This window comes from Pseudomonas sp. GW822-FHT05A08, from assembly GCF_058800485.1.
In genome coordinates this window covers 1,590,276-1,643,333 of record NZ_CM179511.1, presented here as the reverse complement: position 1 = coordinate 1,643,333, position 53,058 = coordinate 1,590,276, and the positions used below count along the sequence as shown (strand labels likewise).

The window sequence follows — 53,058 nt, the reverse complement described above, 5'->3', positions numbered from 1 at the left end:
CCACTGATGGCCGCCGGCAAGATCCTGCCGTACCTGGACATCCCGTTCCAGCACGCCAGCCCGAAAGTGCTCAAGGCCATGAAACGCCCGGCCTTCGAAGACAAGACCCTGGCCCGGATCAAGAACTGGCGCCAGATCTGCCCCGAGCTGATCATCCGCTCGACCTTCATCGTCGGCTTCCCCGGCGAAACCGAAGAAGACTTCCAATACCTGCTCGACTGGTTGACCGAAGCCCAGCTCGACCGCGTCGGCTGCTTCCAGTACTCGCCGGTGGAAGGCGCGCCGGCCAACGACCTGGACCTGGAAGTGGTCCCGGACGAGGTCAAGCAGGACCGTTGGGAGCGCTTCATGGCGCACCAGCAGGCAATCAGCTCGGCGCGCCTGCAACAGCGCATCGGCAAGGAAATCGAAGTGCTGATCGATGAAGTCGACGAACAGGGGGCCGTGGGTCGCTGCTTCTTCGACGCCCCGGAGATCGACGGCAACGTGTTCATCGACGGTGCCGGCGACCTCAAACCAGGCGACAAGGTCTGGTGCCGGGTCACCGACGCCGACGAATACGACCTCTGGGCCGAAGTCCTGTAAGGCGTAAAAAACCGCAAAGCCCCGCTCTCTTCGCGAGATGCGGGGCTTTTTTACGTCTATCGTTTGCTCAGGACCACGGATGCGTCACCACAAAGGAGCAGGCGGCATGCGCCATCATTCGGTCATCCATACCCCGAAACACAGCGACTACCCGGAACTGACCCGGGTCTGGGAGGCCTCGGTGCGCGCCACCCACGACTTCCTGCCGGACAGCTACATCGAACTGCTGAGAAACCTGGTGCTGAACCGTTATCTGGATGCAGTGATGCTGATCTGCACCCGGGACCAGCGCCAGCACATCACCGGCTTCGCCGGGGTCGCCGCCGGCAAGATCGAGATGCTGTTCATCGATCCCGCCCATCGCGGCCAGGGCCTGGGCAAGCAACTGCTCAGGTACGCCATCGAACACCTGAACGCCGACGAACTCGACGTCAACGAGCAGAATCCGCAAGCCCTGGGCTTCTACTTCAAGCAGGGCTTCGAGGTCATCGGTCGCTCCGAGCACGACGGCATGGGCCAGCCCTATCCGCTGCTGCACATGCGTTTGAAACAGCCCCAGCAGCAAGCGCTGCGCGGCTAAAAGCCACAGCGGGCAAATGGACCCGCGATTAACCGGCGCCGGGCAGGTACAATGCCTGCCCCCTTTTGCTACGGCCCCTGTCATGACTGACCCGATTCGTCTCTCCAAACGCCTCATCGAACTCGTCGGCTGCTCCCGCCGGGAGGCTGAGCTGTTCATCGAGGGCGGCTGGGTCACCGTGGATGGCGAGGTCATCGACGAGCCGCAGTTCAAGGTCGACACCCAGAAAGTCGAGCTCGACCCGCAGGCCAAGGCCACCGCGCCGGAGCCGGTGACCCTGCTGCTGAACGTACCGGCCGGCCAGGACGTCGACAGCGCCATGCAGTCGCTGAGCGCCGCCAGCCTGTCCGAGGAACACCGCTTCGGCAAACGGCCGCTCAAGGGCCACTTCCTGCGCCTGACCGCCAGCGCCGATCTGCAAGCCAATGCCAGCGGCCTGCTGGTGTTCACCCAGGACTGGAAGATCCTGCGCAAGCTGACCGCCGATGCGGCCAAGATCGAGCAGGAGTACGTGGTCGAGGTGGAAGGCGAGATGGTCGCCCACGGCCTCAACCGCCTGAACCACGGCCTGACTTACAAGGGCCGGGAACTGCCGCCGGTCAAGGCCAGCTGGCAGAACGAAAACCGCCTGCGCTTCGCCATGAAGAACCCGCAACCGGGCGTGATCGCCCAGCTCTGCGAGGCGGTAGGCCTGAAGGTGATCGCCATTCGCCGCATCCGTATCGGTGGAGTTTCCATCGGCAAGGTGCCGGTCGGGCAATGGCGCTACCTGTCCGCCAAAGAGAAATTCTAGGCCGACACCCATTCAGACGCCGCGCGTGCATGCGGCGCTCAACGTGAACAGACCAGGACTGTAGACATGATTCATAACGATGTACTGCGCAGCGTGCGCTACATGCTCGACATCAGCGACAAGAAGGTCGTCGAGATCATCAAGCTCACCGGCTTTGACGTGAGCCTGGACGACATAGTCGGCTACCTGAAAAAGGACGAGGAAGAAGGTTTCGTGCATTGCCCGGACGAGGTCATGGCGCACTTTCTCGACGGACTGGTGATCTTCAAGCGTGGCAAGGACGAAAGCCGTCCGCCGCTGCCGATCGAACTGCCAGTGACCAACAACATCATCCTGAAGAAGCTGCGGGTCGCCTTCGAGCTGAAGGAAGACGACATGCACGCCATCCTCAAGGCCGCCGACTTCCCGGTGTCCAAGCCAGAGCTGAGCGCGCTGTTCCGCAAGTTCGGCCACACCAACTACCGCCCGTGCGGCGACCAGTTGCTGCGCAACTTCCTCAAGGGCCTGACCCTGCGCGTCAGAGCGTAAGGCAGCTATAAGCTGCAAGCCTCAAGCTGCAAGCTGAAGTCCAAAGCTTGTCGCTTGTAGCTTGCAGCTTGAGGCTTGCAAAATGACCTACAGCGTTTCCCCCATCGGCTTCGTGCGTTCCTGCTTCAAGGAAAAGTTCGCCATCCCGCGCCAGCCGCAACTGGCCCCGGCGGCCCGTGGCGTGCTGGAGCTGGTGGCACCCTTCGACCAGGGCGACGCGGTGCAGGGCCTGGAACAGGTCAGCCACATCTGGCTGCTGTTCCTGTTTCACCAGGCGCTGGAAGACAAACCGCGGCTCAAGGTCCGCCCGCCGCGCCTGGGCGGCAACAAGTCCATGGGCGTCTTCGCCACCCGCGCCACCCACCGGCCCAACGGCATTGGCCAGTCGGTGGTCAAGCTGGACAAGGTCGAGGCCAATCGCCTGTGGATCTCCGGCATCGACCTGCTGGACGGCACGCCGATTCTCGATATCAAGCCCTACGTGCCTTACGCCGACATCATCGACAGCGCGAGCAACAGCATCGCCAGCGCGGCGCCGCAGTTGATACCGGTGCAGTGGAGCGACAACGCCCTGCAACAGGCTCATACGCACGCTCAACGCCTGCAGGAGCCGCTGGTGGAGCTGATCGAGCAATGTTTGGCCCAGGACCCACGCCCGGCCTACCAGACGCCCACCCCGGAACGCGAATACGGCGCGCAGTTCTGGGATCTGGACGTGCGCTGGCACTACCCGCAGCCGGGCCTGATCCAGATACTGGAAGTGGTCCCCGCACGCTGACCGGCAACCGGAAACGAAAAAGCCCGCGCTGCCTTCTCAGGCAACGCGGGCTTTTTCTGTGCTGCGAGTCGCTTACTTCTCGACGAAGGCGCGCTCGATCAGGTAGTCACCCGGCTCGCGCATGCGTGGCGAAACGGTCAGGCCGAAGCTGTTGAGCACTTCGCTGGTCTCGTCGAGCATGCTCGGGCTGCCGCACAGCATGGCGCGGTCGTCCTGCGGGTTGATTGGCGGCAGGCCGATGTCGCTGAACAGCTTGCCGCTGCGCATCAGGTCGGTCAGGCGGCCTTCGTTCTCGAACGGCTCGCGGGTCACGGTCGGGTAGTAGATCAGTTTTTCACGCAGCGCTTCGCCGAAGAACTCGTTCTGCGGCAGGTGCTCGGTGATGAACTCACGGTAGGCGACTTCGTTGACGTAACGCACGCCGTGGCACAGGATCACTTTCTCGAAACGCTCGTAGGTTTCCGGATCCTGGATGACGCTCATGAACGGCGCCAGGCCGGTGCCGGTGCTGAGCAGGTACAGGTGCTTGCCAGGCTTCAGATCGTCCAGTACCAGGGTACCGGTAGGCTTCTTGCTGATGATGATCTCGTCGCCTTCCTTCAAATGCTGCAGCTGGGAAGTCAGCGGACCATCGGGAACCTTGATGCTGAAGAACTCGAGATGCTCTTCCCAGTTCGGGCTGGCAATCGAGTAAGCGCGCATAAGCGGGCGGCCGTTGGGCTGTTGCAGGCCGATCATCACGAACTGACCGTTCTCGAAGCGCAGGCCCGGATCACGGGTGCACTTGAAGCTGAACAGAGTGTCGTTCCAGTGATGAACACTGAGGACACGCTCGTGGTTCATGTTGCTCATGTACGGGGGACTCCTGGAAAGTTGTCGGCGCCTGCTCTGCGACAAGCGAGCCGAGCGCAATTGCACAGCATTCTAATGGCGGCGACAATATCTGTTAACTGGATTATTAAGATAAGGGTTATCGGTTATATCGATATGCGATTTACTCTCCGTCAACTGCAAGTATTCGTCGCCGTCGCCCAGCAAGAGAGCGTTTCTCGTGCTGCCGGCCTGCTGGCCCTTTCCCAATCCGCGGCAAGCACTTCAATCACCGAACTGGAACGGCAATCCAGTTGCCAGTTGTTCGATCGCGCCGGCAAGCGCCTGAGCCTCAACGCCCTGGGCAAACAGCTGCTGCCCCAGGCGGTGGCGTTGCTGGACCAGGCCAAGGAAATCGAAGACCTGCTCAACGGCAAATCCGGCTTCGGCTCGTTGTCGGTGGGCGCGACCCTGACCATCGGCAACTACCTGGCGACCCTGTTGATCGGCAGCTTCATGCAGGTCCACCCGGAGAGCCAGGTCAAACTGCACGTGCAGAACACTGCGCATATCGTGCAACAGGTCGCCCACTACGAAATTGACCTGGGTCTAATCGAAGGCGACTGCAGCCATCCGGACATCGAAGTGCAAACCTGGGTCGAGGATGAGCTGGTGGTGTTCTGCGCCCCGCAGCACCCCTTGGCCAAACGCGGCCATGCGAGCATGGAGGAACTGACCCACGAAGCCTGGATTCTGCGCGAACAAGGCTCGGGCACGCGCCTGACCTTCGACCAGGCCATGCGTCATCATCGCAGCGCGCTGAATATCCGGCTCGAACTGGAACACACCGAAGCGATCAAGCGCGCGGTGGAGTCGGGGTTGGGGATTGGCTGCATTTCCAGGCTGGCGCTGCGCGACGCTTTCCGGCGTGGCAGCCTGGTGCCGGTAGAGACGCCGGACCTGGACCTGGCCCGGCAGTTCTATTTCATCTGGCACAAACAGAAATATCAGACCTCGGCGATGCGCGAATTCCTCGAACTCTGCCGCGCCTTTACCGCCGGGGTGCAGCGCAGCGACGAGATCGTGCTGCCGAGCATTCCTTAGATAAGGATCACGGCCCAGACCACGGTAATCATGCTCAAGGCCACGAGTTGCGCGGCGCTGCCCATGTCCTTGGCATTTTTCGACAGTGGATGGCGATCCAGGGAGATGCGGTCGATCGCCGCCTCGACCGCCGAATTGAGCAGTTCGACAATCAGCGCCAGCAAGCAGACAGCAATCAGCAACGCCCGCTCGACCCGGCTGACATTCAGCAGGAAAGACACGGGGATCAGAATCGCGTTGAGCAGCACCAGCTGACGAAACGCAGCTTCGCCGGTGAAGGCGGCCCGCAGGCCATCGAAGGAGTATCCCGAGGCATTGAGGATGCGTTTAAGACCGGTTTGACCTTTGAAAGGCGACATAAATAGGCAACTAGAACAATAAGGAATGGGCAAGCTAGTTCAACAAAAGTCAAAAAAGCGTGAAGAAAGAGCCAGTTACTGGCTGGAAATTGACTCAAGTTGTTGCAGGAGCAGCGCCGCCTGAGTGCGGGTCCGCACCCCCAGCTTACGAAAGATTGCCGTCACATGGGCCTTGATGGTGGCTTCCGAAACGCTCAGCTCATAAGCGATCTGTTTGTTCAGCAACCCCTCGCAGACCATGGTCAGCACACGGAACTGTTGTGGCGTCAGGCTCGCCAGGCCTTCGCTGGCCGCCTTGGCCTCGGCGGAGACGCTGACCTCTTCGAAGGCCTGTGGCGGCCACCAGACATCGCCGTCGAGCACACTGCGCACGGCTTGTTGAATGACTTCGAGAGAACTGGACTTGGGAATAAAACCGCTGGCGCCAAATTCGCGTGAACGCACCATCACCGATGCTTCTTCCTGTGCCGACACCATCACCACCGGAATCTGCGGGTACTGACCGCGCAACAGCACCAGACCGGAAAAACCGTAAGCACCAGGCATGTTCAGGTCCAGCAGCACCAGGTCCCAATCGGCCTTTTCGGTCAGGCGGGCTTCCAGTTCGGCAATGCTCGCCACTTCCACCAGACGGACATCCGGGCCGAGGCCCAGGGTCACCGCTTGATGCAGTGCGCTACGAAAGAGGGGGTGGTCATCGGCAATCAGGATTTCGTATGTGGCCATTTTTCAAATGATCCTGTTTTTTATGGGAGCACCGATGCATTCGGTCCTCGCCAAAGCAACACAGGTGTCAGCCAGAATGCTGCACCCAAAGAGCACGATCAACGCCAAGAGCCCGGAAATGCGGCGTTTCAAAGATCGGTCGCGCCCTAATCGGCGCCAAGCATGCCCAGCGAAGCCAGGGTGGTCAAGCTTCGGGCTGTGCGGCATCTTAGCTTGCTAACTAATAACAGTGCCATCATGCAAAGCCACGCCCGCGCGGCTGCGCCTCGATGCTGAGCGGGATGCTGGTGGCGCAGCTCTGGCCGAAAAAATTCCAGTCCCTTGCCTCAGGTCTTACAGAAAAGGCTTGAGGCGCGTGTGCGTCTCATCATCGGGATCGATCTCAAGCTGGAACTTGGCCGACAGATAATGGGTGCTGAACACATCCAGATAAGCATCCAGCACTTCGCCGGCCTGCCGGTCCGCGGCCAACTCCAGGCACAGCGCCGCAACCTCCGCGGTACAGAAATGGTCATCGCGCTTGGAACGCCGCAGCTTGTAGCGCGACAACTGCTCGGGCTCCAGGCTCAATACCGGCAAATGCTCAAGATAAGGGCTTTTGCGAAACATCTTGCGCGCTTCGCTCCAGGTCGCATCCAGCAGGATAAACAACGGGCGCTTGCCCGCCTCCAGGCGGACTTCGCTCACCACCCGCTGTGGCGCGACGAACTCTCCGGGGAACACCACATAAGGCTGCCACTGGGGATCGGCCAGCAAGGCCAGCAATTGTGGGTCGACTTCTGTTCGCGACCAGGGGAACGCCATGGTGTCTTCTATGACATCGGCGATCAGCCAACCGGTATTGCTCGGTTTCATGGGTTCGACGTCATGCATGATCAGGCACATCGCCGACTGCGCGGAAACCTTGGGGCGCCAGGCGCACATGCAGTGGCTGGGAATCACCCGACAGCCCGCACAGCGCTCCGCCCGGGAACCCCGGGCGGTAAAAGGCCTGACGGCACGCGCAAGACGTTGAGCACGCAGGCGGGATACGGCATGACTCATTAGAAGCCGCCCTGGCAGAAAGAAGGAATCGACACGAAAAGAACTCGGAAAGCTGAAAATTCGCACAAGTTTATCAGAGCTCTCTGCTCAAACCTGTACCGCCTACCCTCGCTCCCCTATAATTCGCCGCCACTGAACGCACAGTCGCGTGGCTGGTCGAAGCATCAGTCACTGAACCAGGAGAGTTTCATGTTGCGCTTTATCGTTCCCACCGCCGCCCTTCTGCTGGCCTTGCCGTTCAGTGCCCAGGCTGCATCGCTGCAAGACTTCGAACTGAACAAGACTCTGCAGAAAACCGCCGAGGAAAGTAACGTCGGCACGCCTCGGGAAGTCAACGAGAACATCCTCGACCAGGGTTATACCGTCGAAGGCAAGGAGCTGATCAACCACCTCAGCGTCCAGGCCGAACACGCGGAAAAAATGCGCGCCAACCCCAAGGCGGTCTACCTGCAACTGGGTGCCAGCGTTTGTCGTGACCCGAACTACCGCAAGCTGATGGCCAAGGGCGCGATCATGCGCTACGAATTCACCGAGAACCGCACCAACCGCCCGGTCGCCTCGGCACGCTTCCAGGAGTCGGACTGCCCGGCCCCGACGAAGAAGAAAAAGTAATTCAGTGCCCCGCTGCGTGCCGCTGTTGATCATCGGCCCGCAGCTCCGCCAACAGGGCCTGCAAATAGCTCGAACGGCGCTCCCCACCTTCAAGCCGGCGTCGGCATTCCTCTTCAAGAGTCAGATGATTGGCGTCTGCCGCTGACTTCAGCAGTTGATACAGTTGCGCATCTATTTCCAGTACGACTTTGTGCATGACCAGCCTCCGTGCCCCACTCGCCATTACCTGCGCGACAACCCCGACCTGTGCATCCTGCCCTTTGACGCCAAGCTGTCTTGCTAGCGCTGTAACTTAGTAAATCAGAGCCTCCACCGGTCGGCATGCGTTCAGACAGGCGGTGAAAACGCCGCACGTCACCGCTAATAAGTGATTGCCAGCCCCGACTTTCAAGGCCCATGATCAAGTCAGCGCGAATCATCATGAAGGTCTAGATTTCAAAGTGTTCATGCTGAATTTTCCTGGGTGGATCCGGAGGCCGCCCAAGCGCGTCTTGCAGTGCACATGCTTTCTAAATCAAGGAATAGCAGAACCTGTATGGATGGCCCGCTGGCCACGTCAGGGTTTTTCCACCCTGGCGAATCAGCCGCCAAAGCCGGGCTGACAGCGACACATGCAGTGTCGTGATACCAACGAATGCTTCGTTCGTGTCAAAGGTTCTGTGCAGAAGGAGAAGTTGAATGCCTTACGAACCGAATGACCTCCTCAGTCGTCATTTTCAGAGCAACGGTATCGACCTCAGCAAGGTCGAAGAACAACTCAACCTGATCGCCCCCAACAGCCCCAACATTCCTCTTTATCGCGACATGATTCTCACCGTCCTGCGCATGGCCCAGGACGATCTCAACCGCTGGAACGCGAAAATCACCCTGCAGGCCCTGCGCGAACTGGAACATGCTTTTCGCGTGCTGGAGCAGTTCAAGGGCCGACGCAAGGTGACGGTATTCGGCTCCGCGCGCACCCCGATCGAACACCCGCTGTATGGCCTGGCGCGAGAACTCGGTGCAGCCCTGGCCCGCTCCGACCTGATGGTCATCACCGGCGCCGGAGGCGGCATCATGGCCGCGGCCCACGAAGGTGCGGGTCGCGATCACAGCCTGGGGTTCAATATCACCCTGCCCTTCGAGCAGCATGCCAACCCGACGGTGGACGGCACGGAGAACCTGCTGTCCTTCCACTTCTTCTTTACCCGCAAGCTGTTCTTCGTCAAGGAAGCCGATGCCCTGGTGTTATGCCCGGGTGGCTTTGGCACGCTTGATGAGGCGCTGGAAGTACTGACCCTGATCCAGACCGGCAAGAGCCCGTTGGTACCGGTGGTGCTGCTGGATGTCCCGGGAGGAACCTTCTGGCAAGGGGCGCTGGACTTTATCCACAACCAGCTCGAGAACAACCGCTACATCCTGCCAACCGACATGAAGCTGATGCGCCTGGCGCACAACACCGAGGAGGCGGTCGAAGAAATCAACCAGTTCTACAGCAACTTCCACTCCAGTCGCTGGCTGAAACATCAGTTTGTCATTCGCATGAATCACAAGCTCAGCGAACCGGCGCTCGAGCAGATGCAGACGGCTTTCGCCGACCTGTGCCTGAGCGATCGCTTCCATCAACATGCCTACAATGTCGAGGAGCACAACGAACCGGAGTTCAGCCATCTGGCACGCCTGTCGTTCACCTTCAACGCCCGCGACAATGGTCGCCTGCGCGAACTGATCGACTTCATCAACCTGCCGGAAAACTGGGCGATGAATCAGGCCAGGACGCCACAACGCAATAGAGAACCGATCAAGGTCACTTGAGCGGAGAAGCAGCGGCCCGCGCATTCGACTCGCGGGCCCTACAGGTCAATCGCCCACCCTTCGGCCGCTCAACAAGCGGCCGATCATGTCCATCGAATATCCCCGATACCCCAGAAAGCGGCCTTGTTTGGCACGCTCCTTGGCATCTATCGGGAAATGCCCGGCAAACTTGCGCCGCCAGACATCCTCCAGTTGTGCTTGCCAGTCGATGCCGCTCTCACGCAAGGCGAGTTCGATATCGGCACGCTGCAAACCGCGCTGGCTGAGTTCTTCGCGAATACGCATGGGGCCGTAGCCGGAACGGGCACGATAGGAAACGAAACTTTCGAGGTAGCGGGATTCGGATAGCAGCCCCTCTTCCGTCAAACGGTCAAGGGCTGTTTCGATCATCTCGGGAGAGGCGCCGCGCTGACGCAGTTTACGCGTCAGCTCGACTCGACCGTGCTCGCGTCGCGCGAGCAGGTCCATTGCGGTTCGCCGCACCGCGACGAGGGTATCGAGTACGGCGGTCATCGGATCGATCAGATATCCGCGTCGGCCATGTCATCGATGGTCTCGTTGACCGGCGAAGCTTTGACATCAGCGGTCGGAGCCAGCAGCTTGTCGCGAATCTGCTTCTCGAGGGCGTTACCGATTTCCGGGTTGTCCTGCAGGAACTTGGCCGAGTTGGCCTTGCCCTGACCGATCTTGTTGCCCTGGTAGCTGTACCAGGCACCGGACTTCTCGAGGAAACCGTGCAGCACGCCCAGATCGATGATCTCGCCGTTCAGGTAGATACCCTTGCCGTACAGGATCTGGAATTCAGCCTGGCGGAACGGTGGAGCCACCTTGTTCTTGACGATCTTGACCCGGGTTTCGCTACCGACGACTTCGTCACCTTCCTTCACCGCACCAGTACGACGGATATCCAGACGAACCGAAGCGTAGAACTTCAGCGCGTTACCACCGGTGGTGGTTTCCGGGCTGCCGAACATCACGCCGATTTTCATACGGATCTGGTTGATGAAGATCACCAGGCAGTTGGCGTTCTTGATGTTGCCGGTGATCTTGCGCAGCGCCTGGGACATCAGGCGAGCCTGCAGGCCCACGTGCATGTCACCCATCTCGCCTTCGATCTCGGCCTTGGGCACCAGTGCCGCCACGGAGTCGATCACGATCACGTCGATGGCATTGGAGCGCACCAGCATGTCGGTGATTTCCAGCGCCTGTTCACCGGTGTCCGGCTGGGAAACCAGCAGGTCGTCAACGTTGACCCCCAGCTTGCCGGCATATTCCGGGTCCAGTGCGTGCTCGGCGTCGACGAAGGCGCAAGTGGCGCCCATCTTCTGTGCCTGGGCAATCACGGACAGGGTCAGGGTGGTTTTACCGGACGATTCCGGACCGTAGATTTCAACAATACGGCCCTTTGGCAGGCCGCCGATGCCGAGTGCGATGTCCAGACCCAGAGAGCCAGTGGAAATGGCCGGGATCGCCTGGCGGTCGTGATCGCCCATACGCATTACGGCACCCTTGCCGAATTGACGTTCGATCTGACCCAGGGCCGCAGCCAAGGCTTTCTTCTTGTTGTCGTCCATTAAAGTCCTCACGTAATCAATAAGGCCTGACGGCCAACACCTGTATAAGTAGCCAGTATTATTCCACAGCGTTCGTGGATCGCCTACCCCTGTTTTGAGATTTCTGCCGCGGCATGTTGCAGCAAGCCCTCTAGCGCGGCCCTCACCGTTTGTCGGCGGACGTCGTCCCGATTCCCGGCAAAGTGTCGGCACTCGGCCGTTACCGCCTCTCCCACGCCCCAGGCCAGCCATACGGTGCCCACCGGCTTCTGTGACGAACCGCCGTCCGGGCCGGCCACGCCGCTGACCGCCACGGCAAAACGCGCCCTGCTTTTGCCCTGCGCGCCCCGCACCATCGCCTCGACCACCTCGCGGCTGACCGCGCCGACGGAAGCGAACAGCGCTTCCGGCACCCCTAGCTGTTGGGTCTTCTGCCGATTGGAGTAGGTCACATAACCCGCTTCGAACCAGGCCGAACTCCCGGGAATGCGGGTGATGGCCTCGGCAATCCCGCCACCGGTGCAGGATTCGGCGGTGGTGACGTGGGTATTCAGAATCTGCAGGCGCCTGCCAAGTTCAGCGGCAAGCTGGGTGATTTCGTTCACGGTCCTCTCCTGATCGGGTTGGCGGAGGTCTTACCGTACACGAGCGATACGCGCTTGCAAGGCACGGAGCGGATCAAAATGTTTAGCGGTTCAACGCCCTGACGTAGGCCTGGCACGCCTGCAGGGCGATCAGTCCCTGGTCGCCGGCATCGGTGATGCCGATAATTCGTTGAGCATGCGCCGGGTCAAGTCGGGCTCGCGGGGCTCCATGAACCACGCCGCCGGTGGCGGGGGTGGCAGGCACCGGGCAGCCGCCGGCGCTGTCATCGGCGGCGAGGAGGACTGACAGGCGCAGATCAGCAGTGGCAAGACGGTCGCGCAGGCGACCTTGATCACGTTGTGCATCGTTCAAGGCTCGGTAATGGGTTTGGTCGCTGGCTTGCAGCTGTTGCTCCAGGGCCAGGCGTTTATCCTGCTCGTCCCGCTGCCGGGCAGCGGCCGCCAGGTTCAACTGATTCAGCGCTTCGCCGTGCAGCCTGGCCTGCTCCGCCAGTTGCCGGCCAAAACGCCACTCCTGAACCTGCCAGGCCAGCGTCCCCGCGACGCCGGCCACCACGGCCAGCAGCACGACGACAGCCATTGCCCGGGAAGACAGGGGCATCAGGCCGAAGGCTGGCATAACACCTCCCGCGCCCGCGCCCAGAGTTGCAGGCGGTCCTCCAGCCCGTTCAGGCCGCCGTTGATACGCCGGGTGATGCTGTTGAACTGGTCGCGGTCGGCCAGTTCGTTAAGACCGTTCTGCTGCCAGAACCAGGCGGCCGACTCAGCGGCCCACTGTGGCTGTTCCAGCAATTGCGGCAACGCCAGCAAACGCTCGTCACCGAACAGCCCGAGGCTGCATTGCCGGTAATTGTCGCGACCGGTGACCTGGATCAGACCGCGGCCACGGTATTTCTGGCCGTCGCCATCGGCCTCCGGGGTATTGCCCAGACGGGCCGCCAGGCTGCCGGTGTCGTATTTGCTCAGGTACTGGTCATTGCCCAGCTCCCGCACATAACGCAACTGCCCCGACTCATGACCGACCTGCGCGAGGAAGGCAGCCATGCGTTTGGGCGTGTTGATATGGCGGTTCAGCATGGCGGTGTTAAGCGCAGAAACAAAAACGCCCGCTTGGGAGCGGGCGTTGGGCATGATGCGTTGAATCATTTCAAGGGTAACAGGCATTTCACTCTACCTCCTCTGCATCGAGGACGTTCAGAACAAACAGGGTCATTTATGCTCCTGCAGAACAGGTTCAAGCCAACCTGGCTCGACAGGCCGATACTCGGCGTTCGGAAAATCGGCGGCCGAAGGCCAATCCCGCAACCCCTGTCGATAGGCCAGCAGCTCCTTGAACTGCTCGGCACTCAGCGTCGTACCTTCGCCCATGTCCATTTCTTCGTTATCACGAATAACCAGCCACTGAGTGGACTCCAGCATCTTGCTGCGCCATGCCCTTTCAATCGCCTCGGCTTTCCGCGCAGAAGCGCCTGCAGTCGATACAGCAAGAGCAGAAATCAAACCGATGCTGAGGGACGGTCTTGCGACAATAGAAGGAAAACTCGAGGACTCCGGCCAGCTACGCAAATCCCGGCGGTAGGCTTGTAAGTTCTCATAGTCAGCAATTGATATCGTTGTATCGATCCCAGCCTCCAGCTCATCGCGATGCCTTGCGACGATGCCATCGGTTTGTAGCAGCTGCGAATCACGCCAGACACGCTCAGCCCCATCCGACTCAGTATTGATCGTGATCGGTTGTGGCTCTCCGCCATAACTCAGCCATTGCAAGTAGGCAGCCCAATCGCGATTGGCCAAGTCTTCTGGAATAAAAACTGAATCGGCAAGGCGATAGACCCCATTAGCAGTCAGTTGATAACTCATATGGTTTCCCCCCTATAGTTCGGCATCAGCCGTTGCGTGGATGTAATAGGTCTGAGGTGCCACTGCCACATCCGAGTTGTACACCCAGGCTCCTCGGGTAGAGACTGAATAGGGACGCGCATTGCCGGACGAAACTGCATCGGTGCCAGAGCGCCACTGACCAACAGTTCCGGTCTGCGAGGTCCTGTACAGGGTAATACTGGGAGTCGTTCTTTTTTCTACCTTGAAAGACCACTGTGCCAAGGGTTGGGAAGCCGAGCCCACCTGTCCCTCGATGACGATTGATATGAGAGCCCCCGTAATAGAGCTTGATGTATCGCCTGGCTGAATGTCCTGCCTGAGTGTTTTCTCGTAATAACGTTGACACAGTATCAACTCATCGGCGGGAGTTCTAAACTCAAAAGGCGTTGAAACTGCGCCTTCTTCAAGTTGAATTTGCGCCAGGTCGATTGTTTGCAAGACATTCAACGGCAAATCGAAGGCCAACCTAAGAGAGTCGTTCTCCGCGCCGCCCAGGACTTTGCCTGCAATCGTTGGAATCTTCACAGTCGCTGTATAACGCGCCCATGTACTGGTTAACTTGAACGTCCCCACAGTCGTGACCACAGACTCCGAACCACCGCCAAAAGACTGAGTCACCGTCACCGTTATGTTTCTCTCCGCATCCGCTTTTGCCCAGAAAGTCACAGTTGCCAGCTTTCCGGCCAGGGTTCTAACAGACTCAACATACTGTGAAATCTTATGTGTATTTGCCCCAGCACCGGCCGTGACTTGCTGCCAACGTAGAAAAAATCGTGGCTCATTGGGAACTTCTGTTTGTCCTAAAGTAAAGCTCTGACGCGAAATATTGACTCCAGCATTGCCATTCCAGTCACAACGAAACCGATCTGCAACATATCCTCCAACATTGGTCCCCTGGTTAGCGCCCCCCCGCTGCCAAATATCGAAGTTCCCATTAATCACATGATTCTTTCGATAGACCTGAACCGGAAATGCTTGCAACGGATCCAGCTTGGCAAGCTCTTTGATAGCCAGTGTTAGCTGATTGTTCTGATCCTCTACAGGAGACATTCCTGCCGCATCGATTGCATTAACAATCTCTTGAGTGACCGCATTCCCCCAACTCGCTGGGATTAGAGACCCTGGCGTTCCAGCGATCGGGTTTTCATCGACAAACTTTCCGTTTACCAAACCGGCACTAGGTACACTCTTTGGGTAGTCCACTGTCTAGCCCTCATACAAATTAAACATAAAAAACTTCAGCATTCGACAAAGCCCAATACAGAGTCGACAAACTCAAACGGACTCGGTCATCTGCACCGGCTTTCTCACCCTCTTTCTTTTCACCGTCGCTCCTGTAGTGCCGGAAGTCATTCGCAGCACGGGGCGATCTGTGACGGCAGGAAACTTTCGAGACTTTGGCCAACTGCGCAAATCACAGCGATAGGCTTGCAAGGCGTTGTAATCGGCATCGGACAAGGTGGTGGCGGTTTGCGACTCCAGTTCATCGCGGTGCCGGGCGACCAGCCCGTCGCTCTTGAGCAACTCCGAGTCACGCCAGGCGCGTTCAATTGAAATCAATTGTTCAGGCGAGGGACCGGCAGGGTCGACAAGAATGGGCGCACCGTTGTCATTGGCCACAATCCTCTTGCCCACGCCCTGCCCGGCAAAGAGTTCGGCATATTCAGCCTGGCTGATTTCAGCCGCGCCTTCTGGCGGGGCCTCGTTCGCAGAGGCGACAACATCGAAACCGAGGGTTTTCGCAAAGAAATAAATCTTCATGGTTATCGCCCCCACACAACTATGCGCCCGGTTATACCCGCGGCCACTCTAATGGTCCCAACTTCGACCGATCTGACACGGGCAACAGCGGTTGAAGTATTTGATGCACTCAAATCAAACGACCAGACCGTAACGTTCGCACCGCCCCAACCTGCGGGATAGCCTTCGTCAGCAATACCTCCCAATATTGCATTGGGAAACTTTATGGGTAATGACAGGGACATAACGCCATTGGCGTCAGACCCACCTAACACCCACTGTTCAATCAAACCGCTCGGATATTTTTGATAACCCGCTGTCGAAAGCTGAGCCCCATACAGTGCTGAGTATTTAAGACTGGCCGTACCATAAAGGGTCCAAACACCTGATTCCCGAACCAGATTCGCGCTTTCACCACTACTCATCACAATGGAGTTCAGAAAATTCCCTTGTGGACTGATTTGCGCCCCACTCTTGCTGGCAATGGTAACCACTGCACTACTACGGCAATGCAAGCTGATTGTCGCACCACTTGGAACAGTCGAAACATCCGGCAGTGTGACGGTATAACCGGTGGTCCCACCCAGGCCGATCGAACAACCGACATCGGCAATGGTCAGTTGCGTGCTTTCCGATATTCCTCGAGCGCTGGAGTAATTACCCAGCGCGCGCTGTACAAACTCTGGAGTAGCGACCGAGCGACTCACGTCAAAACGAGGAGGCGTAGAAAAGAGCGTTGAACTGCGTAATGCACCCAGCAGTTGATCATTCGCCCCTTCGTCCGGCGTCATGCCCGCCGCCTGAACTACGCCGAGAATTTCCTGGGTAACGCTATTCCCCCAACTTGCCGGAATAAGCGAACCAGGCGTGCCGGCCAGCGGGTCTTCATCAACAAACCTTCCATTCACCAGCCCTACACTGGGCACACTCTTTGGATAATCCAATGTCTTACTCCTGATAATAAATTCTGTTGCCCCACCTGCGGACCAGGGCCATACAGCGGCCAACTGCGCGCAAAAAAAACGCCCGCTTGAAGCGGGCGTTTTTATTGATGAGCGCGACGCAGATAAATACGCTGCTGATCTATTTGAAATAAACGCAGCACTCGATCAATCAGCTATCTGAAAAAAACTCACTGACCACTCTGGAATCGGCGGACGGGCGGTCATTTCGGGAAAGCTATCGGAGGCGGGCCAATCGCGCAGTGCCTGGCGATACTCGAGCAACTCCAGATACTGTTTCGCCGTCAGCGTCGTGCCCCGTCCCAGCTCCTGTTCATCACGATGGCGGGTTACCAGCCATTGGCTGTCCGTCAACACGGACTGGCGCCATTTGCGCGCCTGGTCCGGAGCATCCTCCTCAGTCGCCTTGCCCCGTACTTCGGAAGCAAGCGCCACTGCTGCCGCCACGTCCACCATGGGGGAAAGCGGCGCAACCTGTTCGGGAAGGTGGATCGGCTTCCCCAGCTCAACCTCGACACCCTCAGGGACAGCGACCATCGAACTGAGAAAATCCGCGGCAAACAGCTGGGAAATCATGAAGCCACCGGTCTCGATCAGCTCGACGACTACGTCGTCTTCGACTCGTGCATAGAGGGCCATTATTCGTACTCCCAGATTTCACAAAAGGCATTGCCGCCGGAGCCGCTCACATACGAAGCAGATGGATTGCTCGAGCAGCTGCCGCTGCCGCCGGAACCTCGTTGTCCCGCATTGCCATTGCCATTCACCCCGTTGAAGGGGCCGCCGCCATCGAATGGACTGGCAGCCCCCCATCCGGAAAGCAGGCCCCAATTGGGATTACTCATCGCATAACCACCCGTTGCACCACGCGCATTGGCAAGGTTGCCACCCGTTACGACTTGGCCACCCATGCCGCCCTGGACAAATCCAGGGGTGTTCGACACGAAGGTCAGAATCTGCCCCCCTCCTCCCCCTGCGGCGCTCATGAGGCTGCCAAACGACGCTGCGCCTCCCGCGGCCCCCGCACTGGTTCGAGCGGCCCCACCGGCCCCCAATGTGACGGGTACACCCGCCAACATTTCCGGAGTCACGTCGTAGAAGCTTTCCGCATAGGCACCAGCCCCTCCGCCACCGCCCAGGCTTTGATAAGTGGCCGCTACCGGCGGACAACCGGCACCTGAGCCTCCCGCACCGACCAGACGGACCCGAATCCGCCTGGCCTTGGGGTTGGGGCGATAGACCGTGACGCCAACGGTGTCGAACTGCTTCACCGCCAACAGACGCCCACCGGCATCAGTGATGCCATATCCACTCAAGGTGGTTGGGGTGTTCTTCAGTTTGGTGAAGTCGACCAGTGCGGCAATCGCCAGCGTCAACTGGTCGTTTTTCGCTTCGTCCGGCGCCAGGCCGGCAGCCTTGATGACATTGAGGATTTCTTGCGTCACCCCGTTGCCCCAGGCAGCGGGAATCAAGGAACCCGGCGTTCCGAGAAGGGGGTTCTCATCGACAAACCAGCCATTGACCAGCCCGACGCTGGGGATACTTTTTGGATAATCCATACCGTTGCCCTCCCGCTCTGTCAGACCGGGATCCTTGAATGAAAATGAAAACGCCCACTGGATCATGGGCGTCAGGAAGGACTACCCGATCCAGCTCAGAAAGGGACAGCCCTTAGAAGAGGTTTAACGGTCAAGACTGTACGCAGTTGTGAATCGCCTGGGTTGCACCGTCAGCTACGGCCCTGGCCTGCTCCATCTTGCCCTTGGCAACATGTGCCCTGATCTTTTCCTTGGCCTTCAAGCGCAGAGTGCGCAGGGCCAACAAACGGTCATTTAATTCGGCTGATTTACGCAGAATATCCTCGGCAGCCTCTTGAACCGTTCGCCCCTTGACGGCCCAGGCACTCACGGACAGCGGGACAGCTTTGGGTGGATAACCGGCGTCCTTGAAGGACTGCGCCTGCATGGCAGCCTTTTCGTACTCCAAGGTACGTAGCGGATCGCCAACGATCACGAGACGAACCTTGTCGGCGGCAGAGTCGACCAGCGCACAAAGCCGCGCGCCTTCCTCCTGCTCCAGCTGTTTTGCCTGCTCGGCATCGAGCGTCCATTGAGCACCGTCCCATCTGTGGGCGTACGAAGGCGGTGGCTGTCCGACCTTGGTCAGTTCGCCATCGAAGACGTAGTGCAATGCCTCCCTCTGCTTCCATTGCTCGGCCGTCACCGGCAGGACGCTGTTGCCCTCGTCTGTCGCCGCGTAGGCCAGTACTTCAGTGTCCTGCCACTCGATGACCACCCCGGACGCAAGGCAGTAAAGAACTTGCTTACTCATATGCTCACCACTCAATGATCATCAGACCAGGAGCACCGCGCCCCCCCGAGACGGCCAAGGCACCAGACACATACCAGCCTCCCGCGCCGCTGCCGCCAGCGCCGAAGCCGTAGGCATCCCGTGCCGCGTACCCTCCCGATGTTCCATATCGACAGGCGCTGCCACCGCCACCGAATGGCCCGCTTGCGCCAGCCCCCGACAATCCCGCCGTCACCTGGGCCTGAGAATCGGTAGCATCGCCACCGGCGGGAAATCCCTCTCCCCCTCTTGGACCGGCCACACGGTCTACAGGAAGATTTGCCCCCGAGTTACCAGCGCCTCCGCCACTCAGCACCAGCAAAGCGCCTCCCACCCCCACAAGCGTGTTTCCTCCGCTTGTCGGGTTGCTGACTCCGCTGACGCCACCCACACCCGCCGCTCCAATCGTGATGGGGATCACTTGGCCAGGAGTGACGGTGACGGGTACCTTGATGGCCGGCTGGCCTGCACCGCCGCCGCTGCCACCGGATGCGGATCCGGTGGTTCCAGCTGGACATGAACCTCCCCCACCCCCACCCGCACACCCACTCAGCCAGATCTTCGTCACGCCCTCCGGCACGGTGAAGCTGCCATTGGCGGTGAAGCGCTGAATGCCGAGCCCTGCGCTCTTGCGGCTGATGCTGCGGATCGCGCTCAGCAGTTGTGTCAGGTTCGCCTCGCTGGGCGTCAGGTCGGCCGCCGTGATCACGGCCAGCAGTTCCTGGGTCACCCCATTGCCCCAGTCCGCCGGAATCAGCGAACCCGGGGTGCCGGTCAGCGGGTTCTCATCGACGAACCTGCCGTTGACCAACCCGGCACTGGGCACACTCTTCGGATAATCCATCGGTCTATCCCCTAGTCATAATTGATATGCACCCGCGTATGGGCCGGTGCGCTGCGGTGGATCTGGCATTCCAGGGCCGAGCCCGGGTTCATGCCGAAACGTTCGCCCCAGTAGCTGGCGTTGAAACGGCGGCCCAGGAGCAGTCGTCCACCGGTGTTGAGCGTCCACATGAATTGCGCCTGCCAGGTGCCGAAATGCGCTTCACCAAACCGTGCGCGGCCCATGCGCGGGGCTTCGTGCTCAGTGATGGTGGCGTTCGGATAGCCCTGGCTGCGGGCGATCTCGACGTAGTAGGCGAGCGCCTGGCTGCCGACAGCCAGCAGCCGCCGGCGCACGGCCAGGCGGCGGTCGTCGAACAGTGGGGTCGCACCCAGGCAGGGGTCGGGCAGGTTCATCACCCGCTCCCAATCCGGTACCAGCTCGCTGGCGCCCGCCGGGTCCATTTCATTGAGCAGGTCGGCAGCGCGGGCATCGAGACGGGCGAGTTCCTGGGACACGCCTTCGAGCACCTCCTCGAGCTCCGGCACCCGCTCCGGGTCCCAGGCCGGGCCGCTGGGCAGCAGGCTGCGCAGCTGGCTCTGGTATTGCGCGGCGGTTCTTACTCCAGCCATACGCAACCTCCGAACGTCAGCAACTGGTTACTGGCGGCGGGAACATCCGCGGCCGGCGCGCTGAGCCGATGATCGTTCTCGCCGGCGGCACTGCTGATGGCCTCGCGGATATGGCTAATCAGCAAGGTGTCGCCCAGGCCGGCCTCGCGGTTGTGCAGATCGCGCAACTGGGCCTCGACCGCCGCGCGCACCGCGCTGGTGTCCGGCGACAACCGCAGGCTGTAGGTCACGGGCGACTGCTGCGGCGCCAGCACATGCAACTCGGCCGTCACCGGACGCAAGGGTTCGATGTAGGTCTTTACCTCCGCCAGTTGCTCGGCGTTCGGGATCGGTTGCGCATCGTCGTCGCGCATCACGAACAGCCCCACGGTGCCCGGCCCCAGGTAGCTGCCACGACACCACGCCCGGGTAATCCCCGGGCACTCCAGCGCCCAGGTCTCATAGTCCTGGGCCGAGCCGCCGTGGGGGATGATGCGGTAGGAGCGGATCACCCGGGCACGCAGCGATTCCAGGCTTTCCGCGGCGACGCCGCCGCTCAGGCCGGGGGCGAGCACGGTGAAGGTATTGCCGATGCCCTGGATCGGTTGCACCGGGATCAGGTTCAGGCCGGCCTCGGCATTACCCAGGGTGCCGGCGTCGAGGGCCTGGACGGTGGTGCTGTTGCTGCCGGCGCTGGTGGTGCGGGCGGCGGTGACTTTGTAGGTGCGGCCGTCACTGGCCTGCAGCAGGGTATCGACGTCCAGCACCGCGCCTGCCGCCGCCGTGAAGCTCACCGAACCGCTGGCCGCCTGGGCGGCCTTGCGCGGCTGGTTCAAACGCAGCGCGGCGATGCGTTCCAGGGTTGACTCGTCGGCCTTGTCCGGCAGGATCTGATCGGCGATCCAGTCCAGGTAGCCGTAGAGGCCATAGGCGGCGCCACCGAGGGCGCGGGCCAGCACTTGCGCATCGGACTGGCGCAGCGCATCGCTGGCCAGGTCGCTTTGGGTGCGCTTGATCAGCACCGGCAGCGAAGGGGTATCAAAGGGCATAGGTCACCTGCCAACTGTTATCGGGGTTGATGTCCAGGCGTTCACCGTTGGCCAGGACCAGCGTCGTGCGCAGGTTCAGGCGCTGGTCGTCGAGACGTTCGCTGATGATCTCGACCGCGCTGCAATGGCCATCGTCGATCAGCCATTGCAGGGCTTCGCGGGCATAGAACTCGGCGTCGAGCTGGGTCTGGCGGGTCAGCTTGACCCGCCGCAGCAGCCACAGCCGCGAGCCGATGCGGTCGTCGGCCACGGTGGGAAAGCTGTCGCCCCACCAGCCGAAGCGCTCCTCGTCGTCCAGCGGGTCGTCGTCCGCCGCGCGACGCCAGGTGAACAGGCTGATCAGCACGGAACGGGTCAGTGCGCGGTGCAGGTCTTGGCTGATAAACATCATTGGCCTCCCGCCGGCGCGCCGGTCTGCCCGCTACCCGACTGCACGCCGCCATGCACGTGCTTGATCTGGCTGATGCCGCCAGCGACCTGGTCGCCCTGGGAGACGATCTTGCCGGTCTGGGTCAGGGTCGGGGTGTCGATATGCACCGCGCTGCTGGCGCGGATATTGAGGGTGGCGGTCTCGATGTCGATGATCCGCCCACGCTTGAAATGAATCTTGTCGCCTTCGTCGGTGTAGATCGCCACTTCGCCGGGGGCCAGGGCCTTGAGGCGAAAACGGCGGTCGGCGACCACCAGCACGATGGCATGGGAGCGATCGCCGCCGAGAAAGGTGGCGATGCCTTCGGCGCCGGCCAGCGGGTTGCTGGTGAAGCCGTAGGGTTCGAAGTGCTCCATGTCGTCGTTCACTTCGCCGGCGGTCAGGCGCATTTGCAGCGATTGCAGTTTGTTGGCCGAGTTGGCGAGCACGACAGTGCCGCGCGCCAACAGGCGTGTCAGTAGGCTCATGGTTTTTTCCTTGCCCCTTGTGCAGGAGCGAGCTTGCTCGCGATAGCGGCCTTACAGGCACACCGTGTCGCCCCCCATCGCGAGCAAGCTCGCTCCTACATTACCGGGGGGTTTTAGGCTTTCGGTGGCACCGGACTGGCGTCGAAGGTATGGGGCGGCGCCACCTGCAGGGTGGTGATCGAGCCCTGCTCGGAGAGCGAGTAGGTGACCTTGGAAATCAGCAGGTCCTGGTCGAAACCCAGCACCGGGTCGATCACCCGCACCAGGGTGTTGTGGCGCCACAGCTCGCCGTTGCTCTGGCGCCAGCCCTGCACCTTGTAGGTGCTGGTCAGGGCCTTGCCGGTGCGAATGGCGCTTTCCCAGTCGGCCCGTTGCTGGGCCAGCTCCTGGGTCAGCTGGGCTGGTTCGTTGATCACCGTGACCCGCTTGCGCTTGGCCGTGCCGTCGCTGGCCACGCCCGACACTTCGCTGACCGCGGCGCCGCTTTTCTGGTCGTTGCCCTTGTGCTGGCCGATCACCCGGTACTCGGAAAACACCTGGCTGAAGTCCATCGGCGCGCTGGCCGAGAGGATGTTCTTGCCCAACTCCAGCACATCCACCGCACGCCCGCCGCTGCCTGGCCGGGCCAACAGCACCCGGCCTTCGGCGTCGTCGGTGGAGAACACCCGGAACAAGGTCAGCAGGCGGTCGATGGACTGGAACACGGTTTCCCCGGGCACGATGCTGTGGCTGCTCAACCGCGTGGTTTCCGCGATCTCGCTGACCACCCCGACGCCGTAGGACGCGGCCAGGGCCTGGACGATTTTCAGCAGGCTCTGCTCGCGCCATTGGCCGGGCTGGTTGATCGCCGCGCAATCCACCAGGTCCTGGGTCAGGGAACTGCCCTCGATGCTCAAGCCGATCTGCCGACCGTCATAGCTGATCGGCGCCTTGAACACATGGCCGCTGAGCAACAGGTCGGCGCCGATGCGCACCTGGCACTTGGCGCCGGGACGGATGCGCTGGTCCAGGGTCTGGCCCGGCCATTGCCAGGTCACGTCGAGCTTGAAGGTGCGAAACTGCCGCTCCAGGTCGGCGCTGATTTCGACGCTTTTCCAGCCGCCGTAATCCTGGCCGTCCACCGTCAACAGCACCCGGTTATCGAAGTTGCCCATGGCTCACTCCCCCGCCACTTTGACGTTGGTCGGCGGCAGGAAGCCGGGATGGGCCACGCCGTTGCGCTGCTGCACTTCGGCCGCCCGGGTGGCATCGCCAAACAGCCGATAGGCAAGCACCACCGTCGGCAGGCTCTGCATCGGGTTCTTGACCACCAGCCGCACGCCGGACGAAGCCACCGCGGTGAGGTGGCCGTAGACCAGCTGGCGCAGGCCGTTGAGCACCTCGTAATGCAGGGCGTCGGCTTTTTCCGCGGCCTGCCAGATCGCCTCGTTGATCGCGTTGCGCAGCGCCAGCACCTCATCGGCCACCGGCACTTCCGCGCGGGTCACCGGCTGGATCGCCTGCTTGGCCAAAGGCGGCGTGCCGCTCAGCTTGACCGCCGGGGTCGCCACCGGCAGCGAGGCCACCGCCTGGGCGATCCGCACCAGCACGGCGTCCTGCACCAGGTCGGCCATGGCTTGCGCCGCGGCGGTGGTGTCCTTGCCGGTGGTGAGTTTCGGCGTGTCGATCTTCTTCACCGCCTCGACCTGCTGCGAGACGTTGGCCAGCACGCCGCGGTAACCGTTGCGCGCATAGTCCTTGAGGTCCTTGATGTCCCCCAGCAAGCCCTTGAACTCAGCGCTCACTTCCTTGGGCAGGTCCTTGATCGCCCGCACCAGCAGGTTGAGATCGCGGTAGGTGTCGATCAGCGGCTTGAGCTCCTGCTCGATGGTCTGGTAGACCTCCTTGAGGCTGTTGCGCAGGTCGGCGATGCCGATGCGCGCGGCCTTGACCAGGGTCATGGCCTCCTCGAAGCGGCGCACCGCCGAGCCGATAAGGCTGTCGGCCGATACCAGCAACAGCTGGCGGGTGTTGACCGTGGCGCTGGGGAACTGCAACGGCTGGTCGGGGTAGAACTTCAGGGTGAAGGTCACCAGGCCGCCGTCCTGGCGGCTCTGGGTCATCTCGCATTCGCCGACCTTGACCTGCAGGCGCCCCAGCCACGGGTGCACCAGCTCACCGCTGCCCTGCTCCAGCGCCTGGAGCAGCTTGTCGCGCTGCTCCAGGCAATCGGCGCCGACGATGAACGCCGTCAGGTCGTGGGTCCGCGCCTGCCGCCCCAGGCTCTCGTAGAACGGCAGGTCACGCTGCGGGTACTCGTGCAATTGGCCCTTGTGGCCGACCGGGGTTTTCGCCTGGTCGACCCAGAACCCGACGCCACGAAACGACGCCGGCAACAAACGATCACGCCAGCTCATTGGAACCTCCTAGCGAAAGTGAGCGGTAGCCGACACGCGACGACAGCGCCACGCCGGGTTGGTTGATTTGCGGCGCGCTGGTACGCAGGCCCGCCGGGGCGTTTTCGAAGCTCACCGTCAGCCCGCCCTGCAATTGCGTGCGGTTGTTGGCCGCGCTCTGCTGCAACAGCGAGGTGGAGCTTTGCGGCAGGCCGGCGGAAAGCGCCGAAGAACCCGGCGCCGGCTGGCCGCCACCGAAGAACGCCGGCGCCAGCGCGCCTTTGCCTTCGGCATTGGTTTGCCGCTGCGCCTCGGTCAGGTTTTCCACCTTGCCGGTGACGCGGGCGACGAAACCGGCGAAACCACCGTCGAACAGTTCCCTGATCGGTGCGATCACCGCCTGCAGCCGTTGCCACAGGCCACTGAACCATTCGGTGATCGGCTCCCAGTTCTTGATGATCTGCCCCAGGGGCGACCACTCGAACAGGCCACGCATGAATTCGATGGCCGGCGCCGCCAGGGCTTTCAACACCTCCCAGAGGGCCGCGAACACATCGCTGATGGGCTGCCAGTTGGCAATGATCTGCCCCACGGGCGACCACTCGAACAGGCTGACAAAAAAGTCCTTGATGACCTGCGCCGCGCTTTTCAGAGTCGCCCAGATGGCGTCGAAGTAGGTGCCGATCGTGCCCCAGTTATTGATCACCATCCCCAGTGGCGAGGTATCGAACAACGTGACGAAGAAGTCCTTCACCTGTTGCGCCGGACCTTGCAGGCCGGCCCAGAGCGAAGCGAAGTAAGCGCTGATGGCGCCCCAGTTGTTGATCACCAGCCCCAGTGGCGAGCTGTCGAACAGCCCGATGAAGAAGGCCTTGACCCGCTGCGCCGGACCTTGCAGGCCGGCCCAGAGCGAGGCGAAGAAACCGCTGATCGCTCCCCAGTTGTTGATCACCATCCCCAGCGGCGTCCAGGCGAACAGGCCTTTGAGGAAGTCCATCGCCGGAACGGACAACGCCTTGAGCAACGCCCACAACGCGGAAAACAGGCCGCTCAGGGGCGTCCAGTTTTCAATCACCAGCCCCAGCGGCGTCCAGGAAAACACCTGCTTGAAGAAATCGACCACGGACGCGGCCATCGTCTTGAGCTGTTCCCAGAGGCCGGCAAAAAAGCCGGTGATCGATCCCCAATTGGCGATCACCATCCCCAGCGGGGTCCAGCCGAAGACCGTCTTCAACCCCGCCATCAACTGCGTGGCGGCGTCCTTGATGCTCGCCCAGAGGGTGACAAAAAACGCCGACAGCGGTTCCCAGTTGGCCACGATCAGGCCCGCCGCCACCGCGATCCCCAGGGCGATCAGGCCGATGGGCGAGGCCAGCAGGCCGCTGCTGAACAGGGTCACGGCGGACGAGGCCAGGGTCATGGCGCCGCGGATCGCGGTGAAGGCCAAGGCGCCGGCGGCGAGGCCCTGGACCAACTGCGGGTTGCTTTCAATGACCTTGGCCACAAAGCCCAGCAGCGGTTGCACGGCGGTCACTACCGAGTTGACCGCCGGCAGCAGCGCGCTGCCGAACTTTTGCGAGATGTCGTCGACGCTGTCGCTGAACGCCTTCAGGTTAGTGCCCGTCTCGCCCAGCACATCCTTGGGCGGTTCGATGCCCTGCGCCACCAGCTTGGCCCGCGCCGCCTGGTTCTCGAATTCGATGGCGGAGTTGACCCCCGCCACGAAAGGCGCGGCCAGGCCACCGCCCTTGATCAGGCCGGAAAAATCCAGCCCGCCCAGGCCGCTGTCTTCGATGCTTTTCTTGAAGCGGCTGACTTTCGAACGCACCTCGCCCAGCTCGGCGTCCAGTTTCTGCATGCCTTGCATGACCACCAGCATGTTCACCGTGGTCTGCACGTTGGTCACGCTCAGGCGCTGTTTGATGCTCGTCTGATTCAAGCTTTGATTGATGTTCGCCATCACTGCACCTGCTGCATCGCATTGATCCGTTGCGCGTGCTCCAGGGACTCCCGGAGCACATCCAGTGGCCTGGCCATCATCTGTTCGGGGTCAACCTTCCAGAACCAGGCCAGGTCATAGGCAACCGCGATCAGGTCGCTGATGGCTCCGATGCCGCACTCATGAAAAAACTCGCGACCGCCCAGCTCAGGGCGTTGAGGTCAGCCAGGTCGAGCTGGTTGACCGAGGACGGAGGAATGCCGGCACAGACCGCGATGTACTTGGCCGCGACGTCCATGTCGAGGCTGACTTCTTCGCTCTTGTCGATCTTGTACGGCAGCGCCTTGATCGCCCGCACTTCCTGCACCGTCGGGCGGCGCAGGGTCAGTTCGGTCAGCGGCTCGCCGTGGGCTTCGATGGCCACACGCAGCTTTACGCTATCGCTCATTGCCAGGTCCCCTTGATGCCTTCGAACTTCAGTTCGATGCTCGCGTCGTCACCCTTGGAAACCGGCTCTTCCACCAGGTAGGCGCCGGCCAGGACGTAGACCTTGCCGTTGCTGAACTCGCAGGTGACGGTCATGTCGGAACCGGCCACCAGCTGCTTGAGCGGGAAGTCCGGGGTGTGCAGCGCCGTGACCTTGAAGGACGGGGCAATGTCGGTTTCCTTGTAGAAGCCCGGCACGATGGTTTCCCGTTTCACGGACATCAGCGGCGCTTCGCAGCCGCCGTTGATGGTCAGTTGAGCGCCGTCCACTTTGACGTAGCAGGTGCCCGCAATCAGTTGACCCATGGTGTTTCTCCCAAAAAATGAGCCCGCACCAGGCGGGCTGGAAAAGCGCAGTGAAAGAGGCTCGGCTTAGGCCGCCGCGTCGTACTGCAGACGGAATTGGTTGAGCAGCGCGAACACTCGCAGGCCGTTGATGTAGTCCGGCGGGAACAGCACGTTGACCCGGCTCGGGTCCTGGCTGTCGCGCTCGACGATCAGGTGCTCGGCGAACAGCTCGGCGTTCTCCACGTGGCCTTCCAGTTCGAGCTTGGCGTACTGGGCGATCAGCTCGCCGCGGATGGTGCTCGGGGTCACGATCGGCTGGCCGGCACCGAAGCGGGTACCGTCGGCGGCCAGTTTGTGGCGCCCGTACTTGCTGGTGATCACGCTTTGCAGGCGGCGCACGATAAAGGCCGACTGGTGCATGGTTTCGCTGTCCAGGTAGGAGTTGTCGGCCTGGCCGTAGGCGTTCTTCTGGTAGGTGGTGATCGAACGCTGGATGCGCACGTAACCGCCTTCGTAGTAGGCGGTGGCGATGCCGTAGCTGAGCAGCGATTGACGCTCGGTCAGGGTGAAACGCTCGCTGGCCGGCGCCGGATCGACACCCGGCAGGCTGCCGCTCTGGGTCGGACGGCTGGCGTCGGCGGAGATGAACACCGAGGTGCGCGCGGCCAGTGCCGCGGCCTGCACCCAGAACGGCTGCGGTACGCCCGGTTCCAGGGCCTGGATGGTGATGTGCTGGTCGTTGCGTGCTTGCCCTGCCGCTACCAGGGTGCCGACGGTGCCGCGCTTGGCGCTGTAGACGTGACCGAACAGTTGCTTGGCCCAGGACCAGCGACCGGTGCTGTCATCCATGACGGCTTGCCAGGCGTTGAGGGTCGCGGTGTCGGTCCACGGCATGCAGATGAACTCGAAAGGTTCATCGCCCAGGGCCGCCAGTGCGGCAACCTGATCCGGCACGCCGGCGCCGCCGGCCATTTTGCCGACCGTCACGCTCAAGCCGGCCGGGGTTTCTTCGCCATTGCTCTTGCCCAGGCGGTTGAGCTGCAGGCTGATGTCGTTAGCACTGTCGCCGGTCCATTTGGCGGTCAGGGTCAGGGTGCCTTCGACCGCCTCGGCGCTCACTGGCAGGTCGGCGGCGGCATTGATTTTCAGCGCCAGCGCGCTGGCGGCCTGAGCCGCGGTGGCGGCATTGACGATGGCGGCCTGAACCCGCACACCACCGACATACAGGTTGAGCACGCCGCTGGCGCTGGCGGTGCCGGTGAACTTCAGCTCGGCCTTGGCCACGCTGCCTTCGACGTTGTGCAGCGGCAGGCACCAGATTTCACCAATCGGGTCGGTCTTGCGCCAAGTCTCGTACATGGAGGCGAGCATCGAGCCCTGACCGCCGATGCTCTTGGCCAGCGCGACGCTGGACACCAGCACCAGCTTGCCGGTTTCGGCCGGCGCGACATTGTCGTTGACCTGGGCCACGATCAGTCGGCGCATGGCCGAAGAAGCGCTATTGGCCGCCGAATTGTCCATCTCGGCGTAGAACAGCGGCACACGAATGTCCGCCGGAATATTGCTGAATCCGATCGCCATTATTTGGCTCCTTGTGGTTTGGCCGCCTTCGCGGCCTTGAGGGTGATATCGCCATCGGCCAGACGCCGGCGCCACCAGGCGTTGTCGTCGACTTCACGGCCTTCCAGCGGCAGCAGGTCGCCGGCTTCGGGGTCCGGCACGGCGCGGCCCGCGGCCGGCAGCACAGTGATGCGTTTGCTCATTGCGTTACGTCTCCAGAGAAAGTCAGTTCCAGGCGCCCGTCGGGCCCCGGGTGTTGCAGGTTGGGGTCCGCCGGATCGATGGCATCGACCCGTACCGTGACCCCGGTAAAGGACGGCAGGCCGTCCAGTTCACGCTCGCGCCAGGTTTCCGCCGGCTGGCTGGCCAGGTTGCGTCCCAGCTGGAACTCGGCGAAAAAGCGCAGCTGATAGAACAACCGCGTGGCGCTGAGCGAAACCAGCTCGCCCCCGTCGTATTCGATCGGGTTGTAGTCCGCGCCCGGCTTGAACCCCACCAGCGCCCGCCACAACTCGGCACGCAGGCTTTCGAGTTGCTCCAGGGCCTGCCGGCCGTCGCTGGCGTCCAGCACCAGGGTGATCACCAAGCGGTCGCGGATGGCCTGGCGGGTAACGTTCTGCCCGGTGCTCGGGCTGGCCAGATCGGCGATCGGCGTCACATGGGCACTGGGGGTGGGCAACGCGGTATTGCTTTGCAACAGCGCGAGATCGACGCCGACGGCCACCTGATTGGCCAGGCCGGGGCAGTGATCGCGCAGTTGCGTGAGGATCGGAGTGATCTTCATGAAGAAGCTCCACAACGGGGTGAATGGGAAACCTTCAGGCGCGGCCACAAGCGATCGCCCAGGCTGCGGGCGCCCGGGCAACAGGATGGAGTCGTGGAAACAACGGCGCGCAAGATCAGAACAGCCGGGCAAGGCCCGGTAACTAGGGCTGTTGCTCCAGGCAGGTAGCCTCGATCAGGCAGCGATAATTTTTTTCGCGATTGCCGCTGGCAGTCACCTTGTCGATCGACCAGGTGCCCTGCATGAACCCCGGCCAGCTGTTGTCCAGCGACACCAGCCCCTCGGCCGACAGCGCCGGATCACCGGGGCAGTCGATCTTCAACTTGATCGCTTCGCGCTCGATTCGGCGCATGGCGCCCTGGGCTGCGCCGCGGGCCTCGCCCTCTGCCGGGTAACGCTGGCGCAGGACCTGGAAAGGAGCCTGCCCCAGGCTGACCACACGCTCCTTGCCGGCCGCCGAATCCCACCAGGTAGCCTTGCAGCCCTTGTGCTTGGCCCGGCCGTTTTCATCGATGCTGGCCGAGATGAACGCCGTATCCCCCGGGCGGTTATCCCGGGTCACGCTCAAACGCACCGGCGAAAGGATTTTCCCGGAGAGCGACTTCGCCTGCCCGCGCAGCGCCAGTACATACATCTCGTTGAACGGTTTGGTGACGGCATCGTGCGGGCGGGCAATACGCGTCAGAAAGCCCATGTCGGTCTCGTTGCACTGATCGACATGCGGGATCGGGATCGAGTCCAGTTCATGCGCCACCCGCGGTGAAAAACCGTGGCGCGAGGTCAGCTGGCGAAACAGCGCGCCGAGGGTCGTGGGGCCATGGCTGGCGGAGCGGCGCTGCTTGAAGCCGGTCGCATCCGCCACCTTGAAGGGGGCTGCGGTAGCCACCAGGGTCAGGCGCGGCGGGAACAGGTTGGGCGTGCGGCGGGTGATGACGAACTCGCCACGATCCACCAGCCCCGACTCCAGATAGCCCACCCGCAGGCCGACCTTCCCGCCCAGCTCGGGGAGCCCTTCCAGGCCTTCGATATCGAGGGTCAGCGAGAGCTGGTCGGACTCGATGCCCGCGGCGTCGATGTGGGTCCAGCTGATCAGCCGTTCGTTGAGGCGTGCGGCATTGGCGCCGTAGAGCTCAATGCTCGGGGTGAATCCCAGGGTCATGACGCCTCCTCAGTCCCAGGCCGAAACGGGCATTGCAGCCACCGGCCGCGACTCGATCTCGGGCACTGTCACCCAGACACCCGCCGGCAGCACCGGGCCTTTCTCGGCCAGCAGCGGATTGAGGCGCCAGAGCGCTTCCTCGACCGCATCGTCGCAACGTCCCACCTCGCGGTAGAGCAGCAGGTTGACCGAATCGCCGGCAATACTTCGAACCCTACGCATTGACGAATTCCTCGAGGTTGATGGTCCAGTTGATCACCAGCGCGGTGCCGTCATCGATGATGGAAGTCTGCACCTCCGTCACCAGGTTGACGCGCCAGCGCCCCCAGTTGCGACCGATGCCATCCACCAACGGCAAGGGCACGCGAGCGGCCTGCAACTCGCGCAGCTGGTCCAGGCGCGCCATGCCCGTGGCGTACATCGACTTGCCACTGATCTGCAGCGTTTCCAGCTTCTGCCCGGCCTGCTGCGATTTCGGCTTGCTGGTGATGATGTCGATACTGGCCCAGCCACCGTCCGTCTTGCGTTCAAGCCGGTCGTAGGCGAAGCCGGTGGACAAGCCGAAAATGAAATTGCCCAACGCCATCTGCTGTCGCATCACATCACTCCATCGGTCAGGGCCGCGCCGCGCCGTACCGCGAGCGGGTTGCTCATCATCAGAGGCATGACCTGCATCTGCATTTGCTGGATCACCATGTCCACCAGTTGCCTGGAGGTGGCCTGATCCTGGCCGTAGATATTGACGACCGGGGCGAAGGTGACCTGCTGGCTGGAAGCCGAGCTGGCTGCGAGGTTCTTGCTCACTTCATCCGGCGACTTCAAGCGGTCCGCCGGCTCGCCTCCCAGGTGTCCACCTGCCTCCTCCCCCAACCGGCCGCCGGCCTCGCTACCCAACCAGCCGCCGATGGCGCCGCCGAGCAACCCGCCGACAGCCGTGCCGAGGATCGGCACGACGCTACCCAGGGCGGCCCCCAGCGCAGCACCGGATGCGCTGCCGGCCCAGGCGCCGCCCAAGGTGCCCAGGCCAGAACCGATGGCCTTGGGGTCGCGGTTGCGCACCCCCTTGAACACATTCACGCCGGCCCTGAGCAGCTTGAGCGGTCGACTGGCCACGCGGCCGGCCACTGAACGCAAGCCGGCGAAACTGCCGCTCAATCCGCGACCGATACGGGAAAGCAGCCCGCCACGCGGAGCTGTTGCAGAGACGGCTCTTTTTGCAGGCTTTGCCGTCCTGGCTTGGTTTTTCTGCCTGTCTCTCTTCTCTTGCCTGTCGCGCTGCCTGCGCTCTCTTCTGTTGGGGCCGCGACTTTCAGTACCGCCCGCAGGGCCGCCACAGCAGCCTGCGCCTTCGCCGAACAGCTTGCCAATACTCGATGGCAGGCTCGGAGCCGCCAGGCTCAACAGTTTTTTCGCCACCTGGGTAAAGACTTCGTCCAGCACCGACTTGAGCAGGCGGCCCACCACCGGTGCGATGGCAGCACCCGCCAAGGCCAGGCCGGCAGCGATCTTCGGAAACTCCGTAGCCAGGCTGCTCAAACCATCGACCACCCCACCGATAGGCACCATCGCCCCTTCCGCCACCGGCGCGAGGGCGGAACCGAACGCGGTGTTCATCCGGTTCAAGCGGGCGTCGAAGGTATTCGCCTGGGCCGATGCGGACTGGCGTACCGAGCCCTTGTCGCCCAGCTCCGAGGTGGCGTACTGCTGCTTGTCGGCGACCTGCGCCAAGGCCTTTTGAACTTCAGGCAGCTGTTGCGACAGGCGCAACGCTGCTTCATCCGCGCTGCCGAACAGGGTAGTGGCCAACGCGGAGCGCTCCCGACTCGAAACGTCGGGCGCTTGCAGTGCCTCCAGCACCTTGGTCAGACCACCTGCCCCATCCAGCTTCAGCGGGTCGATGTGCAACCGTTGCAAAGCCACTTGCTGCGCCTCGGATTTGGGTTCTCCCTTGCCCAGCACGGCAGCGATACCTTTCAGCGCGGCCCCGGCATCGGCCTTTTGCGTGCCGGTGTTGAGCAATGCCGCCGTCAGCGCCGCCGCCTGCTCCGGGGCCAGCCCCACCGCCGTGGCGGCAGCGCCATGCCGTTGCAGGATCACCCCGATATCGGCCGCCTCGGCGTCTCCCGGACGCTTGCCGAGGTGGTTGGTCGCATCCGCCAGATCGAGGGCCTGGTTGCGGTCCAGCTTCATCGAGGTGCGCCAACCGGCCAGCATGTCCCCGGCATCCTTGCCCGGCATCTTGAACGCGGTTGCCATGAGCGCGGCATCACCGCCGAATGCCGTCAGGGTCTGCCGTCGGGACGCGCCTTTATCGTTCTCGATCCCTGCCTTGGCCGCGGCGTATTCAAGCTTCGCCAGATCAACCGCCGTGGTTCCACCCGCGGCGATGCCTGGATAACTGGCCATGCGGTAGTTGTCTTGCGCAAGTTCCTCACGCTCATTGCCGGGGAGAGAAACCACCCTCCCCAGATCGGCCAGCGCCGCATCCATCGCCATCGCCGACTTGAACAGGTCAGGCGCTTGAAGCCCGCCTGCGGCCTTGTCCGGGGCTTTAGCCTCGGCCTTGACGCTGCCGGCGAATGCCAGCTGCAACGGGCGTTGCGACGACAGCGTCAACTTCAACGAGTCGATGGCCGTGGTCAGCAAGCGAATGTCCACGCTGGCGGCATTCAGGGCCAGGACGAAGCTGCTGGATGACAGGCCGGCATCCGCCGGGCTTGCCACGGGGGCGCCTGGCTGCATGACGCCTACAGGCGCCAGCCCGTGCTGTTGCACGGTGGCGTTCTTGAGCGAAAACTGATTGTTCGCCATTTCGCTCTACTCCTCTTTCACGCCAAGGCGAGTGATCGCGATGTCGTAGCGGCGCAAGGCCTTGCCAGCGTCCCACTCCAGGATTTCCGCCTCACTTACCGAGTAAATGAGCGGCACCACATCGAGAATCACTTCGATGTCGCGCTCCGAAAGAAGGCCGCCGGTTTGTTTAAAAAATCGTCGATGCGCTCTTGCAGCTGCGTCCAGTCAGGCACGCTGAGCAGCGCCAGGTCGGGCAGCATCAGGCCGGTACAATGCGCGGTGATGAACTCGGCGCGCTCCTTGTTGGTCTTGAGCTTCTTCATCACCTTGGTCGCTCGCAACGCGGGCATTTCCAGGGTCAGGGACGTCAGGCGCCGGCCCGCCACATCGAGCGGCAACAGCAGGTCCACCTGGTCCAGGTCGCCCTGCGCCGAGGTATCGCCAGGGGTGTCGCTGGCCGTTTCAGGCTCGGCGCCCTGCTGGAGGAAGTACGCAGCCGGGCGTGTCGACATGTCATGGACGTACTGCGCGATGCTCACGTAGTCCGGCCGCTTGAGCTGGTCGAGCTCATTGGCCGACAACCCGGTGGCCAGCTTCGCCAGCTCGAAGAACTGATCGTCCTCATCATCGCCGGCGCGGGCCAGCGCTTCTTTCTGCGCGGCGTAGAACAATGGCTTGAGCTGAATCTGCGCGATCTGCGACTCATCGTCGGCGGTAATCGGGCACAGCAGGACATGGATCGGAGGCGTCCAGGACATGAATGAATTCCTTGATAAAAGGGGGTAGCAGCGAGTTGCTCGCGATTGGGGATTGAGCGACGACTGTGATGTGGCTGCTGCATTGCCATCGCGAGCAAGCTCGCTCCTACAAGAGTGTTGCAGGGGGTATTGCAAAGGGTGTTGCCAGGGGGTTACGGCATCAGCACCGCACGACGGGCGTCGCCGAGGATGTCGACGCCGCTGAGCACGAACTTCTGGGTGCGCACGTCGATGTCGATCACCGGCACGCCGTTCTCGATACGGTTGTAGGTACGGCAGGCGAGTTCCAGGGTGGTGGTGGGTTTTTCATTCATCTTCATGGCCGTTTCGGCCAGGGATTTCAGCTTGCCGCCCACGGTGTGGTAGGTGAACCAGGTCTTGCCATCCTGGTCCTGGCCCGCCTCGCGGACATTGAGCAGGATGTCGTCGCCCAGCTTCACGCCCAGCGCCAGCATGATTTCCGGCCCCAGGCCCTGCAGCTTGAGGGTGGCGGTGAGTGCCTTGCCGCTCTTGGCCATTTCTTCGGCGATAAAGCGCCCACCGGTCATCGCTTCCATTTCGAATTCGATCTTCGGCGGGGTGAACTCTTCCACGGTCGCCGACAACGGCAGGCCTTGCAGGGTGGCCGCGATGGCCTGTCTTACGCGGTTGGTAAACATTAGAGAACATCCTCCAGGAACTGCTCGATGATTTCATCGCGGGCGTTGAGCTGATACACCATGTGCTCGTTCGGCGCGTAGCGGCCGTAGTCGATGACCACGTACCAGGTACCGTTCTTGTACTTCTCGACGCTGTTCAGCTCGGGATGCAGGTACACGCTGCCGCCCGGGATGGTTTCGTCGGCGACCAGGGTCTGCAGCCAGTCGTTGATGCGCTTGACCTCCTGGTCCATGAAGGACTTGGTCAGGTTCTTGGCCATGGCTTTCTGCCCGGCCTTGACCAGCTTGCGGCTGATGGCGTCTTCCAGGCCGACATAGCTGATGAACTTGCCGGTGATGGAGCGGTTACCCAGCAGCGAGAAGCCGCCGAGCACGGTGCGGGCGTAGTAGCTGACGCCGTAGCGGTTGAGCAGGTCGCCCTCGGTCGAGGTGTCGAGAATGTTGTATTCCACGGTGCGCGAGACGTCTTCGGCGAAGGTCACCTGGTTGCCCGGGCTCTCCCACTGCTTGACCTTGGCCAGCGCGGCGATGGCCAGGCTCGACGGCGCCAGGAACACGTTCTTCTTCGCCGCCTTGGAGTACGCGGCCGGCATGTTGTGCACCACCAGGCAGCGGTCGAAACCCAGGTCCGCGCCGCCCAGTTCCTTGCTGTAGGTCACCTGATCGGCGACCGCGGCGTCCTTGCCGTCGAGCACCACACGGGCCTTGATGCGCTTGCCGAAGGCAGCGAACTCACCGGCCACCGCCTTGGTGCCGGTAAAGCCCGGCGCGCCGATGATGGTCAGGTCTTCCGGGACACTGCCCAGGGCAGCCAGGCCGAGCTTGCGGCCGGTGGTGGCGTCGACGCCGCCGATCACGTTGTTGACGGTGTCGGCCGGGGTCGCGCCCTCTTCGACGATCACCACATAGACCGGGACCTTGACCACTTTGAGGATCTGGTACACCGCCTGGAACAGGGTGCCCGACTCAGCGCCGGTCGGGTCCAGCAGGGCCTGGGTGGTGAAGCTGTTGATGCGGAACGGCGCATTGCGCGGAATCAGCGGGTCGGCCTTCGGCGCAGTGCCGACCAGGCCGATGACGTTGTCACCCAGGCCACCCATGGCCTCGGGGGATTCGGTGGCATTGACGGTAATGCCGTTGTGCTCGAAGTTCAGAACCTCAGCCATGGTTATTCAGCCTTCTTGGCAGCGGCCTTCAAGGCCTTGGTGGATGGAGTGGCCGCTTCGGCCGGTTGGCGCGCCGCGAGGACGCTGGTCAGTTCCAGGCGACCGGCGGCACGCAAGGCGCTGGCCTCGACGTCGAGCAGGTCGAGCTGTTGGTCGACCTTCGACCAGTGGCCGCCGCCGGTGGGGAATGGCACGAGGACGGTGTAGGTTTGTCGGATGGACATGTGCGAATTTCTCCAGACGCAAAAGCGCCAGAGCCCCTCTGCGGGGCTTTGTGCGGGCGAAAAAAAACCGCTTTCGCGGTGGAGGTCTTACTTCAGGAAATCGGGCTTGACCGGCCAGGCAACCGCATCCGGATCACTGCCCTGATCGGGAATATCGCGCAGCCCCTGACGATAGGCAGTAAACGCCGGACGATTGGTCTCGCTCATGGGGTAGTCGGGCATGGCCGCGTAATCACTCGCCGCCAAGTCTTCATCGCGAGCCTTGCGAATCATTTCCCACTTGATGATCGGGTGCAGTTCAGCAGGTACAAAAGTTGGTTTCATTGTGCTTTTCCTTAACTAATAGCGAGCATGGTGCCCCAGTCGCCCGGGTCGGTGACTACGCCGGTGCAGGCACCGGCCAGCATGATTTCAATCAACCCGGTGCTCGAAGTACGCATCGGGTGCAGGTGGAAATAGGCACCGAATGCTCCAGAAGGAGAAACCACCGCGGAGCACCAACGCCATTTGCCTTTCTGCGAGCCGGTACTCCAGGCGCCACTGATCGAGCCATCAACGACACGCACGAAAGCGCCCAGGGTCAGATAAGAGTTCAATGGCACCGCGGCGGCGCCATTGGCCAGCGTCTGGTCAGTGGCATAAGGAAAGGCGAGCCAGGGACTGCTATCGGCCTCCGTCCATTTCATTTGCCAGACGTTGATCGCCCCGCGCCAATAGTCCGTTGCCCGGATATCGAAATTGGGGAACTGCTCCCGCACGTCGGCCTGAACCTTGAGCATGAACTCAACGTCTGCTGCCGGCCGGCCGGTGGCCTGGGACGTTGGGGTGATCGACCGCAACTTCGTCGCAGTGACCTGCCCATGAATCCCCCAGTTATCAATCAATGTCCCCGCACTATTGGGCAGTAGGGTGAAGTTCTTCGTGACGGCCAATCGAGGCAACCGGGTTTTCAGATCAAGAAGCTGCGAGTCATATTGTCGGCGGGCTTCTGCTACGGCCTGGTCGATCTCGCCAACCTTGCCTGTGACAGTATTCGTCAAATTATTCGCCGCGCTTACCACCGCGGCCAGTTGCTGTTCTGTACTCAAAGTCTTAACTCCTTAGATTCCATTGATCTTGCTCACAACGACACTTCCCATTCGGAGCCAAAGGACAGGCCATCGGCACCTGCGAAACCTGACTTGCTGATTTTCAAATGACCTTTTCTTCCAGCGCTCTCACACGAAAGAGCACCCCAAGCCCACGGGCCATGTTGTCGATGCTGGCCGCCGAAAGAGTGGCCAACTCCTCTGCCAGCAAGATGTTGAGATTCTCGGCCCCCACCACCACCGTCACGCTGTCCGCAGGCAACGGCGAAATATCCAGCGTGAACTTTTGCAGCACCCGTGCAGCACCGGCCTTGTAAGTCAGCAACTTTCCAGCCACCGAATACACCGCCAGCAGGGTGCCGCTGGCCAGGTAGAAACCGAACTCGCCGATCTCGTATTCGTCCGGACCGTCGAACAGCGCTGCCATCCGCAACTGGCGCGAGCCCAGGTCCTCGTAGTCCACGATCGCCACCCGCTGGCGCTCATCGCGCAGGGCTGTTTCCGTACCGTCCGGGTTGTAGCGGCCGGTACCGGCGCCGATGTGGGTGATCTCCCCTTTCAAGCCTTGGTTCTTTGCCGCCAACACTTCATCCAGACCGGCGGAAGTGAAGCGAACCAAGCGCGTAATGTCTTCTGTCATAGCTGCGCCCTGAGGTCGTAGTCGTTAATGGTGTAGTGCTGGGAAACCCCGGCACTGTTAAGGCGAGCGCCGAGTTCAAATTCAGGCAGCACTCCATCAAGAAAGAGTTCGCCATCACTCAGCGCTGTATCCATGCCGCCGCTCATGGTCAGCGAGCCGCGCAGCTTGACCTCGGGCAAGGCCCCAGGCTGGCTGTCATCGCTGATGCTCAGGCCAGGATCGGCGCCAGCGGCCAGTCGCAACCCACCCGTGGTTTGATGAACGATGGTGATGGTGCCTTCGTCGCGCTCGCTCTTGGCGGCGTTGATGCGGCGTATCAAGCGGTTGTGATCACCGCTGGACCAGTCGCGGACAATGATTGCCTGCACATCGAAGGTATAGGGATGCCCCTGCGGTCGCTGTTCGTACCAGGCCGCGATGTTGGGCATGAAGCCCAGGGACTCGACGGCGTGGCTCAATGCCTTGTTAGTCCCGGCCTGCCGCTGGATCTGCCAGGACAGCGAAACGGTGAGGCGCTTTTCGGCCTCACTGGCTCCCGCATCCCATTCGCTGACCCCACGATCTGCCGCCAGATAAGGCAAGAAGTCCACAGGAGTCCGGGTAGGGCTCATCAGTTGGGGAAAAGGCGGGTCCACACGTTCGAGCAAGCGGGCGAAACCGAGATCGAGGGCCTTTTCCAGCGCTGAGCTATTGGCCGGCAGCAGGCTCAAGCGAACAGTGTCGTCACTCATAGGGTACGCACCTCCACTTCAACCTCCGTGCAATACGGCGCCTGGAAAGCCGTGGTCACGATCGGTTGCACCGGCTCGAGAATCTCCAGCTGTACCGCCCCTGCCGTATGCAGCGTGTAATCGATCCAGCTCGGATCCACCCGCCCTTCCAGGCGATGGCAGCTGTCGGCGTACGCCTGCAATTGCTGCTGCGTGGCGAGCTGGGTCAGTCCGGAATCGGGGCCCGGGTTGATCTTGGCCACCACGCGGATCTTGTAGGGCTTGATCTGTGCCGCCTGCACCGTCACCCGATCCGTTTCCGGCTTCACGTCCGGTCGCGCAAAGTGTTTGCGCACGCCTTCGAGCAGGTCCTCGGATGGGGTGCCGTCGCCTTCCCGCGAGAGCACGGTGACCTGGACTTCGCCCGGCGCGGTACGGCGTCCGTTGCCATCCTTGACCTGAGCGGCGAAACCGTCCGGGTCGAAGGTGTAGATGACGGTCACCACGCCCGCCTCGGTGGAATCCACCTTCACCGTCGGCCGCTCGCCGAGGGTGAAGACTTCGCGGCGGTACTGCATGCGCGAACCGGCGGCCGGCGCGTGGGGCGCCAGGTAATAGCGCAGGCGCGCATCTTCGTCGCTTTCATAGACCGCGGGCACCGGCGGAAAGGCCGCCGGATCGCCCGGGTCGAGCAACTGCCGCTCCAGGCCCATGTCCGCCAGGCGTGCATCGAGATTGCTGCCGGTGGCCCACCAGGCCAGCATCTGCTTGATGCGGGCGTTGTACTTGCGCTCATGGGTTTGCAGGCGCAGGCAGAAGGCTTCCAGCGCCAGGGTCAGCAGTTCGCTTTCATTGGCCAGGCTGGCCTGCAGCTTCTGCGCATTGGCGGGGGAACGCTGGGCCACGTAATCGACGACGAAGGTCTTGAACTCGGCGAGCAGTGGCTCGAATTCTTCGACTGTGACAATGACCGGCTCGGCCAACTGGTGTTCACCGGGTATCAGCATGCTCATGTCACGACCTCGAACGTCTGTTGGCGGTTTTTCCAGGTGCCGGCGAAACGCAACAGCAACCCGGCGCCGCGCCGGCTGGCGACTATGACCTGCGGCTCGAAATCGCCGATGCCGTTCTGCTCGTTGTAGAACGCCTGCGCCGCATGGCTCTGGGCGAGGATCAGCAAGTCATCGCCGAGGTTCTGGCCCAGCAGGTCGGGAATCAGCGAGCCGTACAACGGGCGCTTCTGCCGCGTGCCCAGCGGCGTGGTCAGGGCGCGGGTCGCGCGCTGCACGAACTGCAGCCAGTCATCGACCGCGGCGCCGGTGTTTCTATCGACTCCAATCATGGGAAGCCTCTTAATCAAGGGCTGATAACGCGGCCCTGGTGTTCCACCAGGGGGCCGCTGAAGTGGATGCCGGCGCTGTCGAGCAAGATGCCGACCGCGCCCAGCCGCAGCTCGATCGCCTCGGGCCTCATCGCCAGCCGGGCGGGCCCGATGCTCAACTCGACCGCCTCGCGGGAAGCGGTGAGCGCGGTCGGGCCATTGCTCCAGCTCAAGACATGGCCGGCATCGTCATAACTGCTTTGGGTGCCATCGGCGTATTGGCGGCGGGTCAGCGCGGCCAGGGTCGACACCGGTGGAAAGCGGTCGCAGTTGAGGCCGAACAGCGCCACCGACTGCGCGCCGCCGTCGCCGCCACCGTAGTTGAACAGCAGGCACTGCTCGCCCACGGAGGGAATGCGCGATTCGCTTTGCGCGCCGGCGCTGGGGTTGAAGAAGCGGATCGCCGGGGTCAGCAGCTCTCCGTGGCTGACCCGGCAGGTGTTGCTGGCCGCATCGACCGCCTGGCACACACCGATCCGACAATGGTTTTCCGTCCGCCGGTGCAAGTCATCGAGTTCGGTTTCCATCTCGGCCAGCCGCTCGATGATCGGGCCCAGCTGCATGCGCAGCAGCTCGTCAAACATGGCTCAGCCCTCCAGTGCTTGGTATTGGTCGGGGTCGTCGATGTTCGAGACTTCCCAGGTGCGGGCGAACTTCGGTATGCCGGTCGGGTCGTCCAGCAAGGGCTGCCCGAGGTACAGCGTCTGGGTGAACGACAGCGTCCAGGCCGCGTGCTGCTGCTCGCCGCGAATCAGGGTCGAAGGCAGGCCCTCGAGGTTCATCGGCAGGTCGCACTGCGCTGCCGGTAATCCCCAGCGGTTATCCGTGGCCAGATCCTTCAGCGCGCTGGCCAGATCACCGGGCTCGAACCCGGACCGCTCGGCCCCCACGGCCGCCACAACTTGCAGCGAGACTGTCAGGGCATGGGCGATACGCCCTTCCTGGCTGCGCATGCCCGGGGCATCGCGCTCGATCGCAATCAGCACCCAGGCCGGGTCGAGCAGACCATCGAAGTCCTGGTGACTGCCAACCTTGAGGCCAAGGCCAGCCCCTCGCAGGGTCTCGGCAATGGCGAAAAACAGCTGCGACGGCTTGTCGATGACTGCGGGCATAGAGAGGCCTCCTGTTCAGATATCAGGGGTTGAAGTTGCGCAGGAGCGCTGCGGATGTCGCGCGAGGTGGAGGAACAGCGAATGTCGATTTGGGCAGGATTCTTGATCGCCAGATCGGCGAGCGACGTCAGGGACGGGATGGGTGATGCAACGGATGGCTCACGAGACTTCGTTGAGGTCCGGCATCACCGTCGATGGAGCCCCCTGCCCTGCGAGCGGTTCACCCTGATCGAATCAGGCGTACTTCTCGTTCAGCGCATACAGGATCGCGCAGGTTTCCACGTCCAGTTTCCCGGTATAGTTCTTCGGCCTGAAGTGCATCTGGAACGCCCGCACCAGCGACTGGAAGAAGTCATCCGTTGCCTGGGCCGGCACGCCATAGCCATAGGTGGCGAAGGCCTTGAGCACTTCGGCACGCTCGGGCAGTCCCGCGGCGCGGAATTGCTGGACGTATTTCTTCTTGGTCGGCTCGTCGTACCAGGCGCCAATGCCGGCTTTGTAGAGCTCTTTCCAGGGCAGCTTGGGGCCCGGATCGGATTTGCGGCCCACCGCGATATCGGAGTGGCCCACCACGTTTTTCGGCGACAGGTCCGGATAACGCTGGAGAATATTCAGGGCCAGTTGCTTGAGCGCCTCGACCTGGGAGCGTTCGTAATCCGGGAAGGTGAAGACGCCGTTGACGTCGGTGGCTTCGTTGACGATCTCGATGCCGATGGAAGTGTCGTTCAAGCCGCTGCGACCGGCCCAGTCACTGACACCGGCATGCCAGGCGCGGTCTTCTTCGGCCACCAGGTTGAAAATTCGTTGCTCCTGGAAACCCGCGGCCTGATACGTCGGATCCTGCAGCGCCGGGATCAGGTAATGGGCACTCGCCGCACCGGTGGTCAACGCCTTGACCGACGCCTCGAAATTCAGGGCCGTGTAATGCAGCACCAGGAAACGCACCCGCTTGTTGTAGGGCGCGAGGGTGCGGTAGCTGTTGTAGTCGATTGGGATCATGGTTTTGCCTCTCTTTGAAACGGATGGGTGTAAGGCGCTGGGCCGTATCTGGCGCCTCCCTGCCGGGAGGACCGATTGAGCTCGTTCAATACGAGTACGCGTCCTGCGTCAGGCGGGTATCACGGCAGCGTCGACTCAATGAATCGACGATCTGTTTTGGTCGTTATTCAGGAGTCCGAGCGGGGATCCTTGGGCGGCACCTCACACACACCGAGCCGCTTGGCCGCCCAGCGCTCGTAGAGCCCGATGGCCACATCGGCGCCCGCCATGGCGGTCAGGCAACCGAAGGCGCCGGCGGTCCAGATCGATACGCCGGCGGCGTACAGCAGCATGATGGTCGAGACCCCGCAGATCACGCAGGCCCCGGAGCGCAGGGCCAGGCGCCGCAGCAGCAACCAGCCGCGGGCGCCCTCCTTGTCGGCGCGCCACATTTCGCCGGACACCCCACCCACCAGGGCAAGGACGATGACAAGCCAGATGGGCATGTCCAGCAACGCTTGTTGCTCGTTTGTCATGTCACTCCTCCTGAGTGGAAAAGGCCAATGCGCTGGCCCGGTAATCAATTGGCTTGTGTATCAACGGTGCATATCCCGGCATGGCCCACGGTAGGTAGGCATTCCAAAAAGCCCGGTCGCCCGGGCTTTTCAGTAATGCGGTCCTTCGCTTTCCTTTAAGTGGCTAAACGAAAAGGAAACTGACTTTTCGGCGCTACTGGCGCGGTACGAGTCCATTCAAATTGTTCCTCCGACCGCGGTCCCTGCCCGCCGGATAACTGTTCACGGTGCTTTACGCTGCACACCCGGGTCAGTTGCCAACCCTCTGAACCGTCGAGGCCGGTTCATCGCTGCCTTTGCTTTTGCCACTAAAGAGCGGTGTTGCTCGCCGCTGTCGGGCGGCTTGGAACGAATAATATGCATTAGTGCATATACAGTCAATGCACAAATGCATTTATTTATGCTCAGCAAATGCACCTGCGCATGAGCACCGCATAAATAAAGGCGTGGAGGGTTTTCCTCGGGCACAAAAAAGCCCGCTCGATGGCGGGCTTTGGCGTTATGGGCTGCGGTTAACGGGCGTACATGCCCCACCAGAAAACGTGACCGAGGATGACGATCTGCTCTTCCTGCATTTCCTGGAAGCTGTAGTCCTCATCCGGATGTTCGTCGCGGTTGAAGCTACGCAGGCGAATACCGGAAGGCAGGCGATAGAGCTGCTTCACCCGCAGCTGGCCGTTGTGGTTGATGGCATACAGGTCGCCGTCGATGATGTCGCCGATACCGCACTTGCCGGCATTGACCCCCACCGTGGCGCCGTCGCGCAGCACCGGCAGCATGCTGTTGCCGCGGACCGTCACGCATTTGGCCTGGTCGAACTGCACGCCATTGTGCCGCAGGCTGCGCTTGCCGAAGCGCAGGCTGGAACGCTCGCTTTCCTCGATGACGAATCTTCCTGATCCCGCAGCCAATTCAACCTCGCGAAGAAAGGGGACCGACACCTCGTCGTCATCGACGGGGGTATCGTCGTCCCACAGACTTATGTCCTTGAGTTCCGAATGCGGATCGGCCGACCGGGCAGGAGCGACAGCCGCGCGTCCGCGCAGTTGATCGGTGCTCACCAGGAAGTACTCGGCGATCCGCGAGATGTGTTTGTCCGAAGGATCGACAATCTTGCCGCTGAGGATCCGCGAAAGGGTGGATTGAGGCACACCGGTACGCCGATGGAGTTCCGTGGGGGAAATGCCATCGCGATCGAGCAGCTCTCTTAAGACGGTAGAAACGTTGCGCTTTTGCATAACGCGCATATTGCGGGTTATTTTCGCCGACGGCAAATGCTAAAATGCATATCTATGCATAAAACACCCGAAATCCTACCGGGTTCATCCCTGCGAAGGTCGGACCGCCCATGGTAACCTTGCGCCCATCGCGAAAAAGCCGGGCCCATGCCCTCTGCTTTTGCCCACCCTTTCAACGAATCAACCTGACGACCCGATGAATAAAGCGCTCACCGATCTGTCCTCCCACACGCCGATGATGCAGCAGTACTGGCGCCTCAAGAACCAGCACCCCGACCAGCTGATGTTCTATCGCATGGGCGACTTCTACGAAATCTTCTATGAGGACGCGAAGAAGGCCGCCAAGTTGCTGGACATCACCCTGACCGCGCGCGGGCAGTCGGCTGGCCAGGCGATTCCGATGTGCGGGATTCCTTATCACGCCGCCGAAGGTTACCTGGCCAAGCTGGTGAAGCTCGGCGAGTCGGTGGTGATCTGCGAACAGGTCGGCGACCCGGCCACCAGCAAGGGCCCGGTGGAGCGCCAGGTGGTGCGGATCATCACCCCGGGGACCGTCAGCGACGAGGCCCTGCTCGACGAACGCCGGGATAACCTGATCGCGGCGGTGCTGGGCGACGAGCGCCTGTTCGGCCTTGCGGTGCTGGACATCACCAGCGGCAATTTCACGGTCCTGGAAATCAAGGGCTGGGAAAACCTGCTGGCCGAGCTGGAACGCATCAACCCGGTGGAACTGCTGATCCCGGACGACTGGCCACAAGGCCTGCCGGCGGAAAAACGCCGTGGCGTGCGCCGTCGCGCGCCTTGGGACTTCGAACGCGACTCGGCCCACAAGAGCCTGTGCCAGCAGTTCTCCACCCAGGACCTCAAGGGTTTCGGCTGCGAGAACCTGACCCTGGCCATCGGCGCCGCCGGCTGCCTGCTGAGCTATGCCAAGGAAACCCAGCGCACCGCCCTGCCCCACCTGCGCAGCCTGCGTCACGAGCGCCTGGACGACACTGTGGTGCTCGACGGCGCCAGCCGGCGCAACCTGGAGCTGGACACCAACCTCGCCGGCGGCCGCGACAATACCCTGCAGTCGGTGGTCGACCGTTGCCAGACCGCCATGGGCAGCCGCCTGCTGACCCGCTGGCTGAACCGCCCGCTGCGCGACTTGAAAGTCTTGCAGGCGCGACAGACTTCGATTGGCTGCCTGCTGGACGGTTACCGTTTCGAAAGGCTGCAACCGCAGCTCAAGGAGATCGGCGACATCGAGCGGATCCTCGCCCGTATCGGCCTGCGCAACGCCCGCCCCCGCGACCTGGCGCGCCTGCGCGATGCCCTGGCGGCGCTGCCGGAACTGCAAGTGGCGATGACCGAACTCGAGGCCGAGCACCTGAGCCAACTGGCTGTGACCACCAGCACTTACCCGGAACTGGCCGCGCTGCTGGAGAAAGCCATCATCGACAACCCGCCGGCGGTGATCCGCGATGGCGGCGTACTGAAGACCGGTTACGACGCCGAGCTGGACGAACTGCAATCGCTGAGCGAAAACGCCGGCCAGTTCCTTATCGACCTGGAAGCCCGGGAAAAGGCCCGTACCGGCCTGGCCAACCTGAAAGTCGGCTACAACCGGATTCACGGCTACTTCATCGAATTGCCAAGCAAACAGGCGGAACAGGCCCCGGCGGACTACATCCGCCGCCAGACCCTCAAGGGCGCCGAACGCTTCATCACTCCGGAGCTCAAGGCCTTCGAGGATAAGGCGCTATCCGCCAAGAGCCGCGCCCTGGCCCGCGAGAAGATGCTCTACGAAGCCTTGCTGGAGACCCTGATCGGTCACCTGCCGCCGTTGCAGGACACCGCGGGGGCGCTGGCTGAGCTGGACGTGCTGAGCAACCTGGCCGAGCGAGCGCTGAATCTCGACCTCAATTGCCCGCGCTTCGTCAGCGAGCCGTGCATGCGCATCACCCAGGGTCGCCACCCGGTGGTCGAGCAGGTCCTGACCACGCCGTTCGTGGCCAACGACCTGAGCCTCGACGATCAGACCCGGATGTTGGTGATCACCGGCCCGAACATGGGTGGTAAGTCCACTTATATGCGGCAAACCGCGCTGATCGTTCTGCTGGCCCATATCGGCAGCTTCGTGCCGGCAGCGAGCTGCGAGCTGTCCCTGGTGGACCGGATCTTTACCCGGATCGGCTCCAGCGATGACCTGGCCGGCGGCCGTTCCACCTTCATGGTGGAAATGAGCGAAACCGCCAACATCCTGCATAACGCTACCGAGCGCAGCCTGGTGCTGATGGACGAAGTGGGTCGCGGCACCAGTACCTTCGATGGTCTGTCCCTGGCCTGGGCTGCGGCAGAACGTCTCGCCCAGCTGCGGGCGTACACCCTGTTCGCCACCCACTACTTCGAGCTCACCGTCCTGCCGGAAAATGAACCGCTGGTGGCCAACGTGCACCTCAATGCCACCGAGCACAACGAACGCATCGTGTTCCTGCACCACGTGCTGCCAGGTCCTGCCAGCCAGAGCTATGGCCTGGCCGTGGCCCAGCTGGCGGGGGTTCCGAGCGATGTCATCGTCCGTGCCCGCGAGCACCTGAGTCGCCTGGAGACCACCAGCCTGCCCCATGAAGCGCCGTCTCCGGTAGCGGGCAAGCCTTCGGTCCCGCAGCAAAGCGACATGTTCGCCAGCCTGCCGCACCCGGTACTCGATGACTTGGCCAAGCTCGATCTGGACGACATGACCCCGCGCAAGGCACTGGAAATGCTCTATACATTGAAGACACGCATCTAACGCTGATGCTTTCAAGCTGTTAGAATCTCGCGCGGTTTGGGATGCTGCGGACTATTAGCCTGGTCCGCAGACTATCGCTCCCGAACCTGGCGACCCCGTCCTGAAGGGGCTCCGCTGCCGCCGCCTGAGGAGAGAATTAGAAATGACCTTCGTCGTCACCGACAACTGCATCAAGTGCAAGTACACCGACTGCGTAGAAGTCTGTCCGGTGGACTGCTTTTACGAAGGCCCGAACTTCCTGGTGATTCACCCGGATGAGTGCATTGATTGCGCGCTGTGCGAGCCTGAATGCCCCGCTGTAGCGATCTTCTCCGAGGACGAAGTTCCAGAAGAGATGCAGGAATTCATTCAGTTGAACGTTGAGCTGGCCGAGATCTGGCCCAACATCACTGAAAAGAAAGATTCCCTGCCCGATGCCGAAGAGTGGGATGGCGTCAAAGGCAAGATCAAGGATCTCGAACGCTGATTACCTCGCGTTCCCCAAAAAGGCCCGTTGCGGGCCTTTTTGCTGTTCCGGATTCACTTTTACGCAGGCAAAAAAAGGGGCGGTATGACCCGCCCACCTTTTTTCCCTAGTCCCTGTGTTCCTTTTCATCGTCCTGATGAATCGCGTCCTGCGATGTCCTGACCATCATCCTTGATGGCTGTGTCTATCCGTTGACACAGGGCTGATATTAGAGAGTTTCCATGACAGAGCAATGGCACTGACAGGTAGAAAACGTGTCGAAGACTGTTCTAAGCATTAAAATAAGTTTTTATAAATCAACAAGATAACTAAAAACCTCAGATCAAACAGACAACTTTCATACTGCATAAAAACCGAACACTTACGAAAGAGTCAGCCTTTACTTACATGCTCGTTCAGCTATTGAACATGCGCCTGCGTATTTCATCTGACTCCTATCTATTACCCAATAAAAAGCCCCGAACGTGTCGGGGCTTTTCACGGCAGGATCGCTCGTGCCGTTACTGGAACAGCGACTCGCTGGAGAGGCCGTTCTTCTCGAGGATCTCACGCAGACGCTTGAGACCTTCGACCTGGATCTGGCGTACCCGCTCTCGGGTGAGCCCGATCTCCAGGCCCACATCTTCCAGGGTGCTGCTCTCGTGGCCGCGCAAGCCGAAGCGGCGAACCACCACTTCACGCTGCTTGTCGGTCAATTCGGAAAGCCACTGATCGATGCTTTGCGACAGGTCGTCATCCTGCAGCAGCTCGCACGGATCGGTAGGACGATCGTCGGTGAGGGTGTCCAGCAGGGTTTTATCCGAATCCGGACCCAGCGAGACGTCGACTGAAGAAACCCGCTCGTTCAAGCCCAGCATGCGCTTGACCTCACCTACCGGTTTCTCCAGCAGGTTGGCGATTTCTTCAGGGGAGGGTTCATGGTCGAGTTTCTGTGTCAGCTCCCGTGCTGCCCGCAGGTAGACGTTGAGCTCTTTGACCACATGAATCGGCAGCCGGATAGTCCGGGTCTGGTTCATGATTGCCCGTTCGATGGTTTGACGGATCCACCAGGTGGCATAGGTCGAGAAGCGGAAACCGCGCTCCGGATCGAACTTCTCCACCGCCCGGATCAGACCGAGGTTGCCCTCTTCGATCAGGTCCAGCAGCGAAAGCCCACGATTGACATAACGTCGGGCGATTTTCACCACCAGACGCAGGTTGCTTTCAATCATGCGCTTGCGCCCGGCCGGATCGCCACTTTGCGACAGACGCGCAAAATGAACTTCTTCTTCCGGAGAGAGCAATGGGGAAAAGCCGATTTCATTGAGATACAGCTGCGTCGCGTCGAGCGCTCGCGTGTAATCAATGTATTTGTGTTGTTTCAATGAAGCGGAGTGTTTGGATTTGGCACGAACTGAAGGTACAGCAGATCCCTCATTCGACATCGAATCAGTGGCGATATCCGTCTCCATAAGGAGAACTTCATCGTCGATGTCAAACTCCGGCACTTCTTTACTGAGAGCCATTGTTATAGTCCTTTGGTGAGTTCGACCTCAGGCTCAAGCGACGCCTTTATCCTTGGCAACGCTGGAACCTGTTCCCTCTACGTGACGGAACAGGCTTGGTAACGGATCAACGACGTGGCAGGAATTGCAGCGGATCTACAGGTTTACCTTGTCGGCGAATCTCAAAGTGCAGTTTCACCCGGTCTGTACCAGTTGATCCCATTTCGGCAATTGTCTGTCCGACTTTGACCTGCTGCCCCTCCCGAACCAACAGCCTACGGCTGTGGCCGTAAGCACTGACGTAGGTATCGCTGTGTTTGATGATGACCAGTTCGCCGTAGCCCCTTAAGCCACTCCCGGCGTAAACCACCGTCCCATCAGACGCAGCTAAAACAGGCTGTCCCAAATCCCCGGCGATATCAATGCCTTTATTCAAACTACCGTTTGAAGAGAATTTTCCAATCAGAATACCGTTCGCAGGCCAGCCCCAGCCCTTTGGCGCGGGGCCTGCAGGCGGTAATGGAGCCGGCGCGGGCTGGCTCGCAATCGTTGGCGCGGCCCCTGCCGGACGACGAATTACCGTGGTTTTACTTGAAGAAGATGCACTGGAAGCCGACTTTGTAACCACGGCTGTCGGGGCCGAACCCGAGCGGCCGTCGAAGCGGATGGTCTGCCCCGGGTGAATGGTATACGGCTCGGCAATATTGTTGCGCGCGGCCAGGGCCTTGTAGTCCCAGCCATAACGGAAGGCGATGGAGAACAGGGTGTCGCCGCGACGAACCGTGTATTGCCCCGTGGTCACCGTCGGGCGCTGCGGTACCGCGCTGGTGCGATCGACGACCCGGGCGCTGCTCGACTTATTGCTCGAACAGCCGACCAACAGAGAACTCAAGACAAGGCCAATCACCAGTCGCTGAAAGCTTGTTGTACCCATACGCTGCGCAATGACTGTGAGACTCACCCGCCGCTCCCTTTGTGGTGGTTGAAGATAATTAGTGCCTGGCTCAGGCATGAAATGTCGCAAGTATAACCGGCTACCCACGCTTTATTCCCGGCAAAGCGAAATCGGCAGGCACCAGCATATCGATCAGGGTTCAAGGTTACTTAACCGATTGATCAAGCTGTAAGACCAAGCCGATCAAACAGAATTCACCCGTTCCAAACAAATGCTCAGGCCAATGGCCCGTTGAGCAAGGGAACGAAGCGAACCGAGCCGAGAACCTGCCGTGAAAACCCCTGCTCCTCACGAATGACCAGCATCAGTTGCTGCACTTCGCCGGCACCGACTGGAATCACCATCCGGCCACCGGGCGCCAATTGGTCCAGCAGGGCCTGGGGGATATCGGTGGCGACCGCCGTCACGATGATCCCGTTGTACGGCGCCAGCGCCGGCCAGCCCTCCCAGCCGTCGCCCCAGCGGAATACCACGTTGCGCAGGTTCAGTTCGACCAGACGCTCCTTGGCCCGATCCTGCAACACCTTGATGCGCTCGACCGAGAACACCCGCTCCACCAGTTGCGACAATACCGCTGTCTGGTAACCCGACCCGGTGCCGATCTCCAGCACCTTGTCCAACGGGCCAGCCGCCAGCAGCAACTCGCTCATGCGCGCCACCATATAAGGCTGCGAGATCGTCTGGTTGTGCCCGATCGGCAGGGCCGTGTCTTCATAGGCGCGATGCGCCAGGGCCTCGTCGACGAACAGATGCCGCGGTGTACGCCGAATGACTTCCAGTACCTGGGCGTTGGACAGGCCTTCATCGTAAAGACGCTGGATCAGGCGTTCGCGGGTACGCTGGGAAGTCATCCCGATACCGCGACGCAACAAATCGTCCTGTTCGCGAGCCATCAGCGCAGCCCCTCCAGCCAGCCATCAAGACTTCTGAAGGCATCATTGAAGGTGCGATCGAGCTGCAACGGCGTGATCGAGACATAGCCCTGCATGATGGCGTGGAAGTCCGTACCCGGGCCACCGTCCTCGGCGTCCCCTGCTGCGGCGATCCAATAACCGGCCTTGCCGCGCGGGTCGACCGTCTTCATCGGCGCCGTCGCCCGGGCGCGATGGCCCAGGCGGGTCAGCTGAATGCCGCGAATATGATCAAGGGGCAGATTGGGGATGTTCACGTTCAGCACGGTACGTGGTGGCAGATCCAGCTGCCCGTGGGCCTCGACCAGTTTGCGGGCGAAATAGGCAGCCGTCGGCAGGTTATCCACCTGACGCGAAACGAACGAAAAGGCAAACGCCGGCAGGTTCAGGAAACGCCCTTCCAGGGCTGCGGCGACGGTGCCGGAATACAGCACATCGTCACCCAGGTTCGCCCCGAGGTTGATTCCGGACACGACCATGTCCGGATCGCGCTCCAGCAGCCCGTTGAGGCCCAGGTGCACGCAATCGGTGGGGGTGCCATTGATACTGATGAAACCGTTACTCAAGGTGTGCGGGTGCAACGGCCGGTCCAGCGTCAGCGAGCTGCTGGCGCCGCTTTTGTCCTGGTCCGGGGCGATCACCACGCACTCGGCGTAATCCGCCAGCGCAGCATGAAGCGCGGCGAGACCGGGTGCTGTTACACCATCGTCGTTAGAAATCAGAATACGCATGGGCTGTCCGTCTGCCCCACCGGCACCAGATCGACGAGTTCACGCACCAATACGGTGGCGAAGCATCCGGCCGGCAGGACGAATTCCAGTTGCAGAATGTCAGGCTCGGGATAATGCCACGTCAACCCGCCAATGGGCAGCCGCAGGATGCGACGTTCGTGGCTCATTCCGGCTTTAATCAACCAATCGCGCAGATCCGCTTCGTCGGCAGCCACCTGCTGTTCCAGCAGCTGGGTCGCCCCGGCGGCAGGCGATTCGCCTTCGCCCCACTGCGGGCCGGTCGGGTGCAAGTCGAGGATGGCCAGGCGCGGATCGCTGCATTCGGCTTCGCCGGCCGGGAAAAAACTGCGGCTGTCGGTGAAGGCCAGCAGGTCGCCGACCTGGGCCCGTTGCCAGCTGCCATCGGCCACGCGCGCCGCCAGCACCCGGTTGAACAGATAGCTGCGCGCGGTGGAAAGCAGCCGCGAACGTACATTGCGCTGCTCCGGCAAGGCCTTGCGGGCGGCCCAATCGCGGGCATCGACCAGATTACCGCCGTTATGGCCAAAACGCTGGGCGCCGAAATAATTGGGGATGCCGTGTTTGACGATCGATTGCAGGCGCTCCTCGATCCCCGCCTTGTCTGCCTTCAATTCGGTCAGGCGCAGGGTAAAGCCGTTGGCCGCATGGGCGCCGCGTTGCAGCTTGCGCTTGTGGCGGGTCAGCTTGAGGATCTTCAGCGTGTCGTTTTCAGCCGCCGACAGATCGGGATCCGCCTTGCCAGGCAGTTGGATGCTGAACCACTGCCGGGTCAGCGCCTGGCGATCCTTCAAGCCGGCATAGCTGACGGTGCGCAACGGCACACCCGCGGCCTTGGCAATCCGCCGCGCCGCTTCTTCGGTGTTCAGGCCGCGCTTTTCCACCCACAACCACAGGTGTTCGCCTTCGCCGGTCAGGGGAATGTCCAGAACTTCGTCGACCTGGAAGTCTTCGGCCGTGGCCTTCAATACCGCACTACCCAGGGCTTGGCCATAGGCCCGCGGGCCCAACAGTTGCAGTTCGTTCATGCGCGCAGCAACAAGGCAACGGAATGCACGGCGATGCCTTCTTCGCGCCCGACGAAGCCGAGCTTTTCGGTGGTGGTGGCCTTGACGTTCACTTGATCCAACTCGACTTGCAGATCCGCGGCAATCAGCGCGCGCATCGTTTCAATATGGGGAGCCATCTTCGGCGCCTGGGCCACGATGGTGTTATCGACGTTGCCGACCTTCCAGCCCTTGGCATGGATCAGTGCGACGACATGACGCAACAGCGCACGGCTGTCGGCGCCCTTGAACTGCGGATCGGTGTCCGGGAAATGTTTGCCGATGTCGCCCAGTGCGGCAGCACCCAGCAAGGCATCGCTCAGAGCATGCAACAGCACGTCGCCGTCGGAGTGGGCGAGCAGCCCGAAGCTGTGTGCAATACGCACGCCGCCCAGAGTGATGAAATCGCCTTCAGCGAAACGGTGCACATCGTAGCCGTGGCCAATACGCATAAAAAAACGCCCTGATTGAGTCAGGGCGTGATTCTACCTGCTTTGGCGGACATTAGCCGCTCAGAGCGCGCGCATGATGCTGCAGGTGGTCGCCGATGAAGCTGGCGATGAAGAAATAGCTGT

At 61.7% G+C, this 53,058-nt stretch carries 66 protein-coding genes (2 of these 66 running past the window's edge); 10 read left to right on the top strand and 56 right to left on the bottom strand.

Annotated elements, in window-relative coordinates; translation table 11 throughout:
- From rimO to tsaA, 5 genes are all read left to right on the top strand, one after another.
- Window positions 1-585 carry the final stretch of a 30S ribosomal protein S12 methylthiotransferase RimO gene (gene rimO, locus AC3RCP_RS07440; protein WP_007923924.1) on the top strand. The gene continues 753 nt to the left of window position 1, outside the view, so only the last 585 of its 1,338 coding nucleotides appear in the window; its start codon lies off the left edge, out of view; it ends in the stop codon at window positions 583-585.
- 106 nt (window positions 586-691) lie between these two features.
- The gene (locus AC3RCP_RS07435) at window positions 692-1,165 is read left to right on the top strand and encodes a GNAT family N-acetyltransferase (RefSeq protein WP_085529982.1); all 474 of its coding nucleotides are present in this window, start codon (window positions 692-694) and stop codon (window positions 1,163-1,165) included.
- An 82-nt stretch (window positions 1,166-1,247) separates the two neighbouring features.
- Window positions 1,248-1,958, top strand: coding sequence for an rRNA pseudouridine synthase (locus AC3RCP_RS07430; RefSeq protein WP_007923926.1), 711 nt, complete (start codon window positions 1,248-1,250; stop codon window positions 1,956-1,958).
- Window positions 1,959-2,024: 66 nt separating this feature from the next.
- Window positions 2,025-2,486: a YehS family protein gene (locus AC3RCP_RS07425; protein ID WP_007923927.1), complete on the top strand. Its 462-nt coding sequence runs from the start codon at window positions 2,025-2,027 to the stop codon at window positions 2,484-2,486.
- A gap of 82 nt (window positions 2,487-2,568) precedes the next feature.
- Window positions 2,569-3,264, top strand: coding sequence for a tRNA (N6-threonylcarbamoyladenosine(37)-N6)-methyltransferase TrmO (tsaA, locus tag AC3RCP_RS07420; RefSeq protein WP_492569437.1), 696 nt, complete (start codon window positions 2,569-2,571; stop codon window positions 3,262-3,264).
- Between the two features lie 72 nt (window positions 3,265-3,336).
- Here the strand turns inward: tsaA and fpr are convergent, their stop codons facing one another.
- A complete protein-coding gene (gene fpr, locus AC3RCP_RS07415; RefSeq protein ID WP_007923929.1) occupies window positions 3,337-4,116 on the bottom strand; it encodes a ferredoxin-NADP reductase in 780 nt (259 codons plus the stop codon).
- Window positions 4,117-4,251: 135 nt separating this feature from the next.
- On the opposite strand from fpr, the gene AC3RCP_RS07410 reads away from it, so the two are divergent.
- Window positions 4,252-5,178 carry a LysR family transcriptional regulator gene (locus tag AC3RCP_RS07410; protein ID WP_007923931.1) on the top strand — a complete coding sequence of 309 codons (927 nt, stop codon included), beginning with the start codon at window positions 4,252-4,254 and terminating at the stop codon, window positions 5,176-5,178.
- On the opposite strand, the gene AC3RCP_RS07405 is transcribed toward AC3RCP_RS07410, so the two are convergent.
- The 3 genes from AC3RCP_RS07405 to AC3RCP_RS07395 all read right to left on the bottom strand — a co-directional run bounded on the left by AC3RCP_RS07405 (window position 5,175) and on the right by AC3RCP_RS07395 (window position 7,307).
- Window positions 5,175-5,537 carry a diacylglycerol kinase gene (locus AC3RCP_RS07405; protein ID WP_007923932.1) on the bottom strand — a complete coding sequence of 121 codons (363 nt, stop codon included), beginning with the start codon at window positions 5,535-5,537 and terminating at the stop codon, window positions 5,175-5,177. The genes AC3RCP_RS07410 and AC3RCP_RS07405 overlap by 4 nt on opposite strands.
- 75 nt (window positions 5,538-5,612) lie before the next feature.
- Window positions 5,613-6,263 carry a response regulator transcription factor ErdR gene (gene erdR, locus AC3RCP_RS07400; RefSeq protein WP_007923933.1) on the bottom strand — a complete coding sequence of 217 codons (651 nt, stop codon included), beginning with the start codon at window positions 6,261-6,263 and terminating at the stop codon, window positions 5,613-5,615.
- Between the two features lie 333 nt (window positions 6,264-6,596).
- Window positions 6,597-7,307: a tRNA-uridine aminocarboxypropyltransferase gene (locus AC3RCP_RS07395; RefSeq protein WP_009047329.1), complete on the bottom strand. Its 711-nt coding sequence runs from the start codon at window positions 7,305-7,307 to the stop codon at window positions 6,597-6,599.
- A gap of 189 nt (window positions 7,308-7,496) precedes the next feature.
- Between AC3RCP_RS07395 and AC3RCP_RS07390 the strand changes: the two genes are divergently transcribed.
- Window positions 7,497-7,919: a PA3611 family quorum-sensing-regulated virulence factor gene (locus AC3RCP_RS07390; protein WP_009042441.1), complete on the top strand. Its 423-nt coding sequence runs from the start codon at window positions 7,497-7,499 to the stop codon at window positions 7,917-7,919.
- A gap of 1 nt (window position 7,920) precedes the next feature.
- Here the strand turns inward: AC3RCP_RS07390 and AC3RCP_RS07385 are convergent, their stop codons facing one another.
- Entirely contained in the window at window positions 7,921-8,115 is a 195-nt protein-coding gene (locus AC3RCP_RS07385) for a hypothetical protein (RefSeq protein ID WP_007923939.1), read from the bottom strand.
- A 482-nt stretch (window positions 8,116-8,597) separates the two neighbouring features.
- Here AC3RCP_RS07385 and AC3RCP_RS07380 point away from each other — a divergent pair, with 482 nt between their 5' ends.
- The gene (locus AC3RCP_RS07380) at window positions 8,598-9,713 is read left to right on the top strand and encodes an LOG family protein (protein WP_007923940.1); all 1,116 of its coding nucleotides are present in this window, start codon (window positions 8,598-8,600) and stop codon (window positions 9,711-9,713) included.
- Between the two features lie 45 nt (window positions 9,714-9,758).
- Here AC3RCP_RS07380 and recX read toward each other — a convergent pair whose 3' ends face one another.
- The 44 genes from recX to AC3RCP_RS07160 form a co-directional block, all read right to left on the bottom strand.
- Window positions 9,759-10,226, bottom strand: coding sequence for a recombination regulator RecX (recX, locus tag AC3RCP_RS07375; protein WP_101336998.1), 468 nt, complete (start codon window positions 10,224-10,226; stop codon window positions 9,759-9,761).
- An 8-nt stretch (window positions 10,227-10,234) separates the two neighbouring features.
- A complete protein-coding gene (gene recA / locus AC3RCP_RS07370; protein WP_007923942.1) occupies window positions 10,235-11,287 on the bottom strand; it encodes a recombinase RecA in 1,053 nt (350 codons plus the stop codon).
- An 83-nt stretch (window positions 11,288-11,370) separates the two neighbouring features.
- Entirely contained in the window at window positions 11,371-11,871 is a 501-nt protein-coding gene (locus AC3RCP_RS07365; RefSeq protein WP_101336997.1) for a CinA family protein, read from the bottom strand.
- 82 nt (window positions 11,872-11,953) lie between these two features.
- Window positions 11,954-12,490: a lysis system spanin subunit gene (locus tag AC3RCP_RS07360; RefSeq protein ID WP_101336996.1), complete on the bottom strand. Its 537-nt coding sequence runs from the start codon at window positions 12,488-12,490 to the stop codon at window positions 11,954-11,956.
- Window positions 12,472-13,035, bottom strand: coding sequence for a glycoside hydrolase family 19 protein (locus AC3RCP_RS07355; RefSeq protein ID WP_492569431.1), 564 nt, complete (start codon window positions 13,033-13,035; stop codon window positions 12,472-12,474). The genes AC3RCP_RS07360 and AC3RCP_RS07355 overlap by 19 nt, the downstream gene beginning before the upstream one ends.
- A gap of 45 nt (window positions 13,036-13,080) precedes the next feature.
- A complete protein-coding gene (locus AC3RCP_RS07350) occupies window positions 13,081-13,731 on the bottom strand; it encodes a phage tail assembly chaperone (protein ID WP_492569429.1) in 651 nt (216 codons plus the stop codon).
- Between the two features lie 12 nt (window positions 13,732-13,743).
- The gene (locus AC3RCP_RS07345; protein WP_492569427.1) at window positions 13,744-14,955 is read right to left on the bottom strand and encodes a carbohydrate-binding protein CenC; all 1,212 of its coding nucleotides are present in this window, start codon (window positions 14,953-14,955) and stop codon (window positions 13,744-13,746) included.
- Between the two features lie 72 nt (window positions 14,956-15,027).
- Window positions 15,028-15,513 (bottom strand): tail fiber assembly protein, encoded by a 486-nt coding sequence (locus tag AC3RCP_RS07340; protein ID WP_492569425.1) that lies wholly within the window; start codon window positions 15,511-15,513, stop codon window positions 15,028-15,030.
- A 2-nt stretch (window positions 15,514-15,515) separates the two neighbouring features.
- Window positions 15,516-16,436, bottom strand: a complete 921-nt coding sequence (locus AC3RCP_RS07335) for a gp53-like domain-containing protein (protein ID WP_492569423.1) — start codon at window positions 16,434-16,436, stop codon at window positions 15,516-15,518.
- A 165-nt stretch (window positions 16,437-16,601) separates the two neighbouring features.
- Window positions 16,602-17,093, bottom strand: a complete 492-nt coding sequence (locus AC3RCP_RS07330) for a tail fiber assembly protein (protein WP_492569422.1) — start codon at window positions 17,091-17,093, stop codon at window positions 16,602-16,604.
- On the bottom strand, window positions 17,093-18,013 hold the full coding sequence (locus AC3RCP_RS07325; protein WP_492569762.1) for a glycine-rich domain-containing protein: 921 nt from the start codon (window positions 18,011-18,013) through the stop codon (window positions 17,093-17,095). The genes AC3RCP_RS07330 and AC3RCP_RS07325 overlap by 1 nt, the downstream gene beginning before the upstream one ends.
- A 130-nt stretch (window positions 18,014-18,143) precedes the next feature.
- Window positions 18,144-18,785 carry a hypothetical protein gene (locus AC3RCP_RS07320; protein ID WP_492569420.1) on the bottom strand — a complete coding sequence of 214 codons (642 nt, stop codon included), beginning with the start codon at window positions 18,783-18,785 and terminating at the stop codon, window positions 18,144-18,146.
- Window positions 18,786-18,789: 4 nt separating this feature from the next.
- Window positions 18,790-19,647 (bottom strand): glycine-rich domain-containing protein, encoded by an 858-nt coding sequence (locus tag AC3RCP_RS07315; RefSeq protein WP_101336991.1) that lies wholly within the window; start codon window positions 19,645-19,647, stop codon window positions 18,790-18,792.
- An 11-nt stretch (window positions 19,648-19,658) separates the two neighbouring features.
- Window positions 19,659-20,258 carry a YmfQ family protein gene (locus AC3RCP_RS07310; RefSeq protein WP_101336990.1) on the bottom strand — a complete coding sequence of 200 codons (600 nt, stop codon included), beginning with the start codon at window positions 20,256-20,258 and terminating at the stop codon, window positions 19,659-19,661.
- Entirely contained in the window at window positions 20,246-21,286 is a 1,041-nt protein-coding gene (locus AC3RCP_RS07305) for a baseplate J/gp47 family protein (protein WP_492569418.1), read from the bottom strand. Before AC3RCP_RS07305 ends, AC3RCP_RS07310 begins: the two co-directional genes overlap by 13 nt.
- Window positions 21,276-21,674 carry a phage GP46 family protein gene (locus tag AC3RCP_RS07300; RefSeq protein WP_007923962.1) on the bottom strand — a complete coding sequence of 133 codons (399 nt, stop codon included), beginning with the start codon at window positions 21,672-21,674 and terminating at the stop codon, window positions 21,276-21,278. The genes AC3RCP_RS07305 and AC3RCP_RS07300 overlap by 11 nt, the downstream gene beginning before the upstream one ends.
- Window positions 21,674-22,183: a phage baseplate assembly protein V gene (locus tag AC3RCP_RS07295; protein ID WP_007923965.1), complete on the bottom strand. Its 510-nt coding sequence runs from the start codon at window positions 22,181-22,183 to the stop codon at window positions 21,674-21,676. The genes AC3RCP_RS07300 and AC3RCP_RS07295 overlap by 1 nt, the downstream gene beginning before the upstream one ends.
- A 113-nt stretch (window positions 22,184-22,296) precedes the next feature.
- A complete protein-coding gene (locus AC3RCP_RS07290; RefSeq protein WP_087091406.1) occupies window positions 22,297-23,337 on the bottom strand; it encodes a phage baseplate assembly protein in 1,041 nt (346 codons plus the stop codon).
- A gap of 3 nt (window positions 23,338-23,340) precedes the next feature.
- Window positions 23,341-24,579, bottom strand: coding sequence for a DNA circularization protein (locus AC3RCP_RS07285; protein ID WP_053259824.1), 1,239 nt, complete (start codon window positions 24,577-24,579; stop codon window positions 23,341-23,343).
- Window positions 24,566-26,518, bottom strand: coding sequence for a phage tail tape measure protein (locus tag AC3RCP_RS07280; protein WP_101336987.1), 1,953 nt, complete (start codon window positions 26,516-26,518; stop codon window positions 24,566-24,568). The genes AC3RCP_RS07285 and AC3RCP_RS07280 overlap by 14 nt, the downstream gene beginning before the upstream one ends.
- A 130-nt stretch (window positions 26,519-26,648) precedes the next feature.
- Complete coding sequence (locus AC3RCP_RS07275; protein WP_007923972.1) at window positions 26,649-26,945, bottom strand: phage tail assembly protein; 297 nt, start codon at window positions 26,943-26,945, stop codon at window positions 26,649-26,651.
- Entirely contained in the window at window positions 26,942-27,289 is a 348-nt protein-coding gene (locus AC3RCP_RS07270; protein ID WP_007923973.1) for a phage tail tube protein, read from the bottom strand. Before AC3RCP_RS07270 ends, AC3RCP_RS07275 begins: the two co-directional genes overlap by 4 nt.
- Before the next feature lie 66 nt (window positions 27,290-27,355).
- Window positions 27,356-28,852 (bottom strand): phage tail sheath subtilisin-like domain-containing protein, encoded by a 1,497-nt coding sequence (locus AC3RCP_RS07265; protein ID WP_009042423.1) that lies wholly within the window; start codon window positions 28,850-28,852, stop codon window positions 27,356-27,358.
- On the bottom strand, window positions 28,852-29,034 hold the full coding sequence (locus AC3RCP_RS07260) for a DUF2635 domain-containing protein (protein ID WP_007923975.1): 183 nt from the start codon (window positions 29,032-29,034) through the stop codon (window positions 28,852-28,854). The genes AC3RCP_RS07265 and AC3RCP_RS07260 overlap by 1 nt, the downstream gene beginning before the upstream one ends.
- Complete coding sequence (locus AC3RCP_RS07255; RefSeq protein ID WP_062823513.1) at window positions 29,031-29,615, bottom strand: phage tail terminator protein; 585 nt, start codon at window positions 29,613-29,615, stop codon at window positions 29,031-29,033. Before AC3RCP_RS07255 ends, AC3RCP_RS07260 begins: the two co-directional genes overlap by 4 nt.
- 142 nt (window positions 29,616-29,757) lie before the next feature.
- The gene (locus AC3RCP_RS07250; protein WP_101336983.1) at window positions 29,758-30,774 is read right to left on the bottom strand and encodes a contractile injection system protein, VgrG/Pvc8 family; all 1,017 of its coding nucleotides are present in this window, start codon (window positions 30,772-30,774) and stop codon (window positions 29,758-29,760) included.
- Window positions 30,775-30,783: 9 nt separating this feature from the next.
- On the bottom strand, window positions 30,784-30,996 hold the full coding sequence (locus AC3RCP_RS07245; protein WP_101336982.1) for a tail protein X: 213 nt from the start codon (window positions 30,994-30,996) through the stop codon (window positions 30,784-30,786).
- Complete coding sequence (locus AC3RCP_RS07240) at window positions 30,989-31,372, bottom strand: phage tail protein (RefSeq protein ID WP_016702001.1); 384 nt, start codon at window positions 31,370-31,372, stop codon at window positions 30,989-30,991. The genes AC3RCP_RS07245 and AC3RCP_RS07240 overlap by 8 nt, the downstream gene beginning before the upstream one ends.
- Window positions 31,372-33,585, bottom strand: a complete 2,214-nt coding sequence (locus tag AC3RCP_RS07235) for a phage tail tape measure protein (RefSeq protein WP_101336981.1) — start codon at window positions 33,583-33,585, stop codon at window positions 31,372-31,374. The genes AC3RCP_RS07240 and AC3RCP_RS07235 overlap by 1 nt, the downstream gene beginning before the upstream one ends.
- Window positions 33,586-33,713: 128 nt before the next feature.
- Window positions 33,714-34,325 carry a phage tail assembly protein gene (locus AC3RCP_RS07230; RefSeq protein WP_101336980.1) on the bottom strand — a complete coding sequence of 204 codons (612 nt, stop codon included), beginning with the start codon at window positions 34,323-34,325 and terminating at the stop codon, window positions 33,714-33,716.
- Window positions 34,326-34,477: 152 nt separating this feature from the next.
- Complete coding sequence (locus tag AC3RCP_RS07225) at window positions 34,478-34,984, bottom strand: phage major tail tube protein (RefSeq protein ID WP_009042415.1); 507 nt, start codon at window positions 34,982-34,984, stop codon at window positions 34,478-34,480.
- Window positions 34,984-36,150 (bottom strand): phage tail sheath protein, encoded by a 1,167-nt coding sequence (locus AC3RCP_RS07220; RefSeq protein WP_492569412.1) that lies wholly within the window; start codon window positions 36,148-36,150, stop codon window positions 34,984-34,986. The genes AC3RCP_RS07225 and AC3RCP_RS07220 overlap by 1 nt, the downstream gene beginning before the upstream one ends.
- Window positions 36,151-36,152: 2 nt before the next feature.
- Complete coding sequence (locus AC3RCP_RS07215) at window positions 36,153-36,374, bottom strand: hypothetical protein (RefSeq protein ID WP_101336979.1); 222 nt, start codon at window positions 36,372-36,374, stop codon at window positions 36,153-36,155.
- An 87-nt stretch (window positions 36,375-36,461) separates the two neighbouring features.
- Window positions 36,462-36,698: a tail fiber assembly protein gene (locus AC3RCP_RS07210; protein ID WP_101336978.1), complete on the bottom strand. Its 237-nt coding sequence runs from the start codon at window positions 36,696-36,698 to the stop codon at window positions 36,462-36,464.
- An 11-nt stretch (window positions 36,699-36,709) separates the two neighbouring features.
- Window positions 36,710-37,462, bottom strand: a complete 753-nt coding sequence (locus AC3RCP_RS07205; protein ID WP_101336977.1) for a hypothetical protein — start codon at window positions 37,460-37,462, stop codon at window positions 36,710-36,712.
- A gap of 103 nt (window positions 37,463-37,565) precedes the next feature.
- Entirely contained in the window at window positions 37,566-38,102 is a 537-nt protein-coding gene (locus AC3RCP_RS07200; RefSeq protein WP_101336976.1) for a hypothetical protein, read from the bottom strand.
- Window positions 38,099-38,833, bottom strand: coding sequence for a phage tail protein I (locus AC3RCP_RS07195; protein WP_101336975.1), 735 nt, complete (start codon window positions 38,831-38,833; stop codon window positions 38,099-38,101). The genes AC3RCP_RS07200 and AC3RCP_RS07195 overlap by 4 nt, the downstream gene beginning before the upstream one ends.
- The gene (locus tag AC3RCP_RS07190; protein WP_101336974.1) at window positions 38,830-39,825 is read right to left on the bottom strand and encodes a baseplate J/gp47 family protein; all 996 of its coding nucleotides are present in this window, start codon (window positions 39,823-39,825) and stop codon (window positions 38,830-38,832) included. The genes AC3RCP_RS07195 and AC3RCP_RS07190 overlap by 4 nt, the downstream gene beginning before the upstream one ends.
- Window positions 39,822-40,154 (bottom strand): phage baseplate protein, encoded by a 333-nt coding sequence (locus tag AC3RCP_RS07185; protein ID WP_007924012.1) that lies wholly within the window; start codon window positions 40,152-40,154, stop codon window positions 39,822-39,824. Before AC3RCP_RS07185 ends, AC3RCP_RS07190 begins: the two co-directional genes overlap by 4 nt.
- Window positions 40,155-40,168: 14 nt before the next feature.
- Window positions 40,169-40,777: a phage baseplate assembly protein V gene (locus AC3RCP_RS07180; protein WP_101336973.1), complete on the bottom strand. Its 609-nt coding sequence runs from the start codon at window positions 40,775-40,777 to the stop codon at window positions 40,169-40,171.
- A 3-nt stretch (window positions 40,778-40,780) separates the two neighbouring features.
- Entirely contained in the window at window positions 40,781-41,305 is a 525-nt protein-coding gene (locus tag AC3RCP_RS07175) for a hypothetical protein (protein WP_492569408.1), read from the bottom strand.
- Between the two features lie 234 nt (window positions 41,306-41,539).
- Window positions 41,540-42,304, bottom strand: coding sequence for an N-acetylmuramoyl-L-alanine amidase (locus tag AC3RCP_RS07170; RefSeq protein ID WP_007924015.1), 765 nt, complete (start codon window positions 42,302-42,304; stop codon window positions 41,540-41,542).
- Between the two features lie 167 nt (window positions 42,305-42,471).
- Window positions 42,472-42,819: a phage holin family protein gene (locus AC3RCP_RS07165; RefSeq protein ID WP_009047293.1), complete on the bottom strand. Its 348-nt coding sequence runs from the start codon at window positions 42,817-42,819 to the stop codon at window positions 42,472-42,474.
- Window positions 42,820-43,370: 551 nt separating this feature from the next.
- Window positions 43,371-44,105, bottom strand: a complete 735-nt coding sequence (locus tag AC3RCP_RS07160) for a LexA family transcriptional regulator (protein WP_178081051.1) — start codon at window positions 44,103-44,105, stop codon at window positions 43,371-43,373.
- 187 nt (window positions 44,106-44,292) lie between these two features.
- Between AC3RCP_RS07160 and mutS the strand changes: the two genes are divergently transcribed.
- A complete protein-coding gene (mutS, locus tag AC3RCP_RS07155) occupies window positions 44,293-46,872 on the top strand; it encodes a DNA mismatch repair protein MutS (RefSeq protein WP_009042404.1) in 2,580 nt (859 codons plus the stop codon).
- Window positions 46,873-47,014: 142 nt separating this feature from the next.
- Window positions 47,015-47,338, top strand: coding sequence for a ferredoxin FdxA (gene fdxA, locus AC3RCP_RS07150; protein ID WP_007924025.1), 324 nt, complete (start codon window positions 47,015-47,017; stop codon window positions 47,336-47,338).
- Between the two features lie 500 nt (window positions 47,339-47,838).
- Here the strand turns inward: fdxA and rpoS are convergent, their stop codons facing one another.
- The 7 genes from rpoS to fghA all read right to left on the bottom strand — a co-directional run.
- The gene (rpoS, locus tag AC3RCP_RS07145) at window positions 47,839-48,843 is read right to left on the bottom strand and encodes an RNA polymerase sigma factor RpoS (RefSeq protein WP_007924026.1); all 1,005 of its coding nucleotides are present in this window, start codon (window positions 48,841-48,843) and stop codon (window positions 47,839-47,841) included.
- Between the two features lie 106 nt (window positions 48,844-48,949).
- Window positions 48,950-49,783 carry a peptidoglycan DD-metalloendopeptidase family protein gene (locus AC3RCP_RS07140; protein ID WP_007924027.1) on the bottom strand — a complete coding sequence of 278 codons (834 nt, stop codon included), beginning with the start codon at window positions 49,781-49,783 and terminating at the stop codon, window positions 48,950-48,952.
- A gap of 209 nt (window positions 49,784-49,992) precedes the next feature.
- Window positions 49,993-50,628: a protein-L-isoaspartate(D-aspartate) O-methyltransferase gene (locus AC3RCP_RS07135; RefSeq protein WP_172963011.1), complete on the bottom strand. Its 636-nt coding sequence runs from the start codon at window positions 50,626-50,628 to the stop codon at window positions 49,993-49,995.
- A 41-nt stretch (window positions 50,629-50,669) separates the two neighbouring features.
- The gene (gene surE, locus AC3RCP_RS07130) at window positions 50,670-51,419 is read right to left on the bottom strand and encodes a 5'/3'-nucleotidase SurE (protein ID WP_492569404.1); all 750 of its coding nucleotides are present in this window, start codon (window positions 51,417-51,419) and stop codon (window positions 50,670-50,672) included.
- The gene (truD, locus tag AC3RCP_RS07125) at window positions 51,407-52,465 is read right to left on the bottom strand and encodes a tRNA pseudouridine(13) synthase TruD (RefSeq protein WP_101336970.1); all 1,059 of its coding nucleotides are present in this window, start codon (window positions 52,463-52,465) and stop codon (window positions 51,407-51,409) included. Before truD ends, surE begins: the two co-directional genes overlap by 13 nt.
- The gene (gene ispF, locus AC3RCP_RS07120) at window positions 52,462-52,935 is read right to left on the bottom strand and encodes a 2-C-methyl-D-erythritol 2,4-cyclodiphosphate synthase (RefSeq protein WP_007924033.1); all 474 of its coding nucleotides are present in this window, start codon (window positions 52,933-52,935) and stop codon (window positions 52,462-52,464) included. Before ispF ends, truD begins: the two co-directional genes overlap by 4 nt.
- A 52-nt stretch (window positions 52,936-52,987) precedes the next feature.
- Window positions 52,988-53,058 carry the 3' portion of an S-formylglutathione hydrolase gene (gene fghA, locus AC3RCP_RS07115; RefSeq protein WP_492569402.1) on the bottom strand. 781 nt of this gene lie beyond the right edge of the window, so 71 of the gene's 852 nt are visible here — the last part of the coding sequence; its start codon lies beyond the right edge, outside the window; it ends in the stop codon at window positions 52,988-52,990.

What these genes read in the sequence shown, in the direction of transcription:
- AC3RCP_RS07435 (WP_085529982.1), top strand. Translation starts at nt 692, where the DNA reads ATGCGCCATCATTCGGTCATCCATACCCCGAAACACAGCGACTACCCG.
- AC3RCP_RS07430 (WP_007923926.1), top strand. Translation starts at nt 1,248, where the DNA reads ATGACTGACCCGATTCGTCTCTCCAAACGCCTCATCGAACTCGTCGGC.
- AC3RCP_RS07425 (WP_007923927.1), top strand. Translation starts at nt 2,025, where the DNA reads ATGATTCATAACGATGTACTGCGCAGCGTGCGCTACATGCTCGACATC.
- tsaA (WP_492569437.1), top strand. Translation starts at nt 2,569, where the DNA reads ATGACCTACAGCGTTTCCCCCATCGGCTTCGTGCGTTCCTGCTTCAAG.
- fpr (WP_007923929.1), bottom strand. Translation starts at nt 4,116, where the DNA reads ATGAGCAACATGAACCACGAGCGTGTCCTCAGTGTTCATCACTGGAAC.
- AC3RCP_RS07410 (WP_007923931.1), top strand. Translation starts at nt 4,252, where the DNA reads ATGCGATTTACTCTCCGTCAACTGCAAGTATTCGTCGCCGTCGCCCAG.
- AC3RCP_RS07405 (WP_007923932.1), bottom strand. Translation starts at nt 5,537, where the DNA reads ATGTCGCCTTTCAAAGGTCAAACCGGTCTTAAACGCATCCTCAATGCC.
- erdR (WP_007923933.1), bottom strand. Translation starts at nt 6,263, where the DNA reads ATGGCCACATACGAAATCCTGATTGCCGATGACCACCCCCTCTTTCGT.
- AC3RCP_RS07395 (WP_009047329.1), bottom strand. Translation starts at nt 7,307, where the DNA reads ATGAGTCATGCCGTATCCCGCCTGCGTGCTCAACGTCTTGCGCGTGCC.
- AC3RCP_RS07390 (WP_009042441.1), top strand. Translation starts at nt 7,497, where the DNA reads ATGTTGCGCTTTATCGTTCCCACCGCCGCCCTTCTGCTGGCCTTGCCG.
- AC3RCP_RS07385 (WP_007923939.1), bottom strand. Translation starts at nt 8,115, where the DNA reads ATGCACAAAGTCGTACTGGAAATAGATGCGCAACTGTATCAACTGCTG.
- AC3RCP_RS07380 (WP_007923940.1), top strand. Translation starts at nt 8,598, where the DNA reads ATGCCTTACGAACCGAATGACCTCCTCAGTCGTCATTTTCAGAGCAAC.
- recX (WP_101336998.1), bottom strand. Translation starts at nt 10,226, where the DNA reads ATGACCGCCGTACTCGATACCCTCGTCGCGGTGCGGCGAACCGCAATG.
- recA (WP_007923942.1), bottom strand. Translation starts at nt 11,287, where the DNA reads ATGGACGACAACAAGAAGAAAGCCTTGGCTGCGGCCCTGGGTCAGATC.
- AC3RCP_RS07360 (WP_101336996.1), bottom strand. Translation starts at nt 12,490, where the DNA reads ATGCCAGCCTTCGGCCTGATGCCCCTGTCTTCCCGGGCAATGGCTGTC.
- AC3RCP_RS07355 (WP_492569431.1), bottom strand. Translation starts at nt 13,035, where the DNA reads ATGCCTGTTACCCTTGAAATGATTCAACGCATCATGCCCAACGCCCGC.
- AC3RCP_RS07350 (WP_492569429.1), bottom strand. Translation starts at nt 13,731, where the DNA reads ATGAGTTATCAACTGACTGCTAATGGGGTCTATCGCCTTGCCGATTCA.
- AC3RCP_RS07340 (WP_492569425.1), bottom strand. Translation starts at nt 15,513, where the DNA reads ATGAAGATTTATTTCTTTGCGAAAACCCTCGGTTTCGATGTTGTCGCC.
- AC3RCP_RS07330 (WP_492569422.1), bottom strand. Translation starts at nt 17,093, where the DNA reads ATGGCCCTCTATGCACGAGTCGAAGACGACGTAGTCGTCGAGCTGATC.
- AC3RCP_RS07325 (WP_492569762.1), bottom strand. Translation starts at nt 18,013, where the DNA reads ATGGATTATCCAAAAAGTATCCCCAGCGTCGGGCTGGTCAATGGCTGG.
- AC3RCP_RS07320 (WP_492569420.1), bottom strand. Translation starts at nt 18,785, where the DNA reads ATGAGTAAGCAAGTTCTTTACTGCCTTGCGTCCGGGGTGGTCATCGAG.
- AC3RCP_RS07315 (WP_101336991.1), bottom strand. Translation starts at nt 19,647, where the DNA reads ATGGATTATCCGAAGAGTGTGCCCAGTGCCGGGTTGGTCAACGGCAGG.
- AC3RCP_RS07310 (WP_101336990.1), bottom strand. Translation starts at nt 20,258, where the DNA reads ATGGCTGGAGTAAGAACCGCCGCGCAATACCAGAGCCAGCTGCGCAGC.
- AC3RCP_RS07305 (WP_492569418.1), bottom strand. Translation starts at nt 21,286, where the DNA reads ATGCCCTTTGATACCCCTTCGCTGCCGGTGCTGATCAAGCGCACCCAA.
- AC3RCP_RS07300 (WP_007923962.1), bottom strand. Translation starts at nt 21,674, where the DNA reads ATGTTTATCAGCCAAGACCTGCACCGCGCACTGACCCGTTCCGTGCTG.
- AC3RCP_RS07295 (WP_007923965.1), bottom strand. Translation starts at nt 22,183, where the DNA reads ATGAGCCTACTGACACGCCTGTTGGCGCGCGGCACTGTCGTGCTCGCC.
- AC3RCP_RS07290 (WP_087091406.1), bottom strand. Translation starts at nt 23,337, where the DNA reads ATGGGCAACTTCGATAACCGGGTGCTGTTGACGGTGGACGGCCAGGAT.
- AC3RCP_RS07285 (WP_053259824.1), bottom strand. Translation starts at nt 24,579, where the DNA reads ATGAGCTGGCGTGATCGTTTGTTGCCGGCGTCGTTTCGTGGCGTCGGG.
- AC3RCP_RS07280 (WP_101336987.1), bottom strand. Translation starts at nt 26,518, where the DNA reads ATGGCGAACATCAATCAAAGCTTGAATCAGACGAGCATCAAACAGCGC.
- AC3RCP_RS07275 (WP_007923972.1), bottom strand. Translation starts at nt 26,945, where the DNA reads ATGAGCGATAGCGTAAAGCTGCGTGTGGCCATCGAAGCCCACGGCGAG.
- AC3RCP_RS07270 (WP_007923973.1), bottom strand. Translation starts at nt 27,289, where the DNA reads ATGGGTCAACTGATTGCGGGCACCTGCTACGTCAAAGTGGACGGCGCT.
- AC3RCP_RS07265 (WP_009042423.1), bottom strand. Translation starts at nt 28,852, where the DNA reads ATGGCGATCGGATTCAGCAATATTCCGGCGGACATTCGTGTGCCGCTG.
- AC3RCP_RS07260 (WP_007923975.1), bottom strand. Translation starts at nt 29,034, where the DNA reads ATGAGCAAACGCATCACTGTGCTGCCGGCCGCGGGCCGCGCCGTGCCG.
- AC3RCP_RS07255 (WP_062823513.1), bottom strand. Translation starts at nt 29,615, where the DNA reads ATGAAGATCACTCCGATCCTCACGCAACTGCGCGATCACTGCCCCGGC.
- AC3RCP_RS07250 (WP_101336983.1), bottom strand. Translation starts at nt 30,774, where the DNA reads ATGACCCTGGGATTCACCCCGAGCATTGAGCTCTACGGCGCCAATGCC.
- AC3RCP_RS07245 (WP_101336982.1), bottom strand. Translation starts at nt 30,996, where the DNA reads ATGCGTAGGGTTCGAAGTATTGCCGGCGATTCGGTCAACCTGCTGCTC.
- AC3RCP_RS07240 (WP_016702001.1), bottom strand. Translation starts at nt 31,372, where the DNA reads ATGCGACAGCAGATGGCGTTGGGCAATTTCATTTTCGGCTTGTCCACC.
- AC3RCP_RS07235 (WP_101336981.1), bottom strand. Translation starts at nt 33,585, where the DNA reads ATGGCGAACAATCAGTTTTCGCTCAAGAACGCCACCGTGCAACAGCAC.
- AC3RCP_RS07230 (WP_101336980.1), bottom strand. Translation starts at nt 34,325, where the DNA reads ATGTCCTGGACGCCTCCGATCCATGTCCTGCTGTGCCCGATTACCGCC.
- AC3RCP_RS07225 (WP_009042415.1), bottom strand. Translation starts at nt 34,984, where the DNA reads ATGTTTACCAACCGCGTAAGACAGGCCATCGCGGCCACCCTGCAAGGC.
- AC3RCP_RS07220 (WP_492569412.1), bottom strand. Translation starts at nt 36,150, where the DNA reads ATGGCTGAGGTTCTGAACTTCGAGCACAACGGCATTACCGTCAATGCC.
- AC3RCP_RS07215 (WP_101336979.1), bottom strand. Translation starts at nt 36,374, where the DNA reads ATGTCCATCCGACAAACCTACACCGTCCTCGTGCCATTCCCCACCGGC.
- AC3RCP_RS07210 (WP_101336978.1), bottom strand. Translation starts at nt 36,698, where the DNA reads ATGAAACCAACTTTTGTACCTGCTGAACTGCACCCGATCATCAAGTGG.
- AC3RCP_RS07200 (WP_101336976.1), bottom strand. Translation starts at nt 38,102, where the DNA reads ATGACAGAAGACATTACGCGCTTGGTTCGCTTCACTTCCGCCGGTCTG.
- AC3RCP_RS07195 (WP_101336975.1), bottom strand. Translation starts at nt 38,833, where the DNA reads ATGAGTGACGACACTGTTCGCTTGAGCCTGCTGCCGGCCAATAGCTCA.
- AC3RCP_RS07190 (WP_101336974.1), bottom strand. Translation starts at nt 39,825, where the DNA reads ATGAGCATGCTGATACCCGGTGAACACCAGTTGGCCGAGCCGGTCATT.
- AC3RCP_RS07185 (WP_007924012.1), bottom strand. Translation starts at nt 40,154, where the DNA reads ATGATTGGAGTCGATAGAAACACCGGCGCCGCGGTCGATGACTGGCTG.
- AC3RCP_RS07180 (WP_101336973.1), bottom strand. Translation starts at nt 40,777, where the DNA reads ATGTTTGACGAGCTGCTGCGCATGCAGCTGGGCCCGATCATCGAGCGG.
- AC3RCP_RS07175 (WP_492569408.1), bottom strand. Translation starts at nt 41,305, where the DNA reads ATGCCCGCAGTCATCGACAAGCCGTCGCAGCTGTTTTTCGCCATTGCC.
- AC3RCP_RS07170 (WP_007924015.1), bottom strand. Translation starts at nt 42,304, where the DNA reads ATGATCCCAATCGACTACAACAGCTACCGCACCCTCGCGCCCTACAAC.
- AC3RCP_RS07165 (WP_009047293.1), bottom strand. Translation starts at nt 42,819, where the DNA reads ATGACAAACGAGCAACAAGCGTTGCTGGACATGCCCATCTGGCTTGTC.
- AC3RCP_RS07160 (WP_178081051.1), bottom strand. Translation starts at nt 44,105, where the DNA reads ATGCGCGTTATGCAAAAGCGCAACGTTTCTACCGTCTTAAGAGAGCTG.
- mutS (WP_009042404.1), top strand. Translation starts at nt 44,293, where the DNA reads ATGAATAAAGCGCTCACCGATCTGTCCTCCCACACGCCGATGATGCAG.
- fdxA (WP_007924025.1), top strand. Translation starts at nt 47,015, where the DNA reads ATGACCTTCGTCGTCACCGACAACTGCATCAAGTGCAAGTACACCGAC.
- rpoS (WP_007924026.1), bottom strand. Translation starts at nt 48,843, where the DNA reads ATGGCTCTCAGTAAAGAAGTGCCGGAGTTTGACATCGACGATGAAGTT.
- AC3RCP_RS07135 (WP_172963011.1), bottom strand. Translation starts at nt 50,628, where the DNA reads ATGACTTCCCAGCGTACCCGCGAACGCCTGATCCAGCGTCTTTACGAT.
- surE (WP_492569404.1), bottom strand. Translation starts at nt 51,419, where the DNA reads ATGCGTATTCTGATTTCTAACGACGATGGTGTAACAGCACCCGGTCTC.
- truD (WP_101336970.1), bottom strand. Translation starts at nt 52,465, where the DNA reads ATGAACGAACTGCAACTGTTGGGCCCGCGGGCCTATGGCCAAGCCCTG.
- ispF (WP_007924033.1), bottom strand. Translation starts at nt 52,935, where the DNA reads ATGCGTATTGGCCACGGCTACGATGTGCACCGTTTCGCTGAAGGCGAT.